The sequence below is a fragment of the Corynebacterium sp. HMSC068H04 genome (genome assembly GCF_001811255.1).
Classification (GTDB): Bacteria; Actinomycetota; Actinomycetes; order Mycobacteriales; family Mycobacteriaceae; genus Corynebacterium; species Corynebacterium hesseae.
Genome location: NZ_KV804019.1, coordinates 57,526 through 114,212, shown reverse-complemented (window position 1 = coordinate 114,212; position 56,687 = coordinate 57,526). Strand labels below are relative to the sequence as shown.

The 56,687-nt window shown below is 62.9% G+C and carries 52 protein-coding genes (2 of these 52 only partly in view); 38 read left to right on the top strand and 14 right to left on the bottom strand.

The window, feature by feature from the left end:
- From hisB to pyk, 12 genes are all read left to right on the top strand, one after another.
- A protein-coding gene (gene hisB / locus HMPREF2792_RS09835) for an imidazoleglycerol-phosphate dehydratase HisB (protein ID WP_070533257.1) crosses the window boundary here: on the top strand, window positions 1–262 show its 3' end. The gene continues 371 nt to the left of window position 1, outside the view; the window shows 262 of its 633 coding nt (coding positions 372–633); the start codon falls outside the window, past its left edge; its stop codon occupies window positions 260–262.
- Window positions 263–268: 6 nt separating this feature from the next.
- A complete protein-coding gene (locus HMPREF2792_RS09830) occupies window positions 269–451 on the top strand; it encodes a hypothetical protein (RefSeq protein WP_070519941.1) in 183 nt (60 codons plus the stop codon).
- A gap of 50 nt (window positions 452–501) precedes the next feature.
- Window positions 502–1,722 carry an MFS transporter gene (locus tag HMPREF2792_RS09825; RefSeq protein ID WP_070520166.1) on the top strand — a complete coding sequence of 407 codons (1,221 nt, stop codon included), beginning with the start codon at window positions 502–504 and terminating at the stop codon, window positions 1,720–1,722.
- Entirely contained in the window at window positions 1,719–2,354 is a 636-nt protein-coding gene (gene hisH / locus HMPREF2792_RS09820) for an imidazole glycerol phosphate synthase subunit HisH (protein ID WP_070533254.1), read from the top strand. The genes HMPREF2792_RS09825 and hisH overlap by 4 nt, the downstream gene beginning before the upstream one ends.
- A 30-nt stretch (window positions 2,355–2,384) precedes the next feature.
- Complete coding sequence (gene priA, locus HMPREF2792_RS09815; RefSeq protein WP_070519945.1) at window positions 2,385–3,167, top strand: bifunctional 1-(5-phosphoribosyl)-5-((5-phosphoribosylamino)methylideneamino)imidazole-4-carboxamide isomerase/phosphoribosylanthranilate isomerase PriA; 783 nt, start codon at window positions 2,385–2,387, stop codon at window positions 3,165–3,167.
- A gap of 4 nt (window positions 3,168–3,171) precedes the next feature.
- Entirely contained in the window at window positions 3,172–3,975 is an 804-nt protein-coding gene (locus HMPREF2792_RS09810) for an inositol monophosphatase family protein (RefSeq protein ID WP_070533252.1), read from the top strand.
- A 129-nt stretch (window positions 3,976–4,104) separates the two neighbouring features.
- Complete coding sequence (hisF, locus tag HMPREF2792_RS09805; RefSeq protein ID WP_070533251.1) at window positions 4,105–4,869, top strand: imidazole glycerol phosphate synthase subunit HisF; 765 nt, start codon at window positions 4,105–4,107, stop codon at window positions 4,867–4,869.
- Window positions 4,866–5,267, top strand: a complete 402-nt coding sequence (gene hisI, locus HMPREF2792_RS09800; protein WP_070533249.1) for a phosphoribosyl-AMP cyclohydrolase — start codon at window positions 4,866–4,868, stop codon at window positions 5,265–5,267. Before hisF ends, hisI begins: the two co-directional genes overlap by 4 nt.
- Window positions 5,260–5,889 carry a TIGR02234 family membrane protein gene (locus HMPREF2792_RS09795; RefSeq protein WP_185963198.1) on the top strand — a complete coding sequence of 210 codons (630 nt, stop codon included), beginning with the start codon at window positions 5,260–5,262 and terminating at the stop codon, window positions 5,887–5,889. The genes hisI and HMPREF2792_RS09795 overlap by 8 nt, the downstream gene beginning before the upstream one ends.
- A gap of 172 nt (window positions 5,890–6,061) precedes the next feature.
- Window positions 6,062–6,889, top strand: coding sequence for an indole-3-glycerol phosphate synthase TrpC (locus tag HMPREF2792_RS09790; protein ID WP_070533247.1), 828 nt, complete (start codon window positions 6,062–6,064; stop codon window positions 6,887–6,889).
- A gap of 41 nt (window positions 6,890–6,930) precedes the next feature.
- Window positions 6,931–7,836, top strand: a complete 906-nt coding sequence (lgt, locus tag HMPREF2792_RS09785) for a prolipoprotein diacylglyceryl transferase (protein WP_070533245.1) — start codon at window positions 6,931–6,933, stop codon at window positions 7,834–7,836.
- A gap of 303 nt (window positions 7,837–8,139) precedes the next feature.
- Entirely contained in the window at window positions 8,140–9,561 is a 1,422-nt protein-coding gene (gene pyk, locus HMPREF2792_RS09780) for a pyruvate kinase (RefSeq protein ID WP_070520168.1), read from the top strand.
- 159 nt (window positions 9,562–9,720) lie between these two features.
- Here pyk and HMPREF2792_RS09775 read toward each other — a convergent pair whose 3' ends face one another.
- Both HMPREF2792_RS09775 and HMPREF2792_RS09770 read right to left on the bottom strand, forming a co-directional pair.
- Window positions 9,721–12,111 (bottom strand): glycogen/starch/alpha-glucan phosphorylase, encoded by a 2,391-nt coding sequence (locus tag HMPREF2792_RS09775; protein WP_070533243.1) that lies wholly within the window; start codon window positions 12,109–12,111, stop codon window positions 9,721–9,723.
- A gap of 141 nt (window positions 12,112–12,252) precedes the next feature.
- The gene (locus HMPREF2792_RS09770; RefSeq protein ID WP_070533241.1) at window positions 12,253–13,461 is read right to left on the bottom strand and encodes an amidohydrolase; all 1,209 of its coding nucleotides are present in this window, start codon (window positions 13,459–13,461) and stop codon (window positions 12,253–12,255) included.
- A 36-nt stretch (window positions 13,462–13,497) separates the two neighbouring features.
- Between HMPREF2792_RS09770 and HMPREF2792_RS09765 the strand changes: the two genes are divergently transcribed.
- Entirely contained in the window at window positions 13,498–13,896 is a 399-nt protein-coding gene (locus HMPREF2792_RS09765; RefSeq protein ID WP_070519967.1) for a hypothetical protein, read from the top strand.
- 31 nt (window positions 13,897–13,927) lie between these two features.
- Here the strand turns inward: HMPREF2792_RS09765 and HMPREF2792_RS09760 are convergent, their stop codons facing one another.
- The gene (locus HMPREF2792_RS09760; RefSeq protein WP_070533239.1) at window positions 13,928–15,046 is read right to left on the bottom strand and encodes a glycerate kinase; all 1,119 of its coding nucleotides are present in this window, start codon (window positions 15,044–15,046) and stop codon (window positions 13,928–13,930) included.
- A gap of 172 nt (window positions 15,047–15,218) precedes the next feature.
- Between HMPREF2792_RS09760 and gdhA the strand changes: the two genes are divergently transcribed.
- Both gdhA and HMPREF2792_RS09750 read left to right on the top strand, forming a co-directional pair.
- On the top strand, window positions 15,219–16,565 hold the full coding sequence (gene gdhA, locus HMPREF2792_RS09755) for an NADP-specific glutamate dehydrogenase (protein ID WP_070533237.1): 1,347 nt from the start codon (window positions 15,219–15,221) through the stop codon (window positions 16,563–16,565).
- A gap of 115 nt (window positions 16,566–16,680) precedes the next feature.
- Window positions 16,681–17,427, top strand: a complete 747-nt coding sequence (locus HMPREF2792_RS09750; RefSeq protein WP_070519973.1) for a DivIVA domain-containing protein — start codon at window positions 16,681–16,683, stop codon at window positions 17,425–17,427.
- A 29-nt stretch (window positions 17,428–17,456) separates the two neighbouring features.
- Here HMPREF2792_RS09750 and HMPREF2792_RS09745 read toward each other — a convergent pair whose 3' ends face one another.
- Window positions 17,457–18,095 (bottom strand): hypothetical protein, encoded by a 639-nt coding sequence (locus HMPREF2792_RS09745; protein WP_232748530.1) that lies wholly within the window; start codon window positions 18,093–18,095, stop codon window positions 17,457–17,459.
- 133 nt (window positions 18,096–18,228) lie between these two features.
- Between HMPREF2792_RS09745 and HMPREF2792_RS09740 the strand changes: the two genes are divergently transcribed.
- From HMPREF2792_RS09740 to HMPREF2792_RS09660, 17 genes are all read left to right on the top strand, one after another.
- The gene (locus HMPREF2792_RS09740; RefSeq protein WP_070519975.1) at window positions 18,229–18,768 is read left to right on the top strand and encodes a YceD family protein; all 540 of its coding nucleotides are present in this window, start codon (window positions 18,229–18,231) and stop codon (window positions 18,766–18,768) included.
- The gene (gene rnc, locus HMPREF2792_RS09735) at window positions 18,765–19,535 is read left to right on the top strand and encodes a ribonuclease III (protein WP_070519978.1); all 771 of its coding nucleotides are present in this window, start codon (window positions 18,765–18,767) and stop codon (window positions 19,533–19,535) included. Before HMPREF2792_RS09740 ends, rnc begins: the two co-directional genes overlap by 4 nt.
- 14 nt (window positions 19,536–19,549) lie before the next feature.
- Window positions 19,550–20,383, top strand: coding sequence for a bifunctional DNA-formamidopyrimidine glycosylase/DNA-(apurinic or apyrimidinic site) lyase (mutM, locus tag HMPREF2792_RS09730; RefSeq protein ID WP_070533235.1), 834 nt, complete (start codon window positions 19,550–19,552; stop codon window positions 20,381–20,383).
- A 49-nt stretch (window positions 20,384–20,432) separates the two neighbouring features.
- Window positions 20,433–21,959, top strand: coding sequence for an alanine/glycine:cation symporter family protein (locus HMPREF2792_RS09725; RefSeq protein WP_070533234.1), 1,527 nt, complete (start codon window positions 20,433–20,435; stop codon window positions 21,957–21,959).
- Window positions 21,960–22,268, top strand: a complete 309-nt coding sequence (locus tag HMPREF2792_RS09720) for an acylphosphatase (protein ID WP_070533232.1) — start codon at window positions 21,960–21,962, stop codon at window positions 22,266–22,268. It abuts the gene before it with no gap.
- Between the two features lie 10 nt (window positions 22,269–22,278).
- Window positions 22,279–25,782: a chromosome segregation protein SMC gene (gene smc, locus HMPREF2792_RS09715; protein WP_070533230.1), complete on the top strand. Its 3,504-nt coding sequence runs from the start codon at window positions 22,279–22,281 to the stop codon at window positions 25,780–25,782.
- A gap of 74 nt (window positions 25,783–25,856) precedes the next feature.
- Window positions 25,857–27,713 (top strand): signal recognition particle-docking protein FtsY, encoded by a 1,857-nt coding sequence (gene ftsY / locus HMPREF2792_RS09710; RefSeq protein ID WP_070533227.1) that lies wholly within the window; start codon window positions 25,857–25,859, stop codon window positions 27,711–27,713.
- A gap of 188 nt (window positions 27,714–27,901) precedes the next feature.
- Window positions 27,902–30,883, top strand: coding sequence for a DUF4040 family protein (locus HMPREF2792_RS09705; RefSeq protein ID WP_070533226.1), 2,982 nt, complete (start codon window positions 27,902–27,904; stop codon window positions 30,881–30,883).
- Window positions 30,880–31,317, top strand: a complete 438-nt coding sequence (locus HMPREF2792_RS09700) for a sodium:proton antiporter (RefSeq protein WP_070519992.1) — start codon at window positions 30,880–30,882, stop codon at window positions 31,315–31,317. The genes HMPREF2792_RS09705 and HMPREF2792_RS09700 overlap by 4 nt, the downstream gene beginning before the upstream one ends.
- Entirely contained in the window at window positions 31,318–32,859 is a 1,542-nt protein-coding gene (locus HMPREF2792_RS09695) for a monovalent cation/H+ antiporter subunit D family protein (protein WP_070519994.1), read from the top strand.
- Window positions 32,860–33,414, top strand: a complete 555-nt coding sequence (locus HMPREF2792_RS09690; RefSeq protein ID WP_070533224.1) for a monovalent cation/H+ antiporter subunit E — start codon at window positions 32,860–32,862, stop codon at window positions 33,412–33,414.
- Window positions 33,415–33,428: 14 nt separating this feature from the next.
- A complete protein-coding gene (locus tag HMPREF2792_RS09685) occupies window positions 33,429–33,701 on the top strand; it encodes a cation:proton antiporter (RefSeq protein WP_029158995.1) in 273 nt (90 codons plus the stop codon).
- Window positions 33,702–33,705: 4 nt separating this feature from the next.
- Window positions 33,706–34,074, top strand: a complete 369-nt coding sequence (locus tag HMPREF2792_RS09680; protein WP_070533222.1) for a Na+/H+ antiporter subunit G — start codon at window positions 33,706–33,708, stop codon at window positions 34,072–34,074.
- A gap of 127 nt (window positions 34,075–34,201) precedes the next feature.
- On the top strand, window positions 34,202–34,540 hold the full coding sequence (locus HMPREF2792_RS09675; RefSeq protein WP_070533220.1) for a P-II family nitrogen regulator: 339 nt from the start codon (window positions 34,202–34,204) through the stop codon (window positions 34,538–34,540).
- Window positions 34,541–34,543: 3 nt separating this feature from the next.
- The gene (locus tag HMPREF2792_RS09670) at window positions 34,544–36,643 is read left to right on the top strand and encodes a [protein-PII] uridylyltransferase (RefSeq protein WP_070533218.1); all 2,100 of its coding nucleotides are present in this window, start codon (window positions 34,544–34,546) and stop codon (window positions 36,641–36,643) included.
- 49 nt (window positions 36,644–36,692) lie between these two features.
- Window positions 36,693–38,297: a signal recognition particle protein gene (gene ffh, locus HMPREF2792_RS09665; protein ID WP_070533216.1), complete on the top strand. Its 1,605-nt coding sequence runs from the start codon at window positions 36,693–36,695 to the stop codon at window positions 38,295–38,297.
- Window positions 38,298–38,395: 98 nt separating this feature from the next.
- The gene (locus tag HMPREF2792_RS09660; protein WP_083306429.1) at window positions 38,396–39,502 is read left to right on the top strand and encodes a TIGR04053 family radical SAM/SPASM domain-containing protein; all 1,107 of its coding nucleotides are present in this window, start codon (window positions 38,396–38,398) and stop codon (window positions 39,500–39,502) included.
- 9 nt (window positions 39,503–39,511) lie between these two features.
- Here HMPREF2792_RS09660 and HMPREF2792_RS09655 read toward each other — a convergent pair whose 3' ends face one another.
- Window positions 39,512–41,773: an acyltransferase family protein gene (locus HMPREF2792_RS09655; RefSeq protein ID WP_070533213.1), complete on the bottom strand. Its 2,262-nt coding sequence runs from the start codon at window positions 41,771–41,773 to the stop codon at window positions 39,512–39,514.
- 294 nt (window positions 41,774–42,067) lie between these two features.
- On the opposite strand from HMPREF2792_RS09655, the gene rpsP reads away from it, so the two are divergent.
- Window positions 42,068–42,577 (top strand): 30S ribosomal protein S16, encoded by a 510-nt coding sequence (gene rpsP / locus HMPREF2792_RS09650; protein ID WP_070520013.1) that lies wholly within the window; start codon window positions 42,068–42,070, stop codon window positions 42,575–42,577.
- A gap of 43 nt (window positions 42,578–42,620) precedes the next feature.
- Here the strand turns inward: rpsP and HMPREF2792_RS09645 are convergent, their stop codons facing one another.
- On the bottom strand, window positions 42,621–43,289 hold the full coding sequence (locus HMPREF2792_RS09645) for a TetR/AcrR family transcriptional regulator (protein ID WP_070533211.1): 669 nt from the start codon (window positions 43,287–43,289) through the stop codon (window positions 42,621–42,623).
- Window positions 43,290–43,312: 23 nt separating this feature from the next.
- On the bottom strand, window positions 43,313–43,711 hold the full coding sequence (locus tag HMPREF2792_RS09640) for a cupin domain-containing protein (protein WP_070533209.1): 399 nt from the start codon (window positions 43,709–43,711) through the stop codon (window positions 43,313–43,315).
- A gap of 33 nt (window positions 43,712–43,744) precedes the next feature.
- On the opposite strand from HMPREF2792_RS09640, the gene rimM reads away from it, so the two are divergent.
- Genes rimM through HMPREF2792_RS09620 form a run of 4 tightly spaced genes read left to right on the top strand, consistent with a single transcriptional unit; the run spans window position 43,745 to window position 47,798 of the window.
- The gene (gene rimM, locus HMPREF2792_RS09635; RefSeq protein WP_070533207.1) at window positions 43,745–44,245 is read left to right on the top strand and encodes a ribosome maturation factor RimM; all 501 of its coding nucleotides are present in this window, start codon (window positions 43,745–43,747) and stop codon (window positions 44,243–44,245) included.
- Complete coding sequence (trmD, locus tag HMPREF2792_RS09630) at window positions 44,242–45,084, top strand: tRNA (guanosine(37)-N1)-methyltransferase TrmD (RefSeq protein ID WP_070520021.1); 843 nt, start codon at window positions 44,242–44,244, stop codon at window positions 45,082–45,084. The genes rimM and trmD overlap by 4 nt, the downstream gene beginning before the upstream one ends.
- A 1-nt stretch (window position 45,085) precedes the next feature.
- Window positions 45,086–45,454 (top strand): hypothetical protein, encoded by a 369-nt coding sequence (locus HMPREF2792_RS09625; protein WP_070533206.1) that lies wholly within the window; start codon window positions 45,086–45,088, stop codon window positions 45,452–45,454.
- 40 nt (window positions 45,455–45,494) lie between these two features.
- Window positions 45,495–47,798 carry a Tex family protein gene (locus HMPREF2792_RS09620; protein WP_070533203.1) on the top strand — a complete coding sequence of 768 codons (2,304 nt, stop codon included), beginning with the start codon at window positions 45,495–45,497 and terminating at the stop codon, window positions 47,796–47,798.
- 211 nt (window positions 47,799–48,009) lie between these two features.
- Here HMPREF2792_RS09620 and HMPREF2792_RS09615 read toward each other — a convergent pair whose 3' ends face one another.
- Entirely contained in the window at window positions 48,010–49,146 is a 1,137-nt protein-coding gene (locus HMPREF2792_RS09615; RefSeq protein WP_070533202.1) for an HNH endonuclease signature motif containing protein, read from the bottom strand.
- A 332-nt stretch (window positions 49,147–49,478) separates the two neighbouring features.
- On the opposite strand from HMPREF2792_RS09615, the gene HMPREF2792_RS09610 reads away from it, so the two are divergent.
- A complete protein-coding gene (locus HMPREF2792_RS09610; RefSeq protein WP_070533200.1) occupies window positions 49,479–51,668 on the top strand; it encodes a YhgE/Pip domain-containing protein in 2,190 nt (729 codons plus the stop codon).
- Here the strand turns inward: HMPREF2792_RS09610 and HMPREF2792_RS09605 are convergent.
- The 6 genes in view from HMPREF2792_RS09605 to thiC are tightly spaced (at most 25 nt apart) and all read right to left on the bottom strand, a layout consistent with a single transcriptional unit that may run on beyond the window.
- A complete protein-coding gene (locus HMPREF2792_RS09605; RefSeq protein ID WP_070533198.1) occupies window positions 51,665–52,723 on the bottom strand; it encodes a ThiF family adenylyltransferase in 1,059 nt (352 codons plus the stop codon). The genes HMPREF2792_RS09610 and HMPREF2792_RS09605 overlap by 4 nt on opposite strands.
- Before the next feature lie 25 nt (window positions 52,724–52,748).
- On the bottom strand, window positions 52,749–53,528 hold the full coding sequence (locus HMPREF2792_RS09600; protein ID WP_070533196.1) for a thiazole synthase: 780 nt from the start codon (window positions 53,526–53,528) through the stop codon (window positions 52,749–52,751).
- Window positions 53,529–53,726, bottom strand: a complete 198-nt coding sequence (thiS, locus tag HMPREF2792_RS09595) for a sulfur carrier protein ThiS (protein WP_070533194.1) — start codon at window positions 53,724–53,726, stop codon at window positions 53,529–53,531. It lies immediately after the preceding gene.
- Window positions 53,723–54,868: a glycine oxidase ThiO gene (thiO, locus tag HMPREF2792_RS09590; protein WP_070533192.1), complete on the bottom strand. Its 1,146-nt coding sequence runs from the start codon at window positions 54,866–54,868 to the stop codon at window positions 53,723–53,725. Before thiO ends, thiS begins: the two co-directional genes overlap by 4 nt.
- Entirely contained in the window at window positions 54,865–55,515 is a 651-nt protein-coding gene (locus HMPREF2792_RS09585) for a thiamine phosphate synthase (RefSeq protein WP_070533190.1), read from the bottom strand. The genes thiO and HMPREF2792_RS09585 overlap by 4 nt, the downstream gene beginning before the upstream one ends.
- A protein-coding gene (gene thiC / locus HMPREF2792_RS09580; RefSeq protein WP_070533188.1) for a phosphomethylpyrimidine synthase ThiC crosses the window boundary here: on the bottom strand, window positions 55,508–56,687 show its 3' portion. Its footprint extends 623 nt past the window's final position; the window shows 1,180 of its 1,803 coding nt (coding positions 624–1,803); its start codon lies beyond the right edge, outside the window; the stop codon is at window positions 55,508–55,510. Before thiC ends, HMPREF2792_RS09585 begins: the two co-directional genes overlap by 8 nt.

Genomic DNA, 56,687 nt, shown 5'->3' with positions numbered 1-56,687 from the left:
GCCCTACTTTGTCATGAATGGCGAGCCGGAGAACTTGGAGTGGCAGGTTATTGGCGGGCACTACGCCACGGTGATCAACCGGCACTTCTTCGAAACCTTTGCCACACACTCGGCGACGACTCTGCACGTCAACGTGCGCTATGGGCGCGATCCGCACCACATCACGGAAGCCGAGTACAAGGCAGTGGCCCGCGCCCTGCGCCAGGCTACCGAGCGGGATCCGCGAGTAACCGGAGTTCCTTCGACGAAGGGAGCACTCTAAGACGCTATGAATGTCATGGTTCTCATTCTCTTTCTCGTCGCCGGTCTGCTCGTCGGCGGCGCGTGGGCGGCGTATCAGAACGGTTCAGTATTGCTGACTGTGGTCGCGGGCGCGCTCGCGGCGGTCGCCGTGGCCGCCGCGTTGGTCTGGTTCCTCGACATCTTTTCGGCAGGATTGGCGGCAAAGTGACAGATAACGCCCCTCAGAGTGTGTGGAAGGTTGCCGGCTTCAAGGAAACCATGATCGCGGTGGTTTCCGCCTTCGGCGCGTGGTCAGTCTTGCTACCCGTGGTGCCGTTGGCTGTGTTGGATTCCGGCGGATCGGCCACGCTGGCTGGCGCCACAACCGGCGTATTCATGCTGGCCACGGTGCTCACCCAAATGGCGACTCCGATGCTGCTGCGCATCTTTGGCTACCGGCCGATCATGGCGGCGTCGGCGCTGCTCTTGGGCGTGCCGGCGTTGGGCCACATGCTGGGCGACGCCGCCCCAATCGCCCTAGGCTTTTCCGCACTGCGCGGTATTGGCTTTGGTGCCCTGACGGTGTCAGAAAACGCGCTCATCGCGGAAATCACGCCGCGGCGCTTGTTGGGCAAGGCCACTGGAATCTTCGGCCTTTTTATCGGCGCGGCACAGATGGCCTTCCTGCCCGTCGGCCTTGCCGTCGCCGCAGCGTACAACTATAACGTGGTGTACCTCTTGGCCGCCGGCCTCGGCCTTCTGGGTTTCTTCACCTGCATCCTCGTACCGCAGATCAAGGCTGCCCCGGTGGGAATGCCGGACCCATCGGATACCACTCCGCGTGCTCCAATGTGGAAGCTTGTGCTCGTGCCGGCACTGGCGTTGATGAGCTTCTCCGTGAGCTACGGCGTGGCCTCGAATTTCATTTCGCCGGCCGTGCGCGAATTGGATCCTGAACGCGGCGCGGTTTTGGGCGGCTTCATGCTGTCCGTGATTGGTGGCGCGGGCATGATTGCGCGCTACGTCGCCGGTGTCGTGGCGGACCGGGTGGGCAAGCCCGGCACACTCATGATTCCGGCCCAGGCTTCCTCGGTCGTGGGTGTGGGACTCATCGCCGCCGTGCTGTGGCAAGAGTGGTCGGTATGGCTGCTCGTGTTCGGTACGGTCATCTACGGTGCCGGCTTCGGCATCGTTCAAAACGAGGCGCTGCTGTCGATGTTTGACCGCCTCCCACGCGAGCGGCTCTCCGAGGGTTCTGCGGTGTGGAACATCTTCTACGACGGTGGTACTGGCCTTGGTTCGACGGTCCTTGGCGCCGTCGTGGCGATGTCAGGATACAAAGGCGCTTTTGCCGCAGGTGCCGCCATCATTGCAGTGGGCTTGCTCATGACGGCTGCTGACCTAGCTTTGGGTAAGACTCGCGTGAGCGAACTTAATGACATCCAAACGCGCTTGCGCAGGATTAGAAGGCCGAGGAGGCCCGGAAAGGAGCCACGATGAGCTCACACGACGTAGTTGTCCTTGATTATGGTGCCGGCAACCTCCGCTCGGCTTTGCGCGCACTTGAGCGGGTCGGTGCCACCGTGACGGTGACCGCAGACCCGAAGCTAGCGGTGGAAGCCGATGGCCTGTTGGTGCCCGGCGTAGGCGCCTTCGCTGCCTGCATGGAAGGCCTGCGCGCGGCCCAGGGGCCTCGGATCATTGGTCAACGCTTAGCTGGCGGCCGCCCGGTTCTCGGTATCTGCGTAGGTATGCAGACTCTCTTTGAGTCCGGTACAGAACACGGCGTTTTTATGGAAGGCTGTGGTGAGTGGCCGGGGGAGGTGACCCGCTTGCAGTCGCCGGTTCTGCCCCATATGGGCTGGAACACCGTCGAGCTTCCCGACGATAGCCTTATGTTCCATGGCGTGAGCGCGCAGGATCGCTTCTACTTCGTGCACTCCTATGCCGCGCGGAGCTGGGAGCTCGAGACTGAAATCACTGAGCCGCCGAAGGTGGCGTGGTCCGAATATGGCGGTGACCGTTTTGTCGCCGCGGTAGAAAACGGTGCGCTATGGGCCACGCAATTTCATCCGGAGAAGTCGGGTGACGTCGGCTCGCAGCTGCTAAAGAACTGGATTGGAACGCTTTAAAGAGCCCACTCGAAAGGTAGACTACCCACCATGAGCTTTACACTGTTGCCCGCGGTTGATGTCGTCGACGGTCAGGCGGTTCGCCTTGATCAGGGAGAGGCCGGAACTGAAAAGCCCTATGGCTCGCCGCGTGAGGCCGCCCTTAAGTGGCAGGCCCAAGGCGCGCAGTGGCTGCACGCAGTAGATCTGGACGCAGCCTTTGGCCGCGGCTCCAACCACGAGCTGCTCGCTGAGATCACCACGAGCGTGGACCTTAACGTGGAGCTGACCGGAGGTATCCGGGATGATGACTCCTTGGCCCGTGCACTCGCCACCGGAGCCCGCCGCGTCAATATTGGTACCGCGGCTTTGGAGAACCCCGAATGGATTGCCAAGGTCTTGGCAGAGCATGGTGACCGCATCGCGGTCGATCTCGCAGTCCGGATGGTGGACGGCGAGTGGCGCACGCGCGGTAACGGCTGGGTTTCCGATGGTGGCGACCTCTGGGAGGTGCTCGAGCGCCTTGACGCCGCTGGTTGCACTCGCTTCGTGGTGACGGACGTGTCCAAGGACGGGACGCTGCAAGGCCCCAACATCGAACTGCTGCGTGAGGTTGCGGCCGCCACGGAGGCAAAGGTAACAGCCTCCGGTGGGATTTCCACCCTTGATGATCTGCGTGAATTGGCCCTCTACGAAAATGAGGGAATTGATTCCGCCATCATCGGCAAGGCTCTCTATGAGGAGCGCTTCACACTGGAGGAGGCGCTCGCGGCGGTTGCGGAAGTTACGCCGTTGCCGGGTGAAGAATACATTGACCCGATCGAGGAGAGGTAGGCCAATGGCCCCGATGTCAGGAACCTCCGCGTCGGATCCGCGCGAACTCGTGGCCTTTGCAGAAGCAGCGGTGGACCAGGTTGATGATCTCTTCCGCCGGGGCCTCGGTGCAGCGCCCGCGCGTTTCAAGGGCGAAGGGGACTTTGCCACCGAGGTGGATTTGCTGATTGAACAGCAGCTGCGACTGACGCTGAACCAGCTCACCGGTATCCCGGTACTCGGTGAAGAATCAGGCGGCAGCCTTGAAGAGACGGTGTGGGTTGTGGATCCCGTGGACGGAACCGCGAACTACTCAGCCGGGAATCCATGCTGCGGCATTCTTGTCACGCTTATCCACGAAGCAAAGCCGGTTGTTGCAGTAGCGGATTTCCCCCTGCTACACCGCCGCGTAGTTGCGGCGCAGGGCATGCAGCTGCGAACCAGCGGCGGCCCCTCCACTGGATTCGGTGGTGGCGAAGAAGCCCAGGGATTCGACGAGGCTCGTGGCCACGTGGGCTGCTCCTCGCACCTGCCGACGGGCCTGTTCAATGATCTCCGGGAGACCGGGCTGCGTCCCCGCATGACCGGGTCGGTGGGTCTGGATAATGCATTTGTGGCTCAAGGCGTGTTTGACGGCGCGGTGAATTTCTCGCCGCACCCGTGGGATAACGCGGCGGGTGCTCTCATGATCAAGGCTGCCGGTGGCCGCGTGAGTGATCCAGAAGGCAACGAGTGGACCGCGCATTCACAGGGATTCGTGGGCGGTACCCCGCAGGTGCATGCCACGATCTTGGATGCCATCGCCCGAAACCCCCGCGGAAGCCGTTGATACGCGTTTGGCTTGCCTAGGACGCTAGTGCTCGTCGCTGGCGCCGCATACCGGACTTGAATTTCACCAATCGGCAGTTCGATTCGAGCTGCCTTTCATTTCGCTTTGAGCTTTAGGAGGATTGTCACCATGGCTCTTGCCGTGCGAGTGATCCCGTGCCTTGACGTTGATAATGGCCGCGTGGTCAAAGGCATTAACTTTGAAAACCTGCGTGATGCCGGCGACCCAGTCGAGTTGGCCGCCCATTACGACCGCGTGGGTGCTGATGAGCTGACTTTTCTCGATGTGTCAGCGTCGAAGGACGGCCGCGGTACCATGCTTGACGTCGTACGCCGCACCGCCGATCAGGTCTTTATCCCGCTGACCGTTGGCGGTGGAGTGCGGTCTGTCGACGACGTCCGCGAACTGCTGCGTGCCGGCGCCGATAAGGTCTCCGTCAACTCCTCTGCCATCGTGCGCCCAGAGCTACTGCGCGAGCTCGCGGATGTGTTTGGCTCGCAGTGCATTGTGTTGTCGGTGGATGCGCGCCGTGCTGCAGATTTCCCCAGCGGATTCGAGGTCACCACGCATGGCGGAACGCGTTCTGCGGGCCTCGATGCCGTGGAATGGGCCAAGCGCGGTGAGGAATTGGGCGTCGGCGAAATCTTGCTGAACTCCATGGACGGCGACGGAACCAAGGCGGGCTTCGATATCGAATTGATCGAGGCAGTGCGCGAGAAAGTTTCCGTTCCGATCATCGCCTCCGGCGGTGCGGGAAAGGCCGAGCACTTCCCACCGGCTGTCGACGCTGGGGCAGATGCGGTGCTGGCCGCCAGCATTTTCCACTTCGGAGAAGTAGAGATCTCTGAGGTCAAGCAGGCGCTAGCCGCGGCAGGCAAGGAGGTGCGACAGTGACGAGGGACAGTGACAACCCCACCACCGACCCAACGGCTGTCGGGGCTTATGAGCTGAGTGATGAGATTGCTCAGCAACTTAAGCGCAACGAGTCGGGGCTTGTTCCAGCCATTGTGCAGTCGGAGCGCGGTGAGGTGCTCATGTTGGCGTGGATGGATGACCATGCCTTGGCCTACACGTTGGCGACGCGCCGCGGAACCTACTATTCACGTTCCCGCCGCGAGTATTGGATCAAAGGCCTAACATCCGGCAACACCCAAGAAGTGGTCGGCGCGCGCTTGGATTGCGATGGTGACACCATCCTGCTCACCGTTCGTCAGCGCGGCGGGGCATGCCATACCGGTGACCGGACCTGTTTCGATGCACGTGATCTCATAGGGGAGGAGAATGATGGCTAAGCGCATTGGGCCCTTGTTGATGTTTGTCGGTGCCATCCTATTGTGGCTGTCTTCCCGCATGACGTGGGTAAAGGCTGCGGTTGAGGATGATAAGGCCGGCTCCAGCGTTGCGGAGCTATCGGGTTCCTTGTGGTCCCTCGAGCTCATCGCGTTGAGCGTTGTGGTCCTCGCTGGCGGTGTTGCGGCCTTCGCGCTACGGCGCACCGGCCGCCGAATTGTATCTGGCCTCACAGCACTTGCCGCGGCGGCTGCGGGATGGCGGCCTGTTGCGTTGCTGACCGCCGGCCCGGAGGCGGAGCGCGCCGAGGAACTGCTGCAGGGAGGCACGAATGATACCTCCGTGGAGTCCACGACCATTTCTGACTGGGCCACGGTGCTCTCCGCAGATGCCTCGACTGCCGGCCCTGTCCTCGCCCTCGTCGGCGCTGCGCTCGCGCTCTTTGGTGCGGTCATGGTGGCCAGCAATCCGGGAGGCGATAAGCCCCGCTCCGCCAAATATGAGACACCAGCTGTACGGCAGGAGCGCCTGCAGGAAGATCTAGAAACCTCCCAGGATTCTGGCCGCGTGATGTGGGACGCTTTGGACGCCGATATCGACCCCACAGATCCTCGCACCACCTAGGGGAGGCGGCGGCACGAGCCACCGGCTCGTCTCATCTCCACCACGGGGTGTTGCGCTGATAGAAGGGGACCCCGGATTTCTGGTTGGAGGTAAGAGCGCGCTAGCCTAAGTGTGATCTCGAACTCCATCCTGTTTCTTTCATTGAGTTTCCTTCGGGGAAGGGAGGTGCTCTATGCCTACCCCGATTGCCGTCGATCACCTCGTGGCCGGCGTACTAGCTGATGTCGCCGCGCGGGAGGCCCGCGTTCCCTTCAAGGAAGTAAAGGCGCGTTCCCGAGACATGGATGCCCCGCGTGATGCTGCACAGGCTTTGCTGCGTCCGGGATGCTCTATCATTACCGAAATCAAGCGCGCCGTACCTTATGGCGGTGAAATTGCGCACTTGGAGAGCCCGCAGTCCGTGGCAACGCTGGCGCATAGCCTGGAAGAAGCCGGAGTGCATGTGATGGCCTGCCAAACGGATCGCCGCCGCTTCCACGGTTCCCTCGAAGACATGCGGGCGGCCCGGTCCGCCGTTGACATACCGATGCTATGCCGCGACACCATCGTCGACCCCTATCAGATCCATGAGGCGCGGTGCTATGGGGCGGATGCGATTCCCCTGCAAGTGGAGCTGCTCGACCAGGCTCGCCTCGAGTCTCTCCTCGACCGCGTGGAATCTCTCGGCATGACCGCCATCCTGGAAGTTCGTACGTGCGCTGAGGTGGATCGCGTCATTAAGGCAGGGGGAACTGTCGTGGCGATCAACGCGTGGTCTTTGGCCTCCGATGCTATTAATCGGGAGGCCTTTTCTACTATTTCGCCGGGTCTTCCTGAGAGCATGACGCGCATCGCGGTGGGTGGGGTCAATAGCCCGCGAAACGTGTTGTCTTATGCTTCTCAGGGCGCTGATGCCATCTTGGTCGGTGAGTCCATCATGGCTGCCCAAGACCCCATGGCCTTGGCGCGTTCTTTGGTGGCTACCGGCCAGCATCCGGCGTGCCCTTCGCGCAGGACCTAGACGCGTTGTAGTGGGCGTTATTTTCAGGCACACTGTTTCCCGTGCAAATTTACAATCTCGCCAACATTCCCTCTCCGCCGCAAGGCGTGTGGCATCTAGGTCCGGTCCCAATTCGCGCTTATGCCATGTGCATCATCGTCGGCATCCTCGTTGCGATGTGGATGACGCTGCGCCGCTATACTGCCCGCGGTGGAAACCCGGATGTGGTGTGGGATGCGGCCTTGGTGGTGATACCGGCCGGAATTATTGGTGGGCGCCTCTACCACGTGATTACGGATAACGAAAAGTACTTCTGTTCCACGTGCAATCCAGTTGATGCGCTGAAGATTACCAACGGCGGCCTCGGCATTTGGGGCGCAGTGGCGCTAGGCACAATAGCGGTGTGGATCATGTTCAAGGTTAAAGGCATCCCATTGGGGCCATTTGCGGACGCCGTCGCGCCCGGACTTGTCTTGGCCCAAGCTATCGGGCGCTTGGGTAATTGGTTCAATCAGGAGCTCTACGGCCGTGAAACCACGGTTCCGTGGGCCTTGGACATCTACTACCGAATAAATGACAGCGGCGCGTACGCACCAATCAGCGGACGCTCGACCGGGGAAGTAGTGACCTCAGTGCATCCGACCTTCCTCTATGAACTGTTGTGGAATGTGGCGGTGTGTGTGTTCCTGCTGTGGGCGCACAAGGCGTTCAAACTCGGCCATGGGCGTGTGTTCGCGCTGTACGTTGCCGGATACACGGCGGGGCGCTTCGTTGTAGAAAACATGCGCGCTGATGAGGCCACGCACATCTTCGGGTTGCGCGTCAACGTCATTGTTTCGGTGGTCTGCTTCGTTGTTGCGCTCATCGTGTACTTCCGGTTGCCACGTGGGCAGGAGTCACCGGAGGAAGTGGATCCCGCTCGTGCCGCGGAAGTTGAGAAGAATGGTGGCTCCGCAGGCTTTAATTAGGTACAGCTTTCGTAGCGTCTGCCTGTTTTAGGCGCTGAAAACAGAAAAAGTAGCCGGGATCACACACGGTGTTTTTGAGCTCTTATTCGGAAGTCTGAGGTTCCGAATGATGAGTACGAAATGCCCAGATGTGCCCGGTTATTCCCGTTTATTGCCGAATATTTGGGGCTTTGCTCAGACCCGGAGGCACTCGGGACGAGGGTTGAAAACGCGCTACGAGCGTCATTCGTAGTGGCCGAGACCAGTAAACCGGGGTAGTTTGGGAACCGTTAGAAGCTCCCGATGTGAGTAAGGCATTCCATGTTGGATAGAAGAACCAAAATCGTTTGTACGTTGGGTCCCGCGGTAGCAAGCAAGGAAGGAATCCTTGGCCTCGTTGAAGCGGGCATGGACGTGGCGCGTCTGAACATGTCTCACGGCGAGCACGCGGATCATGAAGCGAACTATCGCTGGGTCCGCGAGGCCACCGATGAGACCGGCCACGCCGTCGGTGTGTTGGCGGACTTGCAGGGTCCGAAGATCCGTCTGGGTCGCTTCATCAACGGTGAAGAGATGTGGAAGGACGGCGAGATCGTCCGCATCACTGTTGAGGACGTGGAAGGCACGCACGACCGCGTGTCCACCACGTACAAGAACCTGGCGAAGGACGCGAAGCCGGGTGACCGCCTGCTTATCGACGATGGCAAGGTCGCCGTCGTGTGCAAGGAAGTCGATGGCAACGACGTCGTCTGTGAGGTCACCGAAGGCGGACCGGTCTCGAACAACAAGGGCGTGTCCCTGCCGGGCATGGACATTTCCGTCCCGGCCCTGTCGGAAAAGGACATCGCAGATCTCCGCTTCGCCTTGAAGCTTGGCGTGGACTTGATTGCTCTGTCCTTCGTGCGTTCCCCGGCCGACGTGGACAAGGTCCACGAGATTATGGATGAGGAAGGCCGCCGCGTTCCGGTCATCGCCAAGCTGGAGAAGCCGGAAGCTGTCGATGCCCTCGAGTCCATCGTGCTGGCATTCGATGCCATCATGATTGCCCGCGGTGACCTCGGCGTCGAGGTGCCGCTGGAGCAGGTTCCGCTGTTCCAGAAGCGCGCCATCCAGATTGCGCGTGAGAACGCCAAGCCGGTAATCGTGGCAACGCAGATGCTCGATTCCATGATTTCCAATCTGCGGCCGACCCGTGCGGAGGCGTCCGACGTTGCCAACGCAGTGCTCGACGGCGCCGATGCAGTCATGCTCTCCGGCGAGACGTCCGTGGGCATCGACCCACAGAATGTCGTGCGCACCATGTCCAAGATCGTCGCGAATGCCGAGCAGGGTGGCCGCGTTCCTCCGCTGACGCACGTTCCGCGCACCAAGCGCGGTGTCGTGTCCTACTCCGCACGCGATATCGCTGAGCGCCTTAACGCGAAGGCAATCGTGGCGTTCACCACCTCCGGTGATACCGCAAAGCGCGTGGCTCGTTTGCACTCGCCGCTGCCGCTGCTTGCCTTTACCCCGCATCCGGCCGTGCGCTCGCAGTTGGCTTTGACCTGGGGCGCCGAGACCTTCCTGAGTGAATCGGTGGAGTCCACCGATAACATGATGGAAGCCATCGATGAGGCGCTGCTGGGGATGGATAAGTACAAGGAAGGCGACATGATCGTCGTCATCGCCGGTACGCCTCCTGGAATCTCGGGTAACACCAACATGATTCAGGTCCACGAGCTGGGTCAGACGCTGCGCGATAAGTAGGGCTCTCGCGCAGTAAGGCAACGCCGCCTCACTCGGCCTCTTTCCCGCAATGGCGGAAGAGGGTAATTGAGTGGGGCGGCGCTTTTGCCTTGAAGGAGTCTTGAAGGACTACCCATCTAAGGGTTAATAGGCACTAGCGCGCCTATTAACCCCATCTACCTAGACGTTGGCGATGGGAGTCGGGGCCAGCTTCCACACCTCGTTGGCGTAGTCGGCGATTGTGCGGTCGGAGGAGAAGCGGCCGGAGTAGCAGATATTAAGCCATGCCTTCTTGGCCCATGCCAGCTCATCAGCGTCATAGTCGGCTGCCATGCGGTCGCGGGTCTCGCGGTAGTCGGCAAAGTCCCCAAGAACGTAGTAGGTGTCCTGGGCGTGCTCGCCAAATCCATCGAGTAACGAGGAGCGAATATCCCCAAACATGCCCGCATTTTCAGAGCCCAGCGTGCCATCGGTGAAGGCGTCGAGGACGCGTGCCAAGCCCGGAACCGTGTTGTAGAGCTCACCCGGGTTGTACTCGGCGCGCAGCTGCGGGATCTCCTCGTTGCGGGCGCCGAAGATGTAGGCGTTTTCTTCGCCCACTGCCTCGACGATCTCCACGTTGGCGCCGTCCATGGTGCCCAAGGTCAGGGCACCGTTCATCATGAACTTCATGTTGGAGGTACCGGAGGCTTCCTTGCCGGCGACGGAAATCTGCTCGGAGACGTCAGCGGCCGGGATGATGTGCTCGGCGGGGGAGACGTTGTAGTTCTCAACGAAGACCACGTTGAGTACGTCCTTGGTGGCTGGGTCGTTGTTGACCAAGTCACCGATGGCGTTGATGAGCTTGATGATGGCCTTTGCGCGGACATAGCCCGGGGCGGCCTTCGCGCCGAAGATGAAGGTGCGCTTCGGGACGGTCTCGCCGTCGACCTTGATGCGGAAGTACAGGTCCAGGATGTAGAGCGCGTTCATCAGCTGGCGCTTGTACTCGTGCAGGCGCTTAATCTGGACGTCGAAGATGGAATCCGGGTCTACGGATGCGCCCTGGTGCGCGTCAATCCAGGCGGCGAAATCCTGCTTGTTGGCGCGCTTGATATTGATGAGTTGGCGCAGTACCTTCTCATCCTCTGCCAAAGGAGCCAGCTTCGCCAGCTCAGTCAGATCGGTGACCCAGGCATCGGAGCCAGCTTGTTCTGTGAGCAGGTCGGACAGGCGCGGGTTGCACATGCGCAGCCAGCGACGCGGGGTCACACCGTTGGTCTTGTTGTTGAACTTCTCCGGCCACAGCTCGTGCCACTCGGAGAGCGTGTCAGCCTTGATGATTTCGGTGTGCAGGGCAGCGACGCCGTTGATGGAGTACGCGGCATAGCAGGCGATCCACGCCATGTGCACGTGGCCGTCGGATACCGGGGCCATGTAGTCGATGCGGCCCTGATCCAAGCCGCGTTGGGCCATGTCCTCGCGGAAGCGGCGGTCGATCTCTTCCACCAGTTCCCAGATGCGCCAGAACAGCTTCTGGAAGATGGACACTTCCCAGCTCTCTAGGGCCTCAGCCAGCACAGTGTGGTTGGTGTAGGCGAAGGTCTCGGTGACGACCTTCCATGCGTCATCCCAGCCCATCCCGTGTTCGTCGAGAAGCAGGCGGAGCAATTCCGGGATGGCCAGCACCGGGTGGGTGTCATTGAGCTGGATGCAGTTGTACTCAGCGAAGCCGGTGAGGTCCTCGCCGTGGTGCTCGATGTAGTTATCGATCATCTGCTGCAGCGAGGCCGAGACGAAGAAGTACTGCTGGCGAACGCGTAGGACCTTGCCCTCGTAGGTGGTGTCGTTGGGGTAGAGCACGCGGCAGATATCCATGACGCGCTCGCGCTCGACGATGGCCTCGGTGAAGCGCTGCGAGTTGAAGGCATCGTAATCGAATTCATCGATGGGTTCGGACTTCCACAGGCGCAGGGTGCCCACGTTATCGGTGCCATAGCCGGTAATCGGCATGTCATAGGGGATGGCGCGCACGTCCATGTCGTCGAAGTGGACCAAGCGCTGTTCGGAAGCGCGGCGAATGATGAAGTCGTAGCCGTTTTCCATCCATGCATCCGGCTCCTCGCGCTGGAAACCGTTGTCGAAGGACTGGCGGAACAAGCCGTAACGGTACAAGAGGCCATAGCCGGTCACCGGGTAGTCCTGGGTGACGGCGGAGTCGAGGAAGCAGGCGGCGAGGCGGCCCAAGCCGCCGTTGCCGAGTGCGGCATCGTGCTCGGCTTCGAGGACATCAGCCAACTCGTGGCCCGCAGCCTTGGTAGCGGCGCGGGCCTCATCGACGAGACCGACGTTGGTGAGGTTGTTGAGCAGGGCACGACCTTGCAGGAACTCAGCGGAGAAGTAGTGCTGCTGACGAGTGGCAGCGTAGGCGCTGCGGGTGGCCTCCCAATTGTCTGCAATCTGCTCCATCACCGAGGAGGACAGACCGGACCAAAACTTGCGGTCGGTCGCACGAGAGGGGGAGACGCCGGCTGCGGCGCGAACGTGTCCAGGAACTGCGGATTGGAAATCGGAGTGCTGGGGTTGGCTCATGAGAATCCCTTCACTTGAGGCATATAAATGCGGAAAAATACCAACTCCCAAGCTTAACCAGTTCTGTATGCGCCTGCAGACCAGGACACTGACCAACGTTTCACGCAGACCGTGATGCCGAGTGGCGTTGGGCACAGAGGCTTAGCGTCCAAGGAAAGACAGAACGGCGGCGGCCCCGGCGCGAGTGGCCGAGCGCATCGTGGGCTCATAGTCCGGTAGGAAGGTGGCCTGGTGGTTAACGGGTGGGTTGTCGAGGAGGTTTTCCGGTGTGGAGCCGATGAACCAGAAGTAATAAGGCACGCCCCAGGCCTGCGGGAGATAGCAAAAGTCCTCGGAGACGGTGGAGGGCGCGGCGGTGACGGAGAGCTCGCCGAAGACCTCATCGAAGGAGGCGCGAACAGCCTGGTGGGTGGCAGCGTCGTTATCGGTGACCTCGCCGTGAGCGAAGTATTCGAAGGTCGGTGCTGCCGGGCACCCGGACGCCTCGCATTCGGCGCGCACCATGCGCTCGAGGGAGGCGTAGACGCGCTCGGCCAATTCCGGTTTGTAATAACGCGTGTTGAGCACTAGCTCGGCGCCGCCTGGAATGATGTTGTTCTTATCACCCGAATGTAGCTCGCCCACCGAGATGACGAAGAAGTCATGGGGAGGAACTTCGCGGCCGACGATGGCCTGCAGACGCGTGACCACCATGGCGGCCACATAGGAGGGGTCGATGGCTTCGTGCGGCATGGAGGCGTGCGCCGAGCGCCCCGTGATGCGAATGCGAAGGGAGTCGCAGCCGGCCAGGATGGGGCCGGCGGTGGATTGGACTTGCCCGGCGGGGCCCGGCATGACGTGCTGGCCGAAGCACACATCCGGTGCAGAGACGCGCTCGGTGAGCCCGTCGGCGATCATGTATTTGGCACCCATGGACGATTCTTCGGCGGGCTGGAACAGTGCTAGGAAGGTGCCGCGCCAGGTGTTGCGGTGGGCGTCGAGAATCGCGCACGCGCCGAGCAACGCGGTGGCGTGCACATCGTGCCCGCAGGCATGCATCGCGCCGTTGGTCGAGGCGAAGGGGACGCCGGTTTCCTCGGCTACGGGGAGGGCATCGAAATCGGCCCGCATCAGCGCGGTGGGGCCATCCCCATTGCGGAAGATAGCGACGATACCGTGTCCGCCGATGCCGGTGACGAGTTCACAATCGTAGTTTTCTAGTTGTTCCAGAATCCGCCCGGCGGTGCGTTCCTCCTCATGGGAGAGCTCAGGGTGGGCATGCAGATCCTCGTAGAAGGTCCGTTGCCAGCTGAGATCGACGGAATCGTCCACTAAGAGCTCGGTCAGACGGGAAAGTGTGGGATCTGCCATAGTTACTGTCCTCCAAGTTTGGGTAGGGTTACCTACATGCCATTGATTCACTTTGATGTTCTGGTGCCGGATGCCCAAGCCGAGCGTGTGGCCGAAATCTTTAGTACTGCCACCCACAAGCTGGTGGACAATAACTCGCTGGCCTCTGCTGAGGTTACTCGCGTGCACGAGCCCGCACTCCCGGCGGGGCTGGAAGAGCAGCTGCGCCAGACCTACCGGGAGGAGCACGAAGAACGTGACCTCGAAGACGCAAATGTTTACCGCTACGCCATCGACGTCGATGGCGTGAAGGGGTCCGTTAACCAGCTGACCATGGTCCTCGCGCGCCTGTTAACTCCGCATTCGGTCTTGCCGAAGGATCACGTGTTGCTGGAGGATGAGCTCGCCCACGAGCGCCCGGCCATCTTCCCGTGGGCGGTGCAGGTAACCCCTTAGTCCTGCAGAGAAGGTTTAGCCCCGAAGAGAGCTAGCTCTGTAGAAAGCTGCGGACGAGGCGTTCGGCTGCGGCGCTCAAGCGCTGGGCGACGTCCCCGCGTCCCTCACCGCCGAGCTCCTCTAGCAGCGCGCCTTGCGGCGCCGGTGCCGTAGCGGAGCCAGCGATGATGCCCAGCGTCGGCGGCCCGGTCATCTCCGCCAGCGTGCCCACGACTTTTCCGGTGAGCGATTGATCGTCGAAACGCCCCTCGCCGGTGAGGACGAGATCGGCCTCGGCGATGCGCGCGGGCAGGTCGAGTGCCTCGGCCACATAGCGCCCGCCGGGAACGATGCGGCAGTGCTCCGCCGTGCCCCACAGTGTGCGTGAGAGCCAGCTTAAGGCGATGGGGATGCCGCCGGCGGCACCCAAGAACTCCGCTTGCGGGTCGGTATCCGTAACCTCGCATAGCTTCAGCATCGCGCCGGCGAGCAGTGCCACCTGTTCGCCCTCGGCGCCCTTTTGAGGGCCGTACATCGTCGCGGCCTGGATGGGCACGGCGCGGGTGTCCGTAACCAAGGTGTAGTCCATCATCGCCGCCTTCATGTTGAGCTGTGCGGTGTCGATGTGATCGAGGTTGACCAGCGGGGCGCCGCCTTTGGGCAGGGCGTAGCCGCGGGAATCGTGGGCGGCGGCGCCGAGCGCGGCGAGGATGCCGAGCCCGCCGTCGATGCTGGCGCTGCCGCCAAGTCCCAAGACGATGTGCTTGGCGCCGCGCGATTCGGCGTCGGCAAGCAGCACTCCCGTGCCATAGGAATCCGCGTGGAGCGGATCGAGGGCGTCGGAGACAGCGGGCAGGCCGGTGGCCGCCGCGACGTCGATGAAGGCCGTGTCACCCACGAGCTGGTAGCTGGCCTCGGTGAGGCGCCCGATGGCATCGGTGGTGGGCAGCGTAATGGTCTGGCCCGCCGTACCGTCGCGGTGAACGGCAGCGCTGGCGAGTACCTCCGCGGTGCCCTCGCCACCATCGGCCATAGGGAGAGTGGTTACCTGTGCCGTAGCGGCGTGCGGGGAGGAGCCGAGGGCGCGGCGCGCGCCCAAAGCAATGGCGGCAGCGGCTTCGGCGGCAGTGGCGGTGCCTTTAAAAGAGTCGGGGGCAACAAGTATGCGCATGCACATGAGTATATGGAAGCGGAAACGGGAAAAAATTTTCGCCCTCTGACCTGCCTTTAATAAATTTCCCCGTACGCTCGTCTTGCAATTTAGGTCGATTGATAGAAAACTAGCGGTTGTTCAACGGAGGACGCACCAGCAGCTAAACACGGTGCCGAATGAAAGGATTGCCATGTCCATCGACCAGCAAATCTCCGACTATTACAGCAAGCTTCTCAAGCGCAATGCTGGTGAACCGGAATTCCACCAGGCGCTCGCTGAGGTCCTGGATTCCCTCAAGATCGTCCTCAACAAGGACCCTCACTACGCTGATTATGGCTTGGTCGAGCGGCTGTGCGAACCCGAGCGCCAGCTCATCTTCCGTGTCCCGTGGGTGGATGACAACGGCCAGATTCAGGTCAACCGCGGCTTCCGCGTGCAATTCAACTCGGCCCTCGGCCCGTACAAGGGCGGCCTGCGCTTCCACCCGAGCGTGAACCTGGGCATCATCAAGTTCCTTGGCTTCGAGCAGATTTTTAAGAACTCGCTGACCGGCCTTCCCATCGGCGGCGGCAAAGGCGGTTCTGACTTCGACCCGAAGGGCAAGTCCGAAGCCGAGGTCATGCGCTTTTGCCAGTCCTTCATGACGGAGCTGCACAACCACATCGGTGAGTACCGCGATGTGCCGGCCGGCGATATCGGCGTGGGCGGCCGCGAAATCGGATTCCTGTTTGGCCAGTACCGCCGCTTAGAAAACAAGCACGAGTCCGGGGTCCTCACGGGCAAGGGGCTGACCTGGGGTGGCTCCCTCGTGCGCACTGAGGCCACCGGTTACGGCCTGGTGTATCTGACCTCGGAGATGATGAAGACCCACGGCGAGTCCTTCGACGGCGCCAAAGTCATTGTTTCCGGCTCCGGCAACGTTGCTATCTACGCCGCCGAGAAGGTTCAGCAGCTCGGCGGAACCGTCGTGGCGATGTCCGATTCCTCCGGCTACATCACGACGCCGAACGGCGTGGACTTGGAGCTGCTCAAAGACATCAAGGAAGTACGCCGCGAGCGCATCTCTACCTACGCCGGCGAGGCTGGCGCGGGCGTGGAGTACCACGAGGGCGGCAACGTATGGGAGGTCAGCGCCGACGTTGCCCTGCCGTGTGCGACCCAAAACGAGCTCGACGGCGATGACGCCAAGCTCCTGGTAAAGAACCACATCCGCTACGTTGCTGAGGGTGCAAACATGCCGTGTACCCCGGAAGCCGCGCACTACTTCGGGGAGAGCGGAATCGCCTTCGCGCCGGGCAAGGCCGCGAATGCGGGCGGTGTGGCAACCTCCGCGCTGGAGATGCAGCAGAACGCATCCCGCGACTCCTGGTCCTTCGAGTACACCGACCAGCGCCTGCATGAGATCATGTCCAATATCTTCCGCAACATCGACAAGACCTCCAAGGAATACGGCCTGGAAGGTGACTACGTGGCGGGCGCCAACATTGCCGGCTTCAAGAAGGTGGCCGACGCCATGCTGGCCCAAGGCGTAATCTAGCCGTTTCCTTATCTCTGTATCCGCGCTTAACCTCCTCGCTTGCCGGGGAGGTTTTCGCCATTTCTTCCCGCGTGGGATACGTCGCAGTGTGCGTGCGCTTGGATAGGCTGGTGCCATGTACCGCGTATTTGAGTCCCTCGATGAACTTGTTCGCAATCTGGAACAGGCCTATGCCGTTCCCATGACCTCCAACTGCATGGTTCCGCGCCACGAAATGCTGGCGCTTCTCGACGATCTTCGCAACGCCCTCCCCGTTGAAATGGATGACGCCCAGGACGTCCTAGACAAGCAGGACGAGATCCTCCAGGGTGCTGAGGAGCGCGCGGAGCAGATTATTTCTGAGGCCACCGCCGAGGCCGATGACACCGTTGCCCGTGCGCGTGAGGACTCAGACGCCATGCTTGCCGACGCTCAACACCGCGCCACCACCTTGGTAGCCCAGGCGGAAGATGAGGCCACCAACCTCGTAGAGAACGCACGCTCCGACGCCGAGCGCACCCGCGCCCAGGCGGATGAGGAGTACCAGCGCGCCGTCGCAGCAGGCCAAGCCGAGCAGGACCGTTTGGTCTCCGAATCCGAGGTTGTGCGCCGCGCCGACGATGAGGCGCACCGCATTGTGGAGACCGCGCACTCTGAGTCCAACCGCCTGCGCACCGAGTGCGATGAATTCGTTGACGCCAAGCTCGGGGAGTTCGAGACCACCTTGTCCGATCTCTTGCGTACCGTCAACAACGATCGCTCCGCGCTGCGGCGGGGCGCCGGCGTGCGTTCCCGCGGTGAATCACATGGTGAGGGACGAAGCGCTGTGCGCGAGACCCGGGAGCCTGTGCGCCGTGCGCCGCGTGCGCCCCGTGATTACTAAGCCGAATTGTTGAATTAAGGCACGGGCAACTACCTAGCGGTGACGCTTCGGCTCTGCCGAAGCGAGGTCGAGTGAAGCGAGGTAGAGTCCTGCGCCGCAGCGCGCGCCTGTTCCGCGCGGCGAATCCGGGCGGCTTCCTTGGCCGGCATGGTGCTTAAGGCTGCGGCCAATCCCGCGGCGACGAGGCCCGGCAGTGCATAAAGCACCCACATAATGCCGAAGTCCGTGCCCGTGGTGTGAGGCTCGGGGATGGGGCCCCAGGCGGCGTCGACAAGCAACAGCACCACATCGACCGCACCGACGGTCAGCATCATCACACCAATCCCCATGCCGGCGGCAGAAAAGGACTCGCGCGCGCTCCACGCGATGAGCGCGGCACACAGCGAGAACAGCGCCGATGAGAGTATGACGATAGGCCCAAAATGCAGGGGAAGAAAGGACACCGCGCCCACGGCCAATCCCGCAAGGGCGCTGGCGAGGGCCGCGCGGTGCAGGGAGAGGCCGGCATCGCCGAAAATGCTGGGGCGGACTCGCGTGATGAGGTGGCGGCAGGTCACTCCTACGACGGTCAGGACCACGGCGGGGACAAGGCACTGCAAGGGAAAGCTGAGCGCGAGTTCACGTGCCGTGGCGCCCAGAGACGCCGTGTCGGTCGCGGTGTAGCTCATGGAGTTTTAGGCTAAAAGCCACAGGCGAAAGAATCGAGCCTTGTGGGCAAGCGCTTAAGCGGCTATGACCCAACATTCAGGCCCTTGCCAGTCTAGGGCGCGTGGGTCAGCACAGGGTAAGCTGGTGGGCGTTATGAAATCACCATTGAAGTTCGACGTGACGGAATTGCTCCGCAGCCAAGGAGCTGAAGCGCTGCCTGAGCACCGCGTGCAAACCGGACCCGCCCCCGAGCGCATCGGCGTGGAAATGATCGGCATCCCGGAAGGTGCTGAGGTTAAGGTGGACGCCACCTTGACGCCGTTGGGCTCCGGCGTGTTGGTGGACGCTGATATCACCGGCACCCTCAGCGGCGAATGCGCACGCTGCTTAGCTGAGCTACATCCAGCACTAGATCTCCACGTATCCCAGGTTTTCTCCGCGGATGAGTCCTTCATCAGCGGAGATGAAACAGAGGAAGAGGATCGCGGTTCCGGCGATGAGATCCCCGAGATTGAGGACGGTGTCCTTGACCTCCTGCAGACCGTGATCGATGAGGCAGGTTTGGTGCTTCCTTTCGCGCCGACGTGTGAGGATGGCTGTGAAGTAGATGTTCCCGAAGGCGTGACCACGGGGGTCTCCGGGGAAGAAGAGCGCGTCGATCCGCGGTGGTCTGGGTTGGAGAAATTCCTATGAGCAAGAAGAAGAAACTCACCGGCGAGCAGGCACTTGCCGTAGCATTCGCGGAGGTAGACCACGGTCCGCTGCTCAAGGCACTCGGCGTGGAACTCAACGATGAGCTGCTGTGTTTGGCGCTGACGCACCGTTCCTTTGCCAACGAGAACGGTCACCTGCCCAACAATGAGCGTCTGGAGTTCCTCGGGGACGCGGTCTTGGGCTTGTCCATCGCGGCCAAGCTCTACGAAAAGTTCCCATCGCGCCCCGAATCGGACATCTCGAAGATGCGCGCTTCCATTGTTTCGCGCTACGGCTTGTCTGACGTAGCCCGTGAAATCGGGGTGGGCCAACACGTCCTGTTGGGCAAGGGTGAGCAATCTACCGGCGGCCGTGACAAGGACTCCATCTTGGCCGATACCACCGAGGCCATCTTGGGGGCCATCTACCGCCAGCATGGTTTCGAAGTCGCCCGCGGGGTGGTGCTGCGGCTGTTTGCCGCCAAGGTTGAGAACGCCGTGGTATCCGGCCGCCACATGGACTGGAAGACGACCTTGCAGGAGCTGTGCGCCGAGCTGAAGGCAGCGATGCCCGTGTATTCGGCCACCTCGACCGGCCCCGAGCACGATCAGACCTTTAATGCCGTTGCCACGGTGGCCGGTTTGACCGTGGGTAGGGGAACGGGACACAACAAGAAGCTTGCGGAGCAGCAGGCGGCGGAAGAAGCCTGCCAGGCGCTGCGTGAGACCCCGTTGCTGGTGCAGGGCACCGCCGGCAAAGAGAACTAACCCACGAGGACTCGATGCCAGAGCTGCCTGAAGTTGAGTCCGTCCGCCGCGGGCTCGAGCCCTACGTCGTGGGGCGATCCTTCGCGGCGGTCGATGTCCTTCACCCGCGCGCCAATCGCAAGCAGGAGGCACCGCTGTCCGCGCTGCTCGTGGGCAGGAGGATCGCCGCGGTGGCGCGCCGCGGCAAGTTCATGTGGCTGGAGTTTGCCGATGAGGACCGCACTGATCCTGCCCGCGATGTGCTCTTTATCCACCTCGGAATGTCGGGGCAGGTGCGGATCGGTGAGGTGGATTCACCCCACGTGCGCATCGCCGCCGTGCTTGACGACGCCACCCGCATCAGCTTCGTCGACCAGCGCACTTTTGGCTATTGGCATCTCGGCCCGTGGCTCACCATGGCGCATATCGCGCCCGATCCCCTCGAAGCAGACTTTGACCTCACCGCGGCGGGGAGGCGCCTGCGCGCAAAACGTACGGCGGTGAAAGTTGCCCTGCTGGATCAAACTGTGCTCAGCGGAGTGGGCAATATCTATGCGGATGAGGCGCTGTGGGCGGCTCAGATTTCTCCGTTGAAGAAGGCCAGCGCCCTGCGGCAGCGCGATGCCGTCGCGGTGATTTCCGCGGCCACCGACGTTATGCGCTCCGCCCTTGAGGTTGGCGGGACCAGCTTTGACGCGCTGTACGTCAACGTCAACGGCGAATCCGGGTATTTTGACCGTTCCTTGCATGCCTATGGGCGTGGCGGGCAGCCCTGTGATCGCTGCGGCGAGGACATCGTGAAAACCGTGTTGGGCGGGCGCGGTACCCACTATTGCCCGTCCTGTCAGCGCCGTGGGGTGGGGAAGTAGTTAGGCTCCAACTAGGCCGATGGCGGGGGTTGTCACTAGTGTGTAACGTATGCAAGAAATCTTCAGCACCGTGATCGGTGTCATTAACGACAGCCTGTGGTCCTATGTCCTGCCATGGCTGCTTATCGCTGCTGGCCTTTACTTCGGTATCCGCACCGCTTTGGTGCAGGTCCGCATGGTGCCGGATATGTTCAAAGCGGTCGTCGAAAAGCCCAAGGGGGTCGGCGTCGATGAGGACGCCGATTACGGCGGTATTTCTGCCTTCAAGGCGTTCACCATCTCGGCGGCGTCGCGTGTGGGCACCGGCAACGTCGCGGGTGTGGCCGTAGCAATTTCTGTGGGCGGGCCCGGCGCTGTGTTCTGGATGTGGCTCATCGCCATCCTGGGTGGCGCAACTGCGTTCGTGGAGTCCACGCTGGCCCAGTTGTGGAAGGTCCGCGAGGGGGATACCTACCGCGGCGGCCCGGCCTACTACATGTCCCGCGGTCTGGGCTGGAAGCCCTTGGCAACCATTTTCTCCGTCGCCATCGCCATTACTTTTGGTTGGTTCTACAACGCTTTCCAGACCAACGCTATCTCTGATTCCTTGGCGGCCTCCTTCGGACAGGATTCCGGTGCCTTCAAGGCGGGCGTGGGTATTGCCGTCGTTGCCGTAGCTGGCCTCATCATTATCGGTGGTGTTCAGCGCATCGCCTCGATGACTCAGTTCATCGTGCCGTTTATGGCCGGTGCCTACCTCATCATGGGCTTCATCGTGGTGGTCCTTAACTTTGACAAGGTGCCGGACATGTTTGTCTCCATCGTCGGCTCTGCCTTCGGCTTCCGTGAGGCTGCTGGCGCGACACTGGGCATGGCCATGCTGAAGGGCATCCAGCGCGGCCTGTTCTCCAACGAGGCCGGCGAAGGTTCGGCGCCGAACGCGGCAGCAACGGCGACGGTCTCCCACCCCGTGAAGCAGGGCCTTGTGCAGACCCTCGGCGTGTACTTCGACACCCTGGTGGTGTGTACGATTACTGCCTTCATCATTCTGCTGGGCACCGAGTTCGAGACCTTTGGCTCCGACGCGATTGAGGGCGTGACCCTCACCCAGAACGCGCTGTCCAATGTGGTCGGCGAGTGGGGCATCCACTTCGTCACGTTCATCCTGTTCTTCTTGGCATTCTCCTCGATTCTGGGTAACTACTACCTTGCAGAGTCCAACGTGGAGTACCTCTCCGGGAAGAAGTGGGTACTGTGGGCCTTCCGCCTCATCGTGTTGGCCTTCGTCTTCTACGGCGCGGTGGCCCCGCTGGGTACCGTGTTCGACCTGGCGGATACGGGTGCCGCCATCATGGTGCTGCTCAACGTGTGCGCCATCGTGCCGCTGTGCGGCGTGGCCATCAAGCTGCTGAAGAACTACAACGAGCAGCGCCGCAAGGGCCTGGATCCTGTCTTCCACCGTGATATGCTGCCGGAACTGCAAAACGTCGAGTGCTGGGATGGTACCGATCCTGTGACGCGCCGCAGCGCGGAGGACCGCCGCCGTCTCGATCACGAATTCGACTTGAGCGACCGCACAAACTTGAGGGAGTACTAGATGGCAGACACGGCAGCAGCCTCTGCGGGTCATGAACGCCTCACAGCTTTCGTACTTGGCCACGTCCAAGGCGTGGGCTTTCGCTGGTGGACGCGTTCCCGGGCCCTCGAACTAGGGCTGGCTGGGCACGCGACGAACCTTCAGGACGGACGCGTCCAGGTGGTTGCTGAAGGCCCGCGAGCTGACTGCGAGAAGCTGCTGTCCTTGCTGCGCGAAGAACCATCAACCACGCGCCGCCCGGGCGTTGTGAACGCCGTGGTGGAGCAGTGGGCCGCACCGCGCGGTGAGTCGGGCTTTATCGAGCGCTAAACTAAGTCGAATGCACCTCAAATCGCTCACGCTCAAGGGATTCAAGTCTTTTGCGTCCGCGACGAACCTGAAATTCGAGCCCGGTATCTGTGCCGTGGTGGGCCCGAATGGCTCGGGTAAATCTAACGTCGTCGACGCACTGGCGTGGGTCATGGGTGAAGGCAGCGCCAAGACGCTGCGCGGCGGCAAGATGCAGGACGTCATCTTTGCCGGCGCCGGTGAGCGCAAGGCCCTTGGCCGCGCTGAGGTCACACTGACCATCGATAACTCCGATGGCGCATTGCCCATCGAGTACTCGGAGGTCTCCGTCACCCGCCGCATGTACCGGGATGGCGCGAGCGAGTATGAGATCAATGGGTCAAAGGCCCGCCTCATGGATATCCAAGAGCTGCTGTCGGATTCCGGCATTGGCCGCGAGATGCACATCATCGTGGGCCAAGGAAAACTGGCGGAGATCCTGGAGTCCCGACCAGAAGATCGTCGCGCTTATATTGAGGAAGCTGCGGGCGTGCTCAAGCACCGCCGCCGCAAGGAAAAGGCGCAGCGCAAGCTCACGGGCATGCAGGCCAACCTGGACCGCCTGCAAGACCTGACCGATGAGCTGGGAAAACAGCTCAAGCCGCTGGCCCGCCAGGCGGAGGCCGCCCAACGCGCAGCCACTGTGCAAGCGGATTTGCGCGATGCTCGCCTGCGCCTCGCCGGTGACCGTGTGGTCAGGTTGCGTGCCACGTTCGAGGATGCCGAGAAACGCGCTGTGGTGCTCGCCGAGCAGGTCGAGGTAGTCACGGCGCAGCTGGAAGAGGCCACGGAAATTCAGCTCGAGGTAGAGGCCGAGTTGGGGGATGTCACTCCGCGCGCGGAGGCCGCGCAGAAGTTGTGGTTCGAGCTATCGACGCTGAGCGAACGCATCTCTGCCACGCAGCGTATTGCGGCCGAGCGCGCCAGCAACGTCGGATCCCAGGTGGCCTATGCCGGCCAGGATCCGGAGGAGCTGGAGGCGCGCGCCCGGCGTGCCGACGAGGAGCACGACGAGCTGCTGGCCGCTGCCGAAGAAGCGGCGGAGCGCTTGGAATCGATCCGGGAGGAAGTGGCTGAGCGCCGGGAAGCCTTCGAGGCCGCGGACAAGGAGCACATGGCGCAGCTGCGCGCCATTGCGGATCGCCGCGAAGGCGTGGTCCGCCTCATCGCGGCCGAGGAAAACCTGGCGGGTCAGGTAAGCTCCGCGGAATCTGAGTTGGCGCGCCAGGAAGAAACCCTGGCGAACACGAAAGCGCGCACCAGGGGAGCGCAGGCGGAGGCCGATGAGGTAGCGGACAAACTAGAGCACCTGGCTGCCGAGCGTGAGCCGCTGGAAGAAGCGCACGTGCGCGCGGCCAGCGAGTCCGCCGCGGCCGATAAACGCTTGGAGCAGCTGCGCGATGCCCAGCGGGAGCGCGAGCGCACCGTGTACAGCCTGCGAGCCAGGATCGATACGCTGGGCCAGACCGCTCCGGAAGCGCTCGAGCTGGGGGAGGGTTTTAAGCCTCTCGCGGAGTTCATCTCTACGCGTTATGAAACGGCCGTCGCGGCGGCACTCGGTTCCTTCGCGGAGGCGCAGGCCGGCGCGGTGAGTGGGGACATCGTGGGTGATCTCGCTGAGGCGAGCCGCACTCCGTTGATCGACGTCTCCACGGAACCTACCGGTTCAGCCTGGCGCCTTGATGCGGACTTGCCCTCCGGTGCTAGCTGGTTGCTCGACCAGATGGTCTTGGTCCCGGAAGTATCGGCGGCGGTGACACGGTTGCTCTCCGACGTCGTTCTGGTGGATGACTATGCCGCGGCCCGCGAGCTCATTGCTGAAGATCCGCGCCTGCGGGCCGTCACCGCCGAGGGCTTGCTGGTTGGTGAAGGCTGGGTCGAGGCCGGAACTGGTGCCGTCTCCACGGTCGAGGTGAGCGGCCAGATTACAGAAGCCGAGCAACAGTTGGAAACCGCCACCCACGAGCTGGAGGAGCTATCAGGCACGCTGGAAGGCGCGAAGCTAGCCGCCGATGATGCCCGGGTAGGCGCGGCGAGCGCTAAGGCCACGCTGCGCGAGCACGATCACGAGCTCGAGGCGTGGAAGCGCGACCACCAGCGCTTGCTCAAACAGTACGAGGCAAACAAGGCTGAGCACGAAAAGGCCGCCGCCCGCGCCACGGATATCGAGGTGCAGCTGGCCCGCCTGCGCAAAGAACTGGCGGAGGCTCGTGACCGCTTGTCGCGCGTGGACGCCGATGAGCAAGCGGATGAACCTTCCTCGGTGGAACGCGATGCAGCCTCGGCCGCCCTTGAACAGGTCAAGGCCATGGAGGTAGAGGCTCAACTGGCGGCCCGCAGCGCGGAGGAAAAGGTAGGCCAGGCAGCCGGCAAGGGAGAGGCCCTGCGGCGCCAAGCCCAGCATGAGCGCCAAGCTAAGGCACGCCACGATCAGGCGATGGCCCGCCGGCAGGCGCAGGCGCGGTTGGCGGGGGCCGTCGACAAGCATGCCCAGGACCTAGCCGCCCGCACTACGCAGGCACTTGAGCGCGCAGCTGAGGAACGCGATGAGCTAGTGACCCAGCGCGGCGTGCTGCAGGGGCGTGCGCAGTCGGCGAAGCAGGCGGTCTCCGCAACCCGCCAGCAGCTCGATCGCCTGACCGATTCCGCGCACAACTCGGAGATTGCCCGCAGCCAGGCGCAGGTGCGCGTGGATGAGGCCGAGGGCAAGATCGTGGAGCAGCTGGGCATTGCGATCCCCGACCTGCTCAAGGGCTACACGCCGGGCGAGGGCTTCGATCGTTCCGCCGAGACCAAGCGGTTGAAGCAGGCCGAGAAGGACCTCAACTCCTTGGGCAAGGTGAACCCGCTGGCCTTGGAGGAGTACAAGGCGCTGGAGGAGCGCTATAGCTTCCTGTCCACGCAGCTCGATGACGTGATTCAGGCGCGCAAGGATTTGGCCGGAGTCATTGAGGACGTTGACGCGCAGATCTTGCAGCTGTTCACGGATGCCTGGCACGACGTGGAGGCGGAGTTCCCCAAGGTCTTTCAAACGCTTTTCCCCGGCGGCGAGGGCCGGCTCATCCTTACTGAGCCGGATGACATGCTGGCCACCGGCATCGAGGTGGAGGCCCGCCCGCCGGGCAAGAAGGTCAAGCGCCTGACGCTGCTGTCGGGCGGCGAGAAGTCACTGACCGCGCTGGCGATGCTCGTGGCTATTTTCCGCGCGCGCCCCTCACCGTTCTACGTCATGGATGAGGTGGAGGCCGCGCTGGACGACGTCAACCTGCGCCGCCTCATCGCCCTCTTCGAGGAGCTGCGCAAGGATTCTCAGCTCATCGTCATCACTCACCAGAAGCCAACGATGGACGTGGCCAACGTCCTTTACGGCGTGACGATGCGTGGTGATGGTGTCACACGCGTGATTTCACAGCGCATGACCCGTGCGGGTGAGGCGCCGGGCACGGCTCAGGCGGCGGAGGACGCCACGCGCCTTGGCGTGGATGCTCCGCGCTAACGGCGCGGTGCCAGACCGAGGCTTTCGCCCTCCTCATCGTGCCGGGCGCGAACAACCCTGGCACTATGGAGGGCATGAATACTACTTTTCTGTGGATTGCGATAGCAGTCATCGTCCTGATTCTGCTGGTGGTCTTGTTCATCGTCCTGGGCAAGAAGCGCGGCGAGTCGAAGAAGGTCTCCTTTGAAAAGCCCGCAGAGGAGCCGAAGGAGCTGACCCAGCAGCAGAAGTCCGGCAACTACCAGGCCAAGTCTGGTTTTAATTTTGCCCCGGCCGGCGGCGGCGCTACCAAGGAACCCGTGCCTGCGGCTAAGACTGAGAAGCCCGCACCGGCTGAGCCCAAAGCTCAGCCGCAAGCGGAGAAGAAGTCTGAGCAGCGTGATGCCACCGAGTTAGCGAACGCTCAGCTCAAGGGTGAAGAGGAGACACCGAAGGCAGCGAAGCCTGCGGCGGAACCGACACCTAAGGCAGAAACCAAGCCGGAACCTGTTGCAGACGCGAAGCCGGTGAGCGCGCCGGAACCGGCTGCACAGAAGGAGCCGGCAAAGGAAGAAGAAGAGAAAGATTCTTCCGCTGGCCTAGCCGCTGCAGGAGCTGCGGGCGTTGCTGCCGCTGGTACTGCTGCTTCCGGCGCCGCTGCCGTTGAGAAGGACGAAGAGGACACAGAGGAAGCTGTCCCGGCCACCGAATCGGAGATTGCTGAACCGGAGCCGGTAGTCGAAGCCCCGAAGGTAGAAGGGGAGGCCCCGGAAGAACCTGAGGTTCCGGCTGAGGAGGTGGCTTCTGCTCAGTTTGAGGCCGAAGAAGAGACAGCGGCAGAGGTAGAAGAAGTAGAAGCCGATACAGAAGCAGAAACGGATGCAGCGGCAGAGGAAGCCGCTGCGGCGGCGGGGGCGCAGGCGGCGTCGGCAAGCGCGGCGCTCGAGGCTGAGCCCGAGGAGCTGGAAGTTTCCGAGGATGCCGAGGTCGTTGAGGCCCCGGCAGCCCAGCCGCAGGAGGACATCGCGCCGGCCGCCGGCCGTTTGGGCAAGCTGCGTGGGCGCCTGTCCCGCTCGCAGAACGCCATCGGCCAAGGCCTCATGGGTATTCTTTCCGCTGGTGATCTGGATGATGATGCCTGGGAGGAAATCGAAGACACCCTCATCATGGCTGATCTGGGCACCAAGTCCACGATGAAAGTCACCGACTCCCTGCGCGAGAAGATCGCTGAACGCGGCGTGAGCTCCGAGGCGGAAGCACGCGCCATGCTGCGCGAGGCACTCATCGAGGTTGGCCATCCGGAGATGGACCGCTCCATCAAGGCCATGCCGAACGACGGCAAGCCTGCCGTCATCATGGTCGTTGGCGTCAACGGCACCGGCAAGACCACTACGACGGGCAAGCTCGCGCGCGTGCTCGTGGCGATGGGCCACAACGTTTTGCTCGGCGCGGCGGATACCTTCCGTGCGGCGGCAGCTGATCAGCTCGAGACCTGGGGCCGCCGCGTAGGCGCATCGACGGTGCGTGGCAAGGAAGGCGCGGACCCGGCCTCCGTGGCCTTCGATGCCGTCGCCGCTGGTGTGGACCAGGGCGTGGACGTGGTTCTCATCGATACCGCTGGGCGTCTGCACACCTCCGTTGACCTCATGGACCAGCTGGGAAAGGTCAAGCGCGTGGTGGAGAAGAAGACCGAGGTCGACGAGGTCCTGCTCGTCCTGGACGCGACGGTGGGGCAGAACGGCCTGACGCAGGCGCGCATCTTCCGCGACGTTGTCGACATCACCGGTGTTGTCCTGACCAAGCTCGATGGCACGGCAAAGGGCGGCATTGTCTTCCAGGTTCAGGAAGAACTGGGTGTGCCGGTCAAGCTCGTGGGCCTTGGCGAAGGAGCCGATGACCTCGCGCCGTTCGAGGTTGAGGGATTCGTCGATGCCTTGCTAGGGGAGAAGTAAGACCTTATAGATCCCTGGGCTATACCTAAGTTCTTTCGAGACGCAGCGCCTCCATTGTGAGGCGCTTTCGTCGTCTCCGTCCCATTAAAGATGTGCTTTGGGGGAGGTCACAATGGTAGTCTAGGACAGTCCTGTCTATGTGAGGCTGAGTTTTCAGCCCTAACAACGGTTCGTGAGGCTACTCTTTCGTGACACTCTTGTATGTCGTCCTCCTCGCAGCTGTCGCAGTGGCGCTAGCACCGGTAACCGTCAAGGTTGCTGATCGCGCAGCCGGCTACCCGCTAGCCGGCATTTTTATTATCGCCGCGGCACTGTTGGCTAAAGAATTTCCGGCACTGGCCCGTGGCGAAGAACTGTCCTATTCCGTGACGTGGGTGCGTGACGTTATCGCGCCGGGCGTCGATGTGAACCTCGCCTTCCGCGGCGATGCGCTGGGCGTTTTCTTTGCGATGTTGGCTCTCGTCATCGGCGCGGTGGTTTTCACCTATTCCGCTGCCTACCTGCCCAAGGGGAAAGGCAACGTCAGCTTTTATGTGCTGATGACCGCGTTTACGCTGTCGATCCTCTTGCTCGTGCTGGCTAATGACGTCGTCGTGCTCTTCCTGGCGTGGGAGCTGGTATCGCTGGCTTCGTTCATGTTGATCGCACGCAGCGGCAAGTCCGGTGAGGCCGGTTCGCAGCGCACGCTCATTCTGACCTTCATCGGCGGCCTCACCTTGCTGACAGGTGTGGCGATTGCCGCAACGGCTGCGGGGACGACGAACCTGGAGGACATCCTCGCCTCCGACGTATGGGCCGAGCGCCCAGGCCTGACCACGGGGGTTGCCATTCTCATTGCAGCCTCGGCATTCACCAAGTCCGCGCAGTTCCCCTTCCACTTCTGGCTGCCGGAGGCCATGGCGGCTGCCACGCCGGTCTCGGCCTTCCTGCACGCGGCGGCCGTGGTCAAGGCCGGTGTCTACCTGCTGATTCGTTTCTCCACCATCTTCCACGACGTTGCGGCGTGGAACTGGCTGCTCATCGTCGCCGGTATGGGCACCGCCGTAATGTCTGCGGTCTTCGCCGTGCAGAAGACGGACCTGAAGAAACTGACTGCTTATTCCACCGTGTCCCACCTGGGATGGATCGTGGCCACGATTGGTGTGGGCACCCCCTTCGCCATCGCGGCGGCGCTCGTGCACACGCTGGCACACGCGCTGTTTAAGTCCTCCATCTTCATGCTCATTGGCGTGATTGACCATGAGGCTGGTTCACGTGATATCCGCCGCCTCGGCGTGCTGTGGAACAAGATGCCGTGGACCTTCGGCTCCATGCTCATCGGCGCTGCCTCCATGGCCGCGGTCCCGCCGCTCTTCGGCTTCGTGTCGAAGGAAGGCATGCTGACCGCTTTCGAGGACGCGCCCATCGGATCGGCCGGACAGGTGCTCTTGCTCATCGTTGCGGGCGTGGGTGCGTTCTTCACGTTTACCTACTCCGCCAAGATCATCTTTGGTGCTTTCTTCGACGGCCCGCGCGATATGTCGAAGGTCCACGAGGCGCCGGTGCGGTTGTGGCTGCCCGCGGCTCTTCCCGGCGTGATGTCGGTGCCGATCATCTTCGTCATGGGCGCGCTCGATGGGCCGCTTGATGACGTCGTGGCGGCCATCGGCATGGAGGGGCATTCTCACCTTGCTCTGTGGCACGGTCTCAACGTCCCGCTGTTTATTTCCGTCGTGGTGCTCATCGCTGGCGTCGTCGGTTTGTTCTTCCGCACGCCGCTGTGGACCGCGATGGAGGAGCGCCAACTGTTGCCGCGCACTGGTAACCAAATCCTCAAGTGGATTCAGGACGTGTGCGCAGCCTTCGGCCGCTTCGTCGGCCGCATGTCGGATACCCACAACCCGTCGAAGCTCATCCTGCCGATTGTCCTCCTCGTCATCATTCTTGCGGGCTCCACTCTGGTGTCGACGGGTGTCGACGGCGTGGCCTTGAACCCGCGCGTGGATGGCCTGGACAACCCGTGGGATCTGCTGCCGCTGGGCATCGTGGCGCTGTCGATGTTTGGTTTGGTTCGTACCCGCAACCGCCTCACGGGTGCGGTCATGATTGGTACTGCGGGTACCGGCGTGACCTTGCAGATGTTCCTGTTGGGTGCACCGGACGTTGCCTTGACTCAGTTCACGGTGGAGGCGCTGTCCGTCATCGTCATGATGATGGTCCTGCGCTACCTGCCGGAGAAATTCCACCCGGTACAGAACACCAACCGCAAGGTTGGCTCCATCGTGGTGGCGGTGCTCGCGGGTATCACCGCATTCCTCGGTGTGTGGGCGCTGATGGGCCGCCACGAGCGCTCCGACTTGTCCATGTGGTACCTCAATAACGCCCCAGACATCACTGGCGGCGATAACGTCGTGGCCACCATCATCGTGGAGTTCCGTGCACTCGATACCCTGGGTGAGCTGTCGGTGCTTGGCATGGCCGCCGTGGTGATTGCCGCGGTCACGTCGACGCTGCCTCGCTTCCCGTTTACCTCCGGTACGCGTCCGGCGCCGTTCGGTCAGTCGCAGCTCAACTCGGTTCCGCTGCGCAAGGGAATTTCCATTGCCATCCCGATTCTGGTGGTCATGTCCTTCATCGTGTTCTACCGCGGGCACCAGGCTTCCGGCGGCGGCTTCCCGGCTGCTCTCATCATGGGCGCGGCCATCGGCCTGACGTATCTCTCTCGCGGCACCGATGAGATTGTCTTCGGCCGTATGACTCCAATTCACCTCACCGGCGTGGGCATCATCGTTGCGCTGACGGCTGGATTCATCGGCTACATTCCGACTTCGCACGGCTCCGGTGGTTTCTTGACTGCCATCCACGGCCACGCCCTGGGGCAGCACTGGACCACGTCGCTCATCTTTGACTTGGGTATCTACCTGGCGGTCCTGGGCATGCTCACCATGGCCATCAACGCCCTGGGCGGCTACTTGCGCCCGGGCACTGAGCGGGACTTCCTTCCGTGGGTCCACGACGATGATTCGGCGCTGCCGAACACGCCGCGCGTGGTGATGGAGGACGTCGATGATCCGTACCCCGAATCCATCAACCCATCCTCGGATCCACTGGCCTTGCTCAATGAATCCGAGGCGCGCCACCGCGCGTCTTCGCCCCACCACACTCCGGCTACAGAGGAGAAGAATTCATGATCCTCGCACTGACTATTGCACTGCTCATCGGTAGTGCTGTCTACCTCATTCAGCAGCGCGGCTTGGTCCACATTGTGTTGGGCATGATGGCCTTTGGCCACGGCGCCAACCTCATGCTCTTGGCCACCGGCGTGTACTCCTACCGCGGCGAGTCCTTCCCGTCACAGGTCCCGGCGGACCAAATGGCGGACCCGCTGCCGCAGGCATTCGTTCTGACCGCCGTGGTGATCTCCATGGCCACCTCCACGATTCTGCTGACCATGGCGGCGATGGGCGCCAACGATGACACGGATGTTGTCGAGCCGGTGGATGACAACACCATTGACCACGCCTTCTCCACGCTGGGCCGCGATACCCAAAACCGGGAGATTCTGCAGCGTTCGGCCAACAAGATGGACCGTTTGAAGGAACTTGACCACGAGGGGGAGAAGTAAATGTATGACACTGTAAGCGCTCTTCTTCCGCTCTTCCCAGCGGTTCCACTGGTATCGGCGGCGCTGGCGCTGCTCGCGCCGTGGCACCGCGTGCGCGATGCCATCATGCTCATCGTGCCGGGCGTAGGCATCTTCGCCTCCTTCGCGCTGCTGCTCTACACCATGAACAACGGCGTGGTGGCGCACACGGTGGGCAATTACGTGGGCAACGCGGGTATCGCCTTTGCTGCCGACACCTTCTCGGCTCTCATGCTCATCACGACGATGATCGTGGCCTTCGGCGCCAACTGGTTCGCCATCGTTGGCGGTGAGACCAAGTCGCGCTATTACCCGTCGCTGACCCTTATCCTGATCACCGGCGTGTGCGGCGCCCTGCTCACCGCTGACCTCTTCAACTTCTTCGTGTTCATTGAGGTCATGTTGCTGCCGTCCTACGGCCTCATCACGATGTCGGGCACGTGGTCGCGCCTAGCCGCAGGCCGCGCTTTCGTGCTGGTCAACCTGTTCGCCTCCACACTGCTTGTGGTCGGCGTGGGCTACATCTATTCGGTTACGGGCGTGGTCAACTTGGCGGCGCTGACGGGCGCTGCCGCCGGCAACGGGCCGGTGACGGTGGCCTCCGGCATCATCGTTATCGCCATCGCCGCGAAGGCCGGCGTATTCCCCGTGCAGTCGTGGCTGCCACGCACCTACCCGGGCACGTCGGCTGCCGTCATGGGCCTGTTCTCTGGCCTGCACACCAAGGTCGCGGTGTACATGCTCTACCGCCTGTGGGTGCAGCTCTTTGATATGGACCAGCGGTGGGGGACACTCATCATCGTCATCATGATCATCTCTATGCTGGTTGGCGCTTTCGGCGGCTTGGCTGAAAACTCCATCCGCCGCGTGCTGGGATACCAGATGCTCAACGGTATGCCCTTCATCCTCGTGATGATGGCCTTCACTACCCACGATGCGCAGCGCGCGTTGGCTGCCGGCATTCTCTACACGATTCACCACATGCTCACGGTGGGCTCCCTCATCTTGGCCTCCGGTGCCATCGAGGAGACGTACGGTACGGGCAGGCTCAACAAGCTTTCTGGCTTGGCGCGCCGTGATCCGATTATCGCGTGGATCTTCGCCGCCGGTGCCTTCTCCGTCGTGGGCTTCCCGCCTTTCTCCGGTATGTGGGGCAAGGTCCTCATCGTCGCGGAAATCGCCCGTACCGGCGGGGGATGGGCCTGGACCGTTATCGCGGTGATTATCATCGCCTCCTTCGCAGCGTTCCTGGCCATGTTGCGCGTGTGGCGCCGCGTCTTCTGGGGCAAGGACCTGCCCAAGGAGAAGGTGCCCGATGAACTTGTGATTCGCAAGAAGCTGATGGCTCCCTCGGCGGCGTTGATCTTGGGCTCGCTGACCATGTTCATCCTGTCCGGGCCGGTCATTAGTGTCACCATGGAGGCATCGGAGGATTTGTTGGACACGGAGGCCTACGCACACGCAGTGCTTGGCGACGACCCCGTAGCCCTACCCGATATCGACTCCCTTCAGGAGGGCCGTTAAATGAAGAGTGCTGTGCATGCAGTTGTCTACGCTCTGTGGCTCATTAAGGAGATCTTCGTCGCGGGCTTTTCGCTCGCCATGGAATCCTTCAAGCCGAATAACAACTATCGCCCAGTGGTGCTTCGGTACCCCTTGCGTGTGACGAGCGCCTGGGAGATCTTCTGGTTCACCTCGTCCATTACCGCAACGCCGGGCACCTTGTCGTTGGGTTTGCGCGAGCCGGTTGCCGAAGGCCTTCCGCGCATCGTGCTGGTTCAAGCCGTGATGGGCGATGACCCGGCCAGCGTCATGGCGGACCTCGCGGACATGGAGGAGCGCCTCGCACCACGAGTGAAGGGCATCGATTATGGCGTGCCTGGCCAGGGACCGACGGAGGAGCTCGCCCCAACGTTCTACGAGTATCCGCTGGATACGCTGGGCCGCCATATGCGCGCTCCCGATATCGCGAAGACCGACGATACCCCGCTGGCAGCGAACGACGTGGAGAAGTATTCCGTGTGGCCGCTGCGGCAGGTCGTGCCGGGTAAGGACGCCCGAAAGGATGATAAGAAGTGATTGATTTTTCCTCGATGAGCGCCTTTCAATGGGTTGTCTTTGTCTGTGTGTTCCTCATTGGTGCATCGGTGTGCTCGGCGTTGGTGTTGGCGTTGCGGTCCCGCGATGAGCTCACCCGCACCGTGATGAGTGACATGGTCTTCTACGGCATGATGTGCATGTACTTTGCGTGGGCCATGACTAACCACGCGTCCATCGTCTACGACATCGCGATGCTCGCAGGCATCGCGGCGGGCGTGCTGCCGACGTTGTCGATGGCCCGCATCATCTCGAAGGGCAGGAGGTAAAACCATGACTATCGCGGAGATTATTGCTTCGGTTCTGCTGGTTGTGGCCACGGTCCTGGTTATCGCGACGGCCATCGCTTTGTGGCGAGCGCCCGATGCCTTGACCCGCGTCAACTTGCTGGGGCCGACGGTTGGTTTGGCTGTCCCGCTTCTGCTCGTGGCGAAACTGGTCGTTGACTTTGCCGAGAACGGGTTCTCGCTGTGGTCGCTGGTCCGTGTCCTCATTGCTTGTTTCGGCGTGTGGATCATCGGTTCGGTGGGCTCTTTTTACATGGGCCGTTCCATCTACGGTGTGACCGTCACTGATGTGAAGTACGCCAAGCGTATGCGCAAGCGTGCACAGACCGTCGAGGCCTCCGAGGAGGAGGTTTAGCGCGAACTTTGGAAGTTCGTCTATGGCGCATGGGGCTTCGCACCGCCGCCACACCCACGACGCTAGGATTAATCCTGCACCAACCGTCCAGCCGCGGGTCGACACCGCCGGAGCTAAGGAGTAACAGATGAAGCTCATCACTGCCATCGTCAAACCGTTCACGCTGCCGGACATTCGCGAGGCCCTCGAACAGCACGACGTACACGGCCTGACGGTGACCGAGACCCAAGGATTCGGCCAGCAGCGCGGCCACAGTGAGGTCTACCGCGGCGCCGAGTACGCCACCGATTTCGTGCCCAAGGTCAAGCTCGAGGTGGTGACCTCTGACGAACAGGTGGAGGACATCGTATCCACCATCGTCGACGCCGCCTACACCGGCAAAATCGGTGACGGCAAGATCTGGATCACTCCTGTTGAGGACGTCATCCGCGTGCGCACCGGCGAGCGCGGCGAGGCGGCCCTGTAACACGTGTCTACGGCCGCTCAACTGCGTGAGGACGCTTATGCCTCGGCGATGCGCCTCACGCAGTCCCTGCAGCTTCCGCCCAGGTGTGCGCTTGCCGCTACCGGTTCCTTCGCGCGCCGCGCGATGACCCCTTTTTCGGATCTTGACCTCATTCTCCTTCACCCGGACGGCACGGAGCTGCCCGAGGAAGTCGTTTCCGAGGTCTGGTATCCCATCTGGGACGCCAAGTATCGGCTCGATTATGCAGTGCGCACCCCGCGCGAATTCGGCGCCATCGCCGGTTCCGATCCCGCCGCCGGCTTCGCGCAACTCGATCTGGCCTTCGTTGCCGGAGACAAGCAGCTGGTGGATTCCACCCGCGCCCAGGTCTATGCCTCGTGGCGCCGCCTGTTGCAGAGCAATTTCGATGCCTTCGTTGATCTAGCCATCGCGCGCTGGCGTCGCTCCGGCACCTTGGCCACGATGACCCACCCGGATATTAAGAATGGGCGCGGCGGTCTGCGCGATATCCAATTCCTCCGGGCCCTCGCCTTAGGAAACCTCGCGGACGCCCCAGCGCTCGAGGAGGAGCAGGCCCTGCTTCTCGACGTCCGCACGCTCCTCCACGTCACCGCCCGCCGCCACCGCGACATCCTCGACCCAGAATTCGCCGCGGAGATCGCACACGAACTGGGCTTTGCCGACCGCTATGAATTATCAGCGGCCGTCGTCACCGCCGCCGCGGCGGTGGATAGGGCCGTCGAGAGGGCGCTCGCGACGGCTAGGGGAGTGGTGGCCAAGCGCAGCCACAACCGCACACGCAAACCCCTCGACAACGGTGTCGTGGATGTGGGCGGCGAAATCAGGCTCGCCCGCACCGCAGACCTCGACGAGCCGTGGCTACTCCTGCGCGTCGCCGCCGCTGCGGCCCGATCGGGCAGGAGCGTGCCCGCCCACGTTTGGGAACAACTACGCGAGCTGCCAGACCTGCCGCAGCGCTGGCCCGCGGGAGCAACGGATGCCTTCTTCAGCCTGTTGTCCTCACCGCTCAATACCCCGCGCCTTATCCAGGAAATGGACGCCCATGGCTTGTGGGAGCGAGTCGTTCCGGAGTGGGAGCACATCCGCGGAATGCTGCCTCGGGAGCGCACGCACGCTCATACCGTGGACTATCACTCCATCCTTACCGTCGCTCGGTGCGCCGAAGCCCGCACGTCCGTAGCGAGGCCCGATCTGCTGCTCTTGGTGGGGCTCTACCACGACATCGGCAAAGGCTACGGCCGCCCGCACGAACTCGTGGGAGCGGAGATGGTGGCGCGCGCAGCCGCCAAGCTCGGCCTCGACCTAGCGGATCGCTCCCGCGTGCAAACCGTGGTGGCAGAGCACACGACTCTGGCACGCATCGTCTCCCGCACCGATCCTTTCTCCGACGAAGCCCGCGATGAGCTTCTCGAAGCCGTGCGTTATGACTACCTGACCCTGGCGCTCCTCGTCGTGCTCGCCCGCACCGATGCCGAATCCACCGGCCCAGGCGTGTGGAACCGCAGGCTCGAGAATGGAATCGAGGCGGTCAGCGCCCGCGCTTTTGCGCAGCTGGAGGCCCTGAGTCCGGTGCGGCCGCTGGTGGCCGTTGACCGCGACATCGGCCTGCGCCACAACCCGGAGGATGATAGCTTCACCGTCCTGTGGCGCGGCAGCTACCAGCGGGAGGCCGTGCGCCCACTAGCGCTTATCGCTGCCTTGGGATGGAACATTCTGTCCTCGCGCTTGGTGCGCACGGAGGAGGGCTACGCCGGCGAGTTCGATATCCGCGCGCTCCACGGCGCCATCGATCTCGCGACGGTGGAGGAGCGCTTGGTGCAGTCTTATAAGTCCGGAACCTATACCGTGCTGCCCGATTTCGTACCGGGACCTGCAACCGCCATGTGGACCAGAGGCGTCTTCGAGCTCAGAATCGATGACTACCCGGGTACCCTCGGACACGTGCTCGCGCTGCTTCCGGAGTGTGAGTGGCTATCCACGACCACGCCGGGCGCTACGATGGTGCTTCACGCCGTGCCGCTTGGCGACGTCCCCCGTGCCACCCTCGTCCGGAATGTGACCCAAGCACTGGTCAACGGCTAAGCTGGGGAAGTTATAAATTTATCCACGATAGTTGAGGGAGCACTCTAACGTGTTTGAGTCTTTGTCTGACCGCTTGCAATCAGCCCTGTCCGGCCTGCGCGGCAAGGGCAAGCTGACCGAGGCGGACATCAACGCCACAGCGCGCGAAATCCGCCTTGCGTTGCTGGAGGCGGACGTCTCGCTCAACGTCGTGCGCGGCTTCATCAAGCGCATCAAGGAGCGCGCCGCCGGCGCCGAAGTTTCTGAGGCACTGAACCCGGCGCAGCAGGTAGTCAAGATCGTCAACGAGGAACTCATCGAGATCCTCGGCGGCGAGACCCGCCGCCTGAACCTAGCCAAGAATCCGCCGACGGTCATCATGCTCGCCGGCCTCCAAGGTGCTGGTAAGACCACCTTGGCGGGCAAGCTGTCCAAGCACCTGGCTTCCAAGGGGCACACCCCGATGCTGGTGGCCTGTGACCTCCAGCGCCCGGGTGCGGTGCAGCAGCTGCAGATCGTCGGCGAGCGCGCCGGGGTCGATGTCTACGCTCCGGATCCGGGCACCTCCCTGGATTCCCACGAGCATGAGATGGGTACCTCGCACGGGGATCCGGTGGACGTCTCCAAGCGCGGCATTGAGGAAGCCAAGCGCACGCAGCACGATATCGTCATCATCGATACCGCCGGCCGCCTCGGCATCGATGAAACCCTGATGACGCAGGCCCGCAATATCCGCGACGCCGTCAACCCGGACGAAGTCCTCTTCGTCATTGACTCCATGATCGGCCAGGATGCCGTGCAGACTGCCGAGGCCTTCCGCGACGGCGTCGACTTCACCGGCGTCGTTCTGACCAAGCTGGACGGCGACGCCCGCGGTGGTGCAGCCCTGTCCATCCGTGAGGTGACCGGCAAGCCCATCATGTTCGCCTCCACCGGTGAGAAGCTCGATGACTTCGATGTCTTCCACCCGGAGCGCATGTCCTCGCGCATCCTGGGCATGGGTGACCTGCTGACGCTTATCGAGCAGGCGGAGTCCAAGCTGGATCAGTCCAAGGCGGAGGAAGCCGCCAAGAAGATGGGCTCCGGCGAGATGACGCTCAATGACTTCTTGGACATGATGCTCATGGTCCGCAACCTGGGGCCGATGGGCAACCTGCTCAAGATGATGCCGGGCGGTAACAAGATGAACCAGATCGCCGACATGGTCGACGAGAAGCAGCTCGACCGCATCCAGGCCATCATCCGCGGTATGACCCCGGAGGAGCGCGAGAACCCGAAGATTCTCAACGCTTCGCGCCGCAAGCGTATTGCGCTGGGCTCTGGTGTAGCTGTCTCTGACGTCAACCAGCTCATCGAGCGTTTTACCGAAGCCAAGAAGATGATGTCCCAGATGGCCGGCCGTTTCGGCATTCCGGGCATGGGCGGCGGGCGCTCGGCTACCAAGAAAAAGCCGAAGGGCCGCAAGGGCAAGAACGGCAAGCGCAAGCCGCCGAAGCGTCGCGGTGGCGGCGGCATGCCAGGCATGGGCGGCGGTATGCCGTCGATGCAGGAGCTGCAGAAGATGCAGGAGCAGCTCGGCGGCGGCATGCCCGGGCTAGGCGATATCAAGATGCCGAAGGGCATGGAGAATATCGACCTCAACAACCTGGACTTTGGCCAAGGCAAGAAGAAGTAGGCGATTACCCACGCGACATTTTGTCCGACTAAAGTTGGATAAAACTGTTCTCGCGTGGAAAGGTCCTCACTGTGAAGGCCAGCCCTGTGGTGCGCCAGATGCGCCACGACATCACTACCAAACCGTTCATCGCCATCTGGGAGGTCACCCGTGCCTGCCAGCTGGTGTGCCAGCACTGCCGGGCCGACGCCCAGCACGACCCCGCACCGGGCCAGCTCACTACCGCCGAAGGCAAGGCGCTGCTGGATTCCCTGGCCAGCTACGACAAGCCACGCCCGCTCGTGGTGCTCACGGGAGGGGATCCGTTTGAGCGCGGCGACCTGGAAGAGCTCACCGCCTACGGCACGTCCCTGGGACTCAACGTGTCGCTTTCGCCGTCGGTCACGCCCCGTTTGACGCGCGAGCGCCTCGAGGGCCTGCGCGCGGCGGGAGGGTCCGCGCTGTCGCTTTCTCTCGACGGCGCGAGCGCTGCAACCCACGACTACTTCCGCGGCTTCTCCGGCATCTTCGACCGCACGATTGAGATGGCCAGCGTGGTCACCGACGTGGGCTTCCGCCTCCAAATCAACTCCACCATCACGAAGAACAACGTCCATGAGGCCCCGCAGCTGTTGGAGCGGGTTATCGAGATGGGTGCCAAGCTCTGGAGCGTGTTCTTCCTCGTACCCACCGGCCGCGGTACGGGCTTGGAGGCGCTGACCCCGCAGGAGCGCGAGGACGCGATGCAGTGGCTGCACAGCGTGTCCACGCGGATTGCCATTAAGACCACGGAGGGGCCGCAATATCGGCGCATCGTCCTGCAAGCCCAGCGGGGAGAGAAGTACGAGGGCGGCGAACTGTACCGCTTCCTTACCGCGGAGACCGAGCGGATTTTGGGCCCCGATCCCCACACGCGCCGCCCGCGGCCGCCGATGGCCATCAACGCGGGTTCCGGCTTCGTCTTCATCGACCACGTGGGGGACGTCTACCCGAACGGCTTCCTGCCGCTGCACTGCGGCAACGTCAAGAGTCACCTACTGCCGGACATCTACGCCAACTCGCCAGTGTTTAAGAAGCTTAGGGATCCCAACGCGTGGAGCGGCAAGTGCTCCGTGTGTGAGTTTGCTTCTGTGTGTGGCGGCTCGCGGTCCACGGCTTTTGCCATGACGGGCGACCCGCTCGCGTCGGACCCCACCTGCGCCTACGTGCCCGAAGCTCTGCGCTAGCGGCGGCTACTAGATGGCCTCGCCCGCAGGGAAGGCAGGGTAGGGGACCGGGTTGGCGGGAGTCGGCGCCGCCGGGGTGGACGGTGCTGGGCCCGCCTTCGTCGTGGAGGTAGACGTGGCGGTTTCCGGGGGCTGCTGTTGGACGGTCTCGCCATTGAGGAACGGGGTGATCGCTTCACGGATGAGCGGGATGGCCGAATCCGCGAATGCCGTGGTGAAGTGGTGCATATCGCGATACACCATGATATTGCCGATGATGACCGGGCAATCGCCATTGGCATCGCAGAACCACTTCGAGGTGTCTACGGCCAGCATGTTCTTGTACTGGGAGAGGGCCTCTGCGCCCGGATCGTAGGGCGCATAAACCTCCTCGAAGCGCATACCGCACCCGAGGGAATCCTGGGTGGCCACGTAGCACTCATCAAACTGGCGGCCATTGCCGTGCTCGTCGAATCCCCACGGGTTATCGCGGAAACCGAGGAAAGGAATATCGTGCTTGGCCAGTTCGTCCCAGAAGGCCTGATATCCCGGCGGGACGGCGTCCGGGCCGTGGCCTAGGGCCTGCCCGGGGCGTGTCGAGTTCGACACCACGAGGGCTGGGTCCGCGTCGATGATGCGCTTGACCACTTCCTTGCTCCACTCGGCGCAGGATGGCTTGACGCTGAGCTCATCGCCCAACTCGATGGGGCAACCCACGCGGGTGAGCGGCACCAGCTTGAATCCCATCTCGCGGCCCAAGTGATCCAGGGCTGAGGAATACTGCTCCGCGTGCGAACCGCCCACCAAGTAGACCTCAACGTCGGAGTTGACGTCGCCGAAGACACACGGCGTTACGCCGTCCTTTTGCGTCTCGATGAAATAGTCCGACGGCTCCTGCTCTGGAATGAAGCACCAGTTATCGGCAACCGGTGGCTGGATGCCGCGCGCGAGAATCGGATCGGGCTTGATTTCGACGTTCTCAGGCGGGGTGATGTTCTCAATGAAGGTCGTTGCCCCAGGGTAGAGCTGCGGATCAAGAATCTCTTGGTTTGCCTCCTGGAGGCTGCGCTGCCACAGCGGCTGAACGGCCACGAGCGCAACGGTGCACGCCGCGACGACAACTCCACCGACGCCGCGGAGGGCACCAGTCCGGGTGCGGAGGTCGGCGAGGCCGCGGTGGACGGGGAGGTCGTCGGCAAGCGGGCGTTTGCGGTGCTGGCGCAGGGGCTTCTCGACGAATCTGTGCGTCACATCCGCCAAGCCCAGCGACACCGCGATGATGATGGCTCCGAGCCACCATGGAGGGGTTTCATAGCCGAGGGCGGCGGTGGAGATGATGAGGAGCGGCCAGTGCCACAGGTAGAGCGGGTAGGCGATATCACCGAGCCAACGGGAGGGGCGAACCGTCAGCACCCGTGAGAAGGAACCACCGGAACCAATAATGATGAGCACCGCGCCGCCGATGGGCAGAAGCGACAGCGGGCCCGGGAAAGCCAAGCTGTCGGAGATGAGCATGCCGGTGCCAGCCAGGGCGGCTAGGCCGAGGGCGGTGGCGACGTTGGACAAATGTTGCGGCATCTTTAGGCGCGAGCCGTAGATGACGAGGACCGCGCCCAAGGTTAGCTCCCACGCGCGAGACCACGTGGAGTAGTAATTCTCAGGGGTCCCGTAGAGACCGTCGCGCGAGGCGTAGGCAAAAGAGGCGACGGTGATCACGAGGAGGATCGGGCCGGCGATAGAATTTACGGAGGGGAAGCGCTGCGCCTTAAGCCCCGACTTCTTCGGGCGCAACCGCATAAAAGCGGCCAGGCCCAGGGCAAAAAAGATGCCCATGAGATAGAACTGCCCCTGGACCGCCATGGACCACATGTGCTGCAGCGGCGACGTGGTTGCAGAGGCAGCAGCGTAGTCGGCGTTTTGCCGTGCTAGCTCCCAGTTTTGGTAGTAAAAGACTGTCGCCGTGATCTGCTTGGTGAGCTCGGTGTTCATGAGCTTCGGGGTAAATATCCGAACAAGCACATAGCTCACACCGATGACGAGCACGAGGGCAGGTGCCAACCTGCGCAGTGTGCGCCAGATGGGCCACCACGGGTTCAGGGAGGCGTTCGGCCGCGCGGCATAGCGCAGCTGCGAGCCCAGGAAGAAGTACCCGGACAGGAGGAGGAAGACATCGACGCCACCGGAAACACGACCGACGAAGACGTGGTATAAAACAACCAAAGCGATCGCGATGCCGCGGAGGCCATCGAGGTCGTAGCGGTAGCGGAATGTAGATGGGGCTTGTTTATTCATAAAAAGAGGTTTGTGTGGCAGCGAAATAACCGCATTACAGGCTACCCCTTTCGCGGGGTAAGGCCTAACCATGCAAGCGGTAGGGGGGATTTCCTTTTTTGCGTGCGTACCGCTAAAATCATTGGGGTTGTCCATGTGCAGCATGGAGGACACCTAAAACTTCATTTCTGCGTAACGCCGGTACCGCCCACGGACGGCCGGCATGTCACGCGCAGGATAAATCCAAGGGTTGAACCGGCGCGCCACCAAGCGGCGCGTGTCTGAACTGCCCGGTGACTAGAAAAGGAGCCAATCATGGCCGTTAAGATCAAGCTGCAGCGTATGGGTAAGATCCGCAACGCTGAGTACCGCATCATTGTTGCTGATGCACGCACCCGCCGCTCCGGCAAGGCTATCGAGAACATCGGTATCTACCAGCCGAAGCAGGAGCCGTCCCTGATCCAGATCGATTCCGAGCGCGCTCAGTACTGGCTGGGTGTCGGCGCACAGCCGACCGAGCCGGTTCTCGCACTGCTCAAGGTGACCGGTGACTGGCAGAAGTTCAAGGGCCTGCCGGGCGCAGAGGGCACCCTGAAGGTTGCTGAGCCGAAGCCGTCCAAGCTGGATCTCTTCAACGCCGCTCTGGCTGAGGCCAACAATGGTCCGACTATCGAGGCCATCACCGAGAAGAAGCGCAAGGCCAAGGAAGAGGCTGAGGCAAAGGCTGCCGCTGAGAAGGCTGCTGAGGAAGCCGCTGCCGCTGAGGCTGCAAAGGCAGAGGAAGAGGCTGCTGAGGCTGACTCCGCTGAGGAGTCCGCAGAGTAAACTACTCGCCTAACAGAAACTCCCCGCTGGTGCGGGGAGTTTTCTAGTTTTGCGGGGCGGCGGGGCGTGCTTCTAAGGGGTTCTCGAAATCCAAACCGCGGATAGCAGAAGCGATGACCGACTGCGCAATCCTTTCCATCGATTCTTCCGATACTGATGCCAAGTGGCCGCTCAAACACAACACCGTAAAGCCGTGTACCGTGGACCAGCCAGCAAGACAATTTTGCATCATGAATTGCCGGTTAGGCTCCTGCCCAATGTAGCGTGCGTACTGCTCCATGTAGTCATAGAAGTTGAACGTGGCCTGGACCCGCGGATCCTCTCCCGGCCCCTCGGCGGCCGCAGCCAGCGCACCAGGGATGTCAAAGCCGCTCGTGGCCATCATGCACTCAAAGAAGCTTTGCTCCTCCAAGGCATAGTGGTAGTAGGCAAAGCCAGCCGCCATCATCTTGTCGACAATGCTTCCCTCGGTATTCTCGAAGGCCTCACTCAGCTTGGTAATGAGTTCGAAGGTGGCGACGTCTGCGACGGCGTCGAGAAGCGCGGCCTGATCCTTGAAGTGGCGGTAGGCGGCGGTGGGGGAGACGCCGACCGCGCGCGTCGCCGCGCGAATCGTTACTGCCTCCGGTCCGCCCTCCCGGCCGAGCTTGATGGCCTCCTGGAGGATCTCTTCATGCAAATTTCCATGGTGGTAAGGCTTAGAACTACTCACAATCTAAGAATAGTACTAAAAGTCTAGACATTCACGCCAGTGTTTGGCGTCAACATTGTGAGCAGCATTAGCGCAGGTTGATCGCTGCAGGACACCGCATGTGGGACATACGCTGGAAGGTGTACGATGCGCCCGGGAACGAGCACGTGCTCTTCATCTCCGCAACTAAAAGTCACCGCGCCCTGTAGCACCTGGACGGTGATGGGGTGCGCGGCTTTGTGATCGGGCAGGACCTGCCCGGGCAAGAATGAAAAGAGGATGAGGTTCGCTCCGTCGGCACTGAGGACTCGCTTAACGGCTGGTCTCGGGAGCGATGGGCTCGGCTTAGGGGTCTCATCGAGCAAATTTAGCGTTGTGAGCGCGGCGCTGTCATGGGTGGCGGCACCAAAGGTGGTTGCATCATTGATCGGAAGCTCAGTCATGCCACTCCAGCGTAGCCCGTTAAGCTAGCAGTCATGGAACTACTCATTGGTCGCGTGGTGAAATCCCACGGCATTAAAGGCGAGGTCTCCGTCGAGGTGACCACCGATTCCCCCGAGACCCGTTTCGCCGTCGGCGAGGTTCTCCACGGCAAACAAGGCAAGAAGGAACACGAGCTCACCATCACGGCGGTGCGCGCTCATAAGGGGCGCCTGCTCATCACCTTCAAGGAAATCCCGGACCGCACGGCCGCAGATTCCCTGCGCGGCACCCAGTTCTTCGCCGAACCTTTGGATGATCCCGAGGATGACGGCTTCTATGACCACGAACTGGAAGGTCTGCGCGTTCTCCTCGATGGCAAAGAGGTAGGCGAGGTGACCGGCGTGACGCACGGTCCTACGCAGTCCCTTCTGGAAGTCACGCTCACCGATGGCAAAGAGGCGTTGGTCCCCTTCGTTGAGCAGATCGTGCCCGAAGTCGATCTGGAGGCCGGGACCTGCACCATCACCCCGCCGGAGGGGTTGCTCGACCTATGAGGATAGACGTTCTCACCATTTTTCCGGAGTACCTCGACCCGCTGCGCCACGCGCTGCTGGGCAAGGCCATCGAGCAGGGAAAGCTCGCGGTGGGGGTGCATGATCTGCGCCAGTGGGCCACCGACGTGCACAAATCCGTCGATGACTCACCCTACGGGGGCGGCCCAGGAATGGTCATGAAGCCTGAGGTGTGGGGGCCGGCGCTTGACGACGTCTCCTCCGGCACCGCCTCCACCCAGGACCTCCAAAGCGCGCTGCCGCACCTGAGCAAGCCGCGCCACGACGATATCCATGGCGTCGAGGCGCGCTCCTATGGTGAAAGCGAGGGTTCGGATAAGCCGCTGCTCATCGTGCCGACACCTGCCGGAACGCCCTTTACTCAGGCCGATGCCCGGGCGTGGTCTACCGAGGAACACATTGTCTTTGCGTGTGGGCGCTACGAGGGCATCGATCAGCGCGTCGTCGAGGATGCCGCGCAGCGCTACCGCGTGCGCGAGGTGTCCATCGGCGATTACGTGCTCATCGGCGGAGAGGTCGCCGTGCTGGTCATTGCTGAAGCGGTGGTGCGCCTCATCCCAGGCGTGTTGGGGAACCGGCGCTCGCACGAGGAGGACTCTTTCTCCGATGGCTTGCTGGAAGGTCCTAGCTACACCAAACCGCGAGAGTGGCGCGGCCTGGCAGTTCCGGATGTACTGACTTCCGGGGATCATGCCAAGGTGGACCGGTGGCGCCGCGAGCAGTCGCTGGCCCGGACGTGGAAGCGCCGCCCGGAGCTGCTGGACGCGGCGGACCTGAGCGATGCCGACCGCGCGTACGTGGAATCCTTGAAGGAGGAATGAGATGGACATCAGTACTGACTTGTCAATACTTATGACCGAAGCCGAATGGGACAAGGTTCTCAAAGATATGCCGCAGCGTTTGCGCGAAGGCGGCGTCGAGCCGCTCGATATCAACGCAGAGATCATCTCCTTTACCTGCGAGCCCGACAACATCCTGGTCAACGAGTACATGGATAAACACGGCCAGCCGCCGGTGGGTGAGCACGTGTGGAGGGTCATCGTCAACGGCTCCTCTGAGCTGCCGTTGACCAAAGTCACCGCGGCCGTCGCGGACTGCTTGCCGCCGCACACGCTGTGGTACGGCACCTCCGAAATCGGCCACACCGAGTTTGGGTTGGGTACTTCCTGCGCGTGGCAGGGCGGGGTATAGGGTAGGGAGGTCTTTTAGTCCCCGACCAAAAAGAGGTTTTGTGAATATCGCAGCCACCATCGCCGGAGAGCTGGGTGTTAAAGAAGCACACGTTGACGCCGCCCTGAAACTCATGGCGGAGGGCAATACCGTCCCGTTTATTGCCCGTTACCGCAAGGAAGCCACCGGCGGGCTGGATGACTCCCAGCTGCGTATCATCGAGGAACGCTCGACGTACCTGCGCGAGCTGGAAGAGCGCAAGGAAACGGTGCTCGCCGCGATTGAGGAGCAAGGCAAGCTGACCGACGAGCTGCGTGCCCTCATTCAGGGCTGCGAAACCAAGGCGCGCCTGGAGGATCTGTACCTGCCATACAAGAAGCGCCGCAAGACCAAAGCGGATATCGCGCGTGAGGCCGGCCTGGAGCCGCTGACCGACAAACTCATTGAGAACCCTTCCGCGGACCCGGCCGAGCTGGCAGGGGAGTATCTCACCGAAGGTTTCGAGGAAACGAAGAAAGCCCTCGATGGTGCCCGCGCCATTCTGGTGGACCGCTTCGCACTGGATGCGGATCTGGTGGGCGAGGTGCGCGAGCGCATGTACACCAGCGGTTCCATGAACGCCGGCGTGGTCGAGGGTAAGGAAACCGAGGGCGCGAAGTTCAAGGACTACTTCGAGTTCTCTGAGCCTTTCGAGAAGCTCCCCTCGCACCGCATTTTGGCGCTGCTGCGCGGCGAAAGCGAGGGCGTTCTGCATCTCAACCTCGACGCCGGCGATGACGCCATGTACGAGGGCATGATCGCAGACCGCTTCGACCTGGACGTGTCTACCTCCCGCTGGCTTGCCGACGCCGTCCACTGGGGCTGGCGCACCAAGCTTTCCATCTCTTCCGGTCTGGACGTGCGCATGCGCCTGAAAGAGAAGGCGGAGGAAGGCGCGCTCAAGGTCTTCGCGACAAACCTGCGCGACGTTCTTCTGGCCGCCCCGGCCGGCCAGCGCGCGACGCTGGGCCTAGACCCGGGATACCGCAATGGCGTCAAGTGCGCGGTCGTTGACCCGACTGGCAAGGTCCTGGCCACCACGATTGTCTACCCGCACCAGCCGCAGCAGAAGTGGGCTGAGGCGGTGAGGGAGTTGGCGTCGCTAAGCGCTGCCCATTCGGTGGACCTCATGGCGATTGGCAACGGAACCGCATCGCGTGAGACGGAGAAGCTGGCGGGTGAGGTCGCCGACCTCATCGCGCAGGCCGGCGGTGCTCGCCCCACGCCGGTGGTGGTCTCCGAGGCTGGCGCGTCGGTGTATTCGGCCTCCCAGTTGGCGGCCGATGAATTCCCTGACATGGACGTCGCCCTGCGCGGCGCCGTTTCGATCGCGCGCCGCCTCCAGGACCCGCTGGCGGAGCTGGTGAAGATTGACCCGAAGGCGATTGGCGTGGGGCAGTACCAACACGACGTCAACCAGGTTGCGCTCGCCCGCACCCTCGATGGTGTGGTGGAGGATGCCGTGAATGGTGTTGGTGTTGACCTGAACACGGCGTCGGCTCCGCTGTTGGAGCGCGTGGCCGGAGTGAACTCCACGATTGCGGCCAACATCGTGGCGTATCGCGATGAGAATGGCACGTTTGCTTCGCGCAAGGAGCTGAAGAAGGTGCCGCGTTTGGGGCCGAAGGCTTTTGAGCAGTCCGCGGGTTTCTTGCGCATCAATGGTGGCAAGGATCCGCTCGATGCTTCGGCAGTGCACCCGGAGGCCTACCCGGTGGTGGCGCGCATTGCGGAGAAGACCGGCCTCGAGGTCTCAGCGCTCATTGGTAATTCGCGCGTGTTGTCGAAGCTGTCGCCGGCGGACTTTGCTGACGATACCTTCGGTGTGCCGACGGTGACGGATATCATCGCGGAGCTGGATAAGCCGGGCCGCGACCCGCGTCCGGAGTTCAAGACGGCTACCTTCAAGGAAGGTGTGGACAAGGTCTCGGACTTGAAGCCGGGGATGATTCTGGAGGGCACCGTGACCAATGTTGCGGCCTTTGGCGCGTTCATCGACGTGGGCGTGCACCAGGATGGCCTCGTCCACGTCTCCGCCATGAGCCACAAGTTCGTCTCTGATCCGCACGATGTGGTCCGCTCGGGCCAGATGGTGAAGGTGAAGGTCATGGAGGTAGACGTGGAGCGCCAGCGCATTGGCTTGTCGCTGCGGCTTGACGACGAGCCCGGCCAGCCCGCCCCCAAGCGCCGCAACGGCGGTGGGCGTTCCGAGGGCCGCGGCGGCCGCTCCGACCGTCGCAACTCCCGCCGCGACGGTGGGCGTGGCCGCTCGGACCGCGGCGGCGGTGGTTCGATGGCCGATGCCCTCAAGAAGGCCGGCTTCTAAAACGCACCTAGTTACGCGCCACAAACCCCTGACTGTTCAAACGGTTGGGGGTTCGTGAGTTTTCAGCCCTTCTGTACGGACAGTGGGTTGGACAAACATGTGGGATGAAGCGATCGCCGAAGGCACGGAAGGCCTCATGAATGTTGAGGTTTCCGCGTGGCGCCGAGCTGAGTCCGGCGTGTGGACGTGCACGGCTAAGCTGCCGCGTAGATTATCCGGGCGGCGCAGTGCTGGGTGGCGATGGGTGTATGTCCGGCGGGTCAGGTGGTTGGCTTGGGGGAGCGCCCGTCGGGCTCGTGGCCTGTCGGTTCAAGGCCTCTTGGTAGGCCGGCTGCGCGGTAATCGGCGTTCCCCAGGGCGGGATGTAATCAACCGGTCCCTTCAGCCGAAAGACATAGCCTCTGCCGGTCGGGCTGGTGGGGTCATCGTCGTTAATGCCGTTGTGGTAGGCACACAGCATGGTGAGGTTGGGCGGATTGGTTTCCCCGCCCGCTTGCCAGGGGACGATGTGGTGGACTTGGCAGTAATCGGCTGGCTTGTTGCAGTCTTCGATCGCGCAGGTGGGGTGCTCCGCGCTGGCCATGATGCGCTGCTCGAGGCTGGCAAAGCGCGAAAGCCGGTGCAGCCACACCGGGCCGATGGTGGGGTGGACCAGTGTGGCGTAGCCAGTCTCGGCGAATTTGTAGGTCAGAAACTCCGCGCCGCTCATGCGCCCGCCGTTGGTGAGCTCGAGCTCGATGTCATCGCCGTCGTGGCGGATGATCTTGTCGAGCTCGTCGAGTGTTATCACGACGTTTGTTCCCACCGCCGGCCGCGAGCCTGTGCCTTCTTTAAAGAAGACCTGGCGGGTGGCGTCCAGGAGGTCGGTGGGGTTAATGGACTCCAGGGTGCTGCGCATGGTGGAAATGTTGAGCGCGGAATCAGTCACCGTGAGCGAGTGCGGGCCGTTCTTGCGGTAAGTCAGCCGCACACCTGGCGACGGCACGCGTTTCGGTTTGAGTTCCTTCAAACGCTGCGCCGCCACTGAAGAAACCCGCTCTGAAGGCGTGGATGCGAGCGCAACGCGTAAATTCCAGACGTCAACCTGCTTCTTCAGCTTCGCGGTGTAAGACTCAATCAGGCTCAGCGTGGCCAGGTCGTGGCCTTGGCGTTGAGCCGCCTGGCGGGCTGTGCGCTGCCTACCTGTGAAGCGGGTATCGCCGAAATAGATGGCATGAAGCGACGCCAGCTCCGCCGCATCGCCGTGTGAGGCGCCCAGCGCGCGCAAGCTTTCGGGCGTGCTGGTTGCTGCTTCCACCAGCGCAATCCCCGAGTTGCGAAGGCGGATGTAGGTTTCAATATCCCCCATGTGCACAGAGAATAAAGCGGGTTAGCCCATCCCGCAACCGGAGAAGGAAACGCCCTGCCTACAGACAGTAAAGGACAGGGGCTTGCCGGGTGAAAGCCCGATTCGAATGCACTCGCTCGCCCGTCACAAGGGAGTGCGGGGTGATGTAATTCAGGTGGTGCGCAGCGCGGCGCAACGCGACGAATAGCTATAAGTTCACAATGTCAACTTATTCGGTGGTATGTTTGTTGAAACAAATGACCTAGTGGCCTCGCTCACGTTTGCGTGTCTAGCTTAAAAGGCTGGATAAACGAATAAAAGCGGACCTCAACCATCGCGCTAAGGAGGCGGACATGAGCCGTGAGGCTGAATCCAACCGGGAAGCAGACGCGAATAGCGCTTCGCCCAGTCTGGTAAATGAGGGGAGTGCTGCTACCCAGAGCGCGGCAGGCCACGACAGCGAGGCCATGGGGTGGCACCGCGTCCTCGATTGGCGCCCCACGAGTACCTTGTCGCGCGTGCTCATCGTTTTTCTCCTCGTCGCACCCATCGTTATCGCCGGCACCATGATGTGGGCCATGTGGGACCCCTCCAAGTACATGCGCAACATTGACTTGGCGGTGGTGAATGAGGATGCGGGCGTCGAGAAGCAAGGCACCTACACAAACTACGGTGATCAGGTCGTGGAAGGCCTGATGGAGACGCAGTACCTGAACTTTGCCGAGGTCAACAAGGCGGACGGTGATGAGGGCCTGCTCAAGGGCAAGTACCTCATGGTCGTGACCATCCCGAAGAACTTCTCGGAGCAGGCCGTCACCATCATCAGCGATAAGCCGGTCAAGCCGGAGATTCACTTCGCCACCAATGATTACTACGGCACGAATGGTTCGGTGATTTCCTCCAGCCTCATCCCGCAGGTGCAGACCAGCGTGGAGAACGCGATTTCCAAGAAATATGCCGATCAGGTCATCGAGGGGCTGAATAAACTCAGCGATGGCCTGGGAACCGCGGCTAAGGGCGCGGGCCGGCTCGACGAGGGCGCGGGCAAGCTGCAGGAAGGCGGCGGGCGCGCGGTCGAGGGAATTGCCAAGCTGGACGCCGGCGCGGGCGATCTCAACAACGGTACTGGTCAGCTGCTCGACGGCACGACCCGTCTCAACGAGGGCGTGGGGCGCTTGAGCGGCGGTGCCGCGCAGCTGGATGATGGCGCCGCCCAGCTTGCCGACGGCTCCGACAAACTGCTCGCCGGCACCGGCCGCTTGGCGGATGGCGCGGGTCAGATCGATGGCGGTGTCAATCAGCTCACCGGGATGCTCATCCCGGTGCTCAAGCAGGCGCAGGTTGTGGCCCCGGCGCTGCTGCAGCTTGTCGACGTCCTCCGCGGCCTCGGCATGCACCAACAAGCCGATCAACTCTATTCCCTGGTGTCCAAGCTCGACCCGGCCGCCAGCGGAAACATGGTGGCGCAACTGGAGAAGCTCTCCGCCGGCACCGGCCAGCTCTACTACAACCTGTCCGATCCCAATTCGGAGTACCTGGGCGGCATGATGGCGCTCAATGACGGCGCGCACCGCTTGTCCGATGGCTCGCAGCAGTTGCGGGCAGGCGTCGGCGAGCTGAGTAACGGTGCCGCCCAGCTGCAGGACGGAGCATCCCGCCTGCACGAGGGAACCGGCACGCTGAAGGACGGCACGGGCCAGCTGGCCGCCGGAGGCACGGAGCTCAAGGACGGTATGGACCAGCTCAAGGCCGGCTCCAATGAATTGGCCACCAAGCTTGCCGACGGCGCCGCCAAAGCCCCCTCCATCACCCAGCCGGATACGTCGGCGCAGAACATGGCCGTGCCCATCAACTTCACCTCCTCTAACCTCCACCCAGTACAGACGGTGGTCAGCCCGGTCGACCCGACCGAGAAGAACATCACGGGCGGCGCTTCCTTGCTCTTCGTGCTGGTCTTTGGCTTCCTCGTTATGCTGCTCCTGGCGATGACGCTGCCGTATTACCTGGGCCGCCGCGGGGAGACCGCTACGAGCCCGGTGCGCGGCATCCTCGCGGCCTTCGGGGTGGTGGCGGGGCTGAACTTCCTGGTCTTGGCCTTCATGAGTCTGATGTCCTCCACCATGGGCTGGAGCCCCGCCAGCTGGCCGATGATGCTGCTCGTCATCGCAGCGATTGCCGCTGTGGGCGCGGCGACTTACCAGTTCTTCCTCGTAACCTTCGGCCGCAAGATTGGTGCCGTCTTCGCCGTCGGTGCTTTTGCCTTAGGCGTCATGGTCTTCGGCGGCGTGTGGCCGGTGGCGGCTATTCCGCGGCCGCTGAGTTTGCTGCATCCGTTCCACCCGATGTCCTATGCAAAGAATGCCTTTACCCGAGCCACCGACGGCATCCACGATGGCACCTTCTGGGCGGGCATCGCGGTGCTGTTCATCGTGACCGCCCTGGCACTGGTGGCCTCCTGCGTGGTGTTCCGCGCCCGCCACCACGGCACGGCGCGCATCCTCGACGAGCACCTCTTCCGCGCGCCGGCGGTGGCCGGCGCCTAGAAGTCGTGTGCTGCGAGCCCGCCGGGGAGGTTGCGCAGTTCGATGCCCATGTCCGCGGCCAGATCGGCGTAGCGCAGGATAAAGCCAGCGCTGCGCCCGCCGGAAGGACAGGCCACGTAGATCAATTCGGAGCCGCAGGCTGAAAGCGCTCGGCGCACGGAATCATCATCGGTGACGGTATGCCAGGGCAGCGTTATCGTGGCACGAGGAAAGCCGGGGTCCTCGGAGATATCAAGGAGGGCAGCGTGGCCGGTGACAAGCTCCGGCGGCAGGATGTGCCGGGCAGGTAGGGCAGTAACGAGGGGGCGGTCGGGATCGGCACCTACCCGCAGCGTGCGGAAGCTTCCGGGGAGCGCGTCGTAGGAGGTTACGCGCCCGGTCATGTCTCGATGATCCGGGAGTGCGCCGAGCGTGGCGACCGCCGCGGTGACCATGAGCCCTGCGATCACCGATGTCGTCGCGCCCAGCACCCCGGCCGTCGAGCACTCGAGCGCCTCGCCGCTGGGCGGGGCGGGGAAGAGATCGCGCAAGCCCACCCCGCGCCCGTCGGCGGAGTCTTTCCCGGAGTGCCACAGCGCGGCTTGCCCGTCGTAGCGCAGCACGGTACCCCAGGCCAGCGGGGTAGAGGTGAGTTCGCAGGCATCGGCGACGAGGTATTTCGTGTCGAAGGTATCGGATCCGTCGAGGACGAGGTCAGCCTCGGTACACAGGTCGAGGACGTTGGAGGTATCGAGGCGTTCTTTGAGCGCGGTGATCTGTAGCTCGGGGGAAATCTCGCGGGCGCGCGCGGCGGCTACTTCCGCCTTGGGCTTGCCGACGTCCCCCGCACCAAACAGTACCTGTCTGTGCAGGTTGCTGATATCGACGGTATCGGAATCGATGAGCGTGGTCCGCCCGATGCCTGCCGCCGCTAGCTGCTGGAGGGCCGGGCAGCCCAGCCCACCGGCGCCCACGACGAGCACGTGCGCGGCATTGAGACGCTCCTGGGCCGCGTCACCGAAGCCGGGCAGGAGGCGCTGGCGAGCGGTGCGGGCGCGTTCGGTCTCGCTGAGCATGATGGCTGTCCTTCTAGGCAGTGGGCTACAGGACTTGGTCGGCCCAGGAGGCTAGGCCCTCGAAGGTGGAGGATGCCTGGGCGTGTTCGCGCTGCGGGATGCGCCCTGCACGTCGGGCTAGGCGGCCGGCTTCGACGGCGTGGCGCATGGCGGTGGCCATGGCCTCGGGATCTTGGCAGCGGTTGACTGCACTAGCGAGGAGGACTCCGGAGCAGCCGAGCTCCATGGCGAGGGCGGCATCGGAGGCGGTGCCGATGCCGGCGTCGACAAGTACGGGTACAGAGGCGCGCGAACAAATGAGCTCGAGGTTGTGCGGGTTGAGGATGCCCAGACCGGTGCCGATGGGGGCGCCGAGCGGCATGACGGCCGCGGCGCCAGCGTCCTCGAGGCGTTGGGCAGTCACGGGATCGTCGCTGGTATAGGCCAGCACGGTAAAACCTTCGGCGCTGAGCAGCTCAGTGGCGTCGAGGGTTTCGAGGACGTCGGGAAGCAGCGTGTGTTCGTCGGCGATGACCTCGACCTTGACCCACGTTGTGCCCAGTGCCTCGCGGGCCATGCGGGCGGTGAGGACGGCCTCGCGGGCCGTGCGGCAGCCGGCGGTGTTGGGCAGTGGAGCGATGTCCAGGCGGCGCAGCAGATCGAAGATGCTCTCACCGTCACGGGTGCCAGCGTGGCGGCGCATGGCCACGGTGGTCAGCTCGGTCCCGGAGGCGACGAGCGCGCGTTCCAAGGCTTCGTGGCTCGTGGCGCCACCGGTGCCCATGATGAGGTGGGAAGAAAAGGTGGTATCGGCGATGGTGAGCATTTAGCCTCCTTGGACTGCGGTGAGGATTTCCACGGCCGCGCCTTCGTTGAGTGGGGTGGTTTCCCATTGCGAGCGGGGGATGACCTGTTCGGCCACGGCCACCGCAGTGCCGTCAGGAGCGATGTCCTTTTCCTTGAGCAGCTGGGCGACGGTATCGGCCGCCGTGTCATAGGGCTGGCCGTTGAGGATGAGGATCATTGTTGCTCCTTGAGGTGTCGCAATGGGTTACAGGCCGCGAGATCGATGCTGGGATCGGTTCCTTCGATGAGCTCGCGGGCACAGCGCGCGGCCAGTGCCGTGAGCAGGATGCCATGGCGGAAATAGCCGGTAGAGATGACGAGCCTCTCGCTGACGCGGCCAAGATAGGGAAGGTCATCCGGAGTGCCGGGGCGAGCCCCCGCGCTGGCCTCGAGGAATTCGCATTCTTCGACGGCGGGAAGGACACGGATGGCGTCGCGAAGCAGTGCGTAGACGCCTCCGGCCTGCGCTGAGGACAGGGAATCCTCGCGGGTCGTAGCGCCGACGGCGAGGGTGCCATCGCCGCGCGGGATGAGGTAGATGGGGCGGTCCTCCACGAAGCCGCGCACCACTCGGGTCAGCAGCGGCTGCAGGTGATCCGGAACCCGCAGGCGCAGGATATCGCCGTACACCGGGCGCAGGTGCAGCGGGGACTGTTCAAGCCCAGCTGAGTCAGCCCACTCGATCTCACGCGCGCCTAGTCCGGCTGCGAGCACAACCTGTTCTGCTTCGAAGTCGCCGACGGCCGTGGTGACCACGCCCGTTGCAGCATCAATCGATTGGGCTGCCGTACGGAAGAAACGTACGCCGAGTCCTTGGGCCGCGCTCAGCAGTGCAGCCGCCCATTGGCGGGGGAAGACCTGCGTGTCGCCCGGGATGCTGACGGCACCGGCCAGACGCGGGGACAGCAATGGTTCCGCGCGCCGGGCTTCACGCACGGTGATGCGCTCGACCTCCATGCCGTGGAGGGATTGATACTCGGCCAGCTCGGTGAGGTGCTGGGCATCCGCGCGATCGGCGGCGACGACGAGCGTTCCCTCGGCACGGTAGCCGGTGGGCACCTCTGTGTGTGCGGCGACCAGATCGATGAGCTCCGGGTACCACGCGCCGGAGGCGCGCATGAGCGGGAAGAGCGGATCCTGCTGGTAGACCACCTCGGCGGCGGGGGCGAGCATGCCGCCGGCGAAGTGGGTAGCCCCGGAGGCTGGTGCCGGATCCAGCACCGTGACCTCGTGGCCCCGCGCGGCCAGTTCCACCGCGGTGGCCAGGCCGATGACGCCCGCGCCGATGATGATGACGGATGAATCAGAGCTAGTACTCATCGCGCACCTTCATCGAAGCCGGACAGCAGCTTGCGGCAATAGGCTTCCGGGTCATCGGCATGCATGATGCCACGCACGACAGCTAGGCCGGCCATGCCGGTTGCCGCAAGATCGGCAGCATCCTCGGCGGTAACATCCCCGATGGCCACGAGCGGTACGCGGGAGAGCTTCACCAAATCCGGGTAGGCATCAAGCCCCAACGGGGTGCGCCCGGAGTCCTTCGTCGGTGTGGCGCGGAACGGGCCGCAGCCGATGTAATCAATCAGGTCTGCTACCTCATTTGCGGCCTCGACCAACTCGCGCGTGCCGGTGGTCAGCCCAATAATCGCGTCCGGCCCCAACAACGCGCGGGCGGCGGCCACAGGCAGATCGTCCTGGCCGATATGCACGCCGTGCACCGGCTCGCCAGCGTGGCGGAGAGCGGCGGCGACGTCCACGCGGTCGTCGATAAGCACGCGCGTTTCTGGGTTGGTCTGCGCCACCGCGCGGGCTACGTCGCGGCCCAAGTAGTAGAGATCGCGGGCCGTAATCGGCTTGGAGCGCACCTGTACCACCCCGGCGCCGCCGCGCGCCGCTGCGGCAGCGATGCGCACGACGTCCTCATGCGAGCCCGCGCCCGTGACGAAGTAGCAGCGAAGATCAGGCATGTGCGGTCTCTTCTTCCTGATAGAGCTGTGAGCCCTGGGCCTTGAACTCCTCCGACATCTGCTTCTCGCCCGCGCGGGCAGCTGCCACGACCTCCGGATCGATGGCTCCCTTACCCGGGAAGCTTGGCATCCCTAGCGAATCGGAGAAGGTATCCCGGATGTCCTGGCTGATGCGCATGGAACAGAACTTCGGCCCGCACATGGAACAGAAATGTGCGGTCTTCGCCGGCTCCGCGGGCAGGGTCTCATCGTGGTAGGCCTGCGCGGTGTCCGGGTCGAGGGAAAGCGCGAACTGATCGTGCCAGCGGAACTCGAAGCGGGCCTTGCTCATCGCATCATCCCAGGCGCGCGCCCCTGGGTGGCCCTTGGCCACATCGGCCGCATGGGCGGCCAGCTTATAGGTGATCACGCCGGTCTTGACATCATCGCGGTTGGGCAGCCCCAAGTGCTCCTTCGGGGTGACGTAGCACAGCATGGCCGTTCCTCCCATGGCGATGTGCGCCGCGCCAATGGCGGAGGTGATGTGGTCATAGCCCGGCGCAATATCGGTGACCAGTGGGCCTAGCGTGTAGAAGGGAGCGTCCGAAGCCCAGTCCTGCTCCAGCTCATTGTTTTCCTGAACCATGTTGAGCGGGACGTGGCCCGGGCCCTCCACCATGACCTGGACGTCATACTCCCAGGCGCGCCGGGTGAGCTCACCGATGGTCTTGAGCTCAGCGAATTGGGCGGTGTCGTTGGCATCCGCCAGCGAGCCGGGGCGCAGGCCATCGCCCAGGGAGAAGGCGACGTCGTAGCGCGCGAAGATCTCACACAGCTCATCGAAGTTCTCGTAGAGGAAGGACTCCTTGTGGTGTGCCAGGCACCAGCCCGCCATGATGGAGCCGCCGCGGGAAACAATGCCGGTGACGCGGTCCGTGGTCAGCGGGATATACGGAAGCAGGACGCCGGCGTGGATGGTCATGTAGTCCACGCCCTGCTCGCACTGCTCGATGACGGTGTCGCGGAAAATCTCCCACGTCAGGTCCTCAGCCACGCCATTGACCTTCTCCAGCGCCTGATAGATGGGCACGGTGCCGATGGGCACAGGCGAGTTGCGCAGGATCCACTCGCGCGTGGTGTGGATGTCATCGCCGGTGGAGAGATCCATGACGGTATCCGCGCCCCAGCGCGTG

What these genes read in the sequence shown, in the direction of transcription:
- HMPREF2792_RS09830 (WP_070519941.1), top strand. Translation starts at nt 269, where the DNA reads ATGAATGTCATGGTTCTCATTCTCTTTCTCGTCGCCGGTCTGCTCGTC.
- HMPREF2792_RS09825 (WP_070520166.1), top strand. Translation starts at nt 502, where the DNA reads ATGATCGCGGTGGTTTCCGCCTTCGGCGCGTGGTCAGTCTTGCTACCC.
- hisH (WP_070533254.1), top strand. Translation starts at nt 1,719, where the DNA reads ATGAGCTCACACGACGTAGTTGTCCTTGATTATGGTGCCGGCAACCTC.
- priA (WP_070519945.1), top strand. Translation starts at nt 2,385, where the DNA reads ATGAGCTTTACACTGTTGCCCGCGGTTGATGTCGTCGACGGTCAGGCG.
- HMPREF2792_RS09810 (WP_070533252.1), top strand. Translation starts at nt 3,172, where the DNA reads ATGGCCCCGATGTCAGGAACCTCCGCGTCGGATCCGCGCGAACTCGTG.
- hisF (WP_070533251.1), top strand. Translation starts at nt 4,105, where the DNA reads ATGGCTCTTGCCGTGCGAGTGATCCCGTGCCTTGACGTTGATAATGGC.
- HMPREF2792_RS09795 (WP_185963198.1), top strand. Translation starts at nt 5,260, where the DNA reads ATGGCTAAGCGCATTGGGCCCTTGTTGATGTTTGTCGGTGCCATCCTA.
- HMPREF2792_RS09790 (WP_070533247.1), top strand. Translation starts at nt 6,062, where the DNA reads ATGCCTACCCCGATTGCCGTCGATCACCTCGTGGCCGGCGTACTAGCT.
- HMPREF2792_RS09775 (WP_070533243.1), bottom strand. Translation starts at nt 12,111, where the DNA reads ATGAGCCAACCCCAGCACTCCGATTTCCAATCCGCAGTTCCTGGACAC.
- HMPREF2792_RS09770 (WP_070533241.1), bottom strand. Translation starts at nt 13,461, where the DNA reads ATGGCAGATCCCACACTTTCCCGTCTGACCGAGCTCTTAGTGGACGAT.
- HMPREF2792_RS09765 (WP_070519967.1), top strand. Translation starts at nt 13,498, where the DNA reads ATGCCATTGATTCACTTTGATGTTCTGGTGCCGGATGCCCAAGCCGAG.
- HMPREF2792_RS09760 (WP_070533239.1), bottom strand. Translation starts at nt 15,046, where the DNA reads ATGCGCATACTTGTTGCCCCCGACTCTTTTAAAGGCACCGCCACTGCC.
- gdhA (WP_070533237.1), top strand. Translation starts at nt 15,219, where the DNA reads ATGTCCATCGACCAGCAAATCTCCGACTATTACAGCAAGCTTCTCAAG.
- HMPREF2792_RS09750 (WP_070519973.1), top strand. Translation starts at nt 16,681, where the DNA reads ATGTACCGCGTATTTGAGTCCCTCGATGAACTTGTTCGCAATCTGGAA.
- HMPREF2792_RS09745 (WP_232748530.1), bottom strand. Translation starts at nt 18,095, where the DNA reads ATGAGCTACACCGCGACCGACACGGCGTCTCTGGGCGCCACGGCACGT.
- HMPREF2792_RS09740 (WP_070519975.1), top strand. Translation starts at nt 18,229, where the DNA reads ATGAAATCACCATTGAAGTTCGACGTGACGGAATTGCTCCGCAGCCAA.
- rnc (WP_070519978.1), top strand. Translation starts at nt 18,765, where the DNA reads ATGAGCAAGAAGAAGAAACTCACCGGCGAGCAGGCACTTGCCGTAGCA.
- mutM (WP_070533235.1), top strand. Translation starts at nt 19,550, where the DNA reads ATGCCAGAGCTGCCTGAAGTTGAGTCCGTCCGCCGCGGGCTCGAGCCC.
- HMPREF2792_RS09725 (WP_070533234.1), top strand. Translation starts at nt 20,433, where the DNA reads ATGCAAGAAATCTTCAGCACCGTGATCGGTGTCATTAACGACAGCCTG.
- HMPREF2792_RS09720 (WP_070533232.1), top strand. Translation starts at nt 21,960, where the DNA reads ATGGCAGACACGGCAGCAGCCTCTGCGGGTCATGAACGCCTCACAGCT.
- smc (WP_070533230.1), top strand. Translation starts at nt 22,279, where the DNA reads ATGCACCTCAAATCGCTCACGCTCAAGGGATTCAAGTCTTTTGCGTCC.
- ftsY (WP_070533227.1), top strand. Translation starts at nt 25,857, where the DNA reads ATGAATACTACTTTTCTGTGGATTGCGATAGCAGTCATCGTCCTGATT.
- HMPREF2792_RS09700 (WP_070519992.1), top strand. Translation starts at nt 30,880, where the DNA reads ATGATCCTCGCACTGACTATTGCACTGCTCATCGGTAGTGCTGTCTAC.
- HMPREF2792_RS09695 (WP_070519994.1), top strand. Translation starts at nt 31,318, where the DNA reads ATGTATGACACTGTAAGCGCTCTTCTTCCGCTCTTCCCAGCGGTTCCA.
- HMPREF2792_RS09690 (WP_070533224.1), top strand. Translation starts at nt 32,860, where the DNA reads ATGAAGAGTGCTGTGCATGCAGTTGTCTACGCTCTGTGGCTCATTAAG.
- HMPREF2792_RS09685 (WP_029158995.1), top strand. Translation starts at nt 33,429, where the DNA reads ATGAGCGCCTTTCAATGGGTTGTCTTTGTCTGTGTGTTCCTCATTGGT.
- HMPREF2792_RS09680 (WP_070533222.1), top strand. Translation starts at nt 33,706, where the DNA reads ATGACTATCGCGGAGATTATTGCTTCGGTTCTGCTGGTTGTGGCCACG.
- HMPREF2792_RS09675 (WP_070533220.1), top strand. Translation starts at nt 34,202, where the DNA reads ATGAAGCTCATCACTGCCATCGTCAAACCGTTCACGCTGCCGGACATT.
- HMPREF2792_RS09660 (WP_083306429.1), top strand. Translation starts at nt 38,396, where the DNA reads ATGCGCCACGACATCACTACCAAACCGTTCATCGCCATCTGGGAGGTC.
- HMPREF2792_RS09655 (WP_070533213.1), bottom strand. Translation starts at nt 41,773, where the DNA reads ATGAATAAACAAGCCCCATCTACATTCCGCTACCGCTACGACCTCGAT.
- rpsP (WP_070520013.1), top strand. Translation starts at nt 42,068, where the DNA reads ATGGCCGTTAAGATCAAGCTGCAGCGTATGGGTAAGATCCGCAACGCT.
- HMPREF2792_RS09640 (WP_070533209.1), bottom strand. Translation starts at nt 43,711, where the DNA reads ATGACTGAGCTTCCGATCAATGATGCAACCACCTTTGGTGCCGCCACC.
- rimM (WP_070533207.1), top strand. Translation starts at nt 43,745, where the DNA reads ATGGAACTACTCATTGGTCGCGTGGTGAAATCCCACGGCATTAAAGGC.
- trmD (WP_070520021.1), top strand. Translation starts at nt 44,242, where the DNA reads ATGAGGATAGACGTTCTCACCATTTTTCCGGAGTACCTCGACCCGCTG.
- HMPREF2792_RS09625 (WP_070533206.1), top strand. Translation starts at nt 45,086, where the DNA reads ATGGACATCAGTACTGACTTGTCAATACTTATGACCGAAGCCGAATGG.
- HMPREF2792_RS09615 (WP_070533202.1), bottom strand. Translation starts at nt 49,146, where the DNA reads ATGGGGGATATTGAAACCTACATCCGCCTTCGCAACTCGGGGATTGCG.
- HMPREF2792_RS09610 (WP_070533200.1), top strand. Translation starts at nt 49,479, where the DNA reads ATGAGCCGTGAGGCTGAATCCAACCGGGAAGCAGACGCGAATAGCGCT.
- HMPREF2792_RS09605 (WP_070533198.1), bottom strand. Translation starts at nt 52,723, where the DNA reads ATGCTCAGCGAGACCGAACGCGCCCGCACCGCTCGCCAGCGCCTCCTG.
- HMPREF2792_RS09600 (WP_070533196.1), bottom strand. Translation starts at nt 53,528, where the DNA reads ATGCTCACCATCGCCGATACCACCTTTTCTTCCCACCTCATCATGGGC.
- thiS (WP_070533194.1), bottom strand. Translation starts at nt 53,726, where the DNA reads ATGATCCTCATCCTCAACGGCCAGCCCTATGACACGGCGGCCGATACC.
- thiO (WP_070533192.1), bottom strand. Translation starts at nt 54,868, where the DNA reads ATGAGTACTAGCTCTGATTCATCCGTCATCATCATCGGCGCGGGCGTC.
- HMPREF2792_RS09585 (WP_070533190.1), bottom strand. Translation starts at nt 55,515, where the DNA reads ATGCCTGATCTTCGCTGCTACTTCGTCACGGGCGCGGGCTCGCATGAG.